At 71.8% G+C, this 56777-nt stretch carries 52 protein-coding genes (2 of these 52 only partly in view); 24 read left to right on the top strand and 28 right to left on the bottom strand.

What is annotated here, in order from left to right; translation table 11 throughout:
• The 8 genes from ACIBP6_RS00790 to ACIBP6_RS00755 all read right to left on the bottom strand — a co-directional run.
• Positions 1 to 98, bottom strand: partial view of a protein kinase domain-containing protein gene (locus ACIBP6_RS00790; protein ID WP_397047445.1) — the start only. 1927 nt of this gene lie to the left of the window's left edge; only the first 98 of its 2025 coding nucleotides appear in the window; its start codon is at positions 96 to 98; its stop codon lies beyond the left edge, outside the window.
• Between the two features lie 130 nt (positions 99 to 228).
• Positions 229 to 741: a YbaK/EbsC family protein gene (locus ACIBP6_RS00785; RefSeq protein WP_132615773.1), complete on the bottom strand. Its 513-nt coding sequence runs from the start codon at positions 739 to 741 to the stop codon at positions 229 to 231.
• A 60-nt stretch (positions 742 to 801) separates the two neighbouring features.
• Positions 802 to 2370: a flavin monoamine oxidase family protein gene (locus tag ACIBP6_RS00780; protein WP_397047443.1), complete on the bottom strand. Its 1569-nt coding sequence runs from the start codon at positions 2368 to 2370 to the stop codon at positions 802 to 804.
• 61 nt (positions 2371 to 2431) lie between these two features.
• Positions 2432 to 3274: a M55 family metallopeptidase gene (locus ACIBP6_RS00775; protein ID WP_397047441.1), complete on the bottom strand. Its 843-nt coding sequence runs from the start codon at positions 3272 to 3274 to the stop codon at positions 2432 to 2434.
• Positions 3275 to 3326: 52 nt separating this feature from the next.
• Positions 3327 to 4535: a DUF6395 domain-containing protein gene (locus ACIBP6_RS00770; RefSeq protein ID WP_397047439.1), complete on the bottom strand. Its 1209-nt coding sequence runs from the start codon at positions 4533 to 4535 to the stop codon at positions 3327 to 3329.
• A complete protein-coding gene (locus ACIBP6_RS00765) occupies positions 4526 to 4888 on the bottom strand; it encodes a hypothetical protein (protein ID WP_397047437.1) in 363 nt (120 codons plus the stop codon). The genes ACIBP6_RS00770 and ACIBP6_RS00765 overlap by 10 nt, the downstream gene beginning before the upstream one ends.
• Positions 4889 to 4987: 99 nt before the next feature.
• Positions 4988 to 5761: an enoyl-CoA hydratase/isomerase family protein gene (locus tag ACIBP6_RS00760; RefSeq protein WP_397047435.1), complete on the bottom strand. Its 774-nt coding sequence runs from the start codon at positions 5759 to 5761 to the stop codon at positions 4988 to 4990.
• A gap of 23 nt (positions 5762 to 5784) precedes the next feature.
• Positions 5785 to 6441 carry a hypothetical protein gene (locus ACIBP6_RS00755; RefSeq protein ID WP_132615767.1) on the bottom strand — a complete coding sequence of 219 codons (657 nt, stop codon included), beginning with the start codon at positions 6439 to 6441 and terminating at the stop codon, positions 5785 to 5787.
• Positions 6442 to 6551: 110 nt separating this feature from the next.
• On the opposite strand from ACIBP6_RS00755, the gene ACIBP6_RS00750 reads away from it, so the two are divergent.
• Entirely contained in the window at positions 6552 to 6836 is a 285-nt protein-coding gene (locus ACIBP6_RS00750; protein ID WP_132615766.1) for a HesB/IscA family protein, read from the top strand.
• Between the two features lie 73 nt (positions 6837 to 6909).
• Here the strand turns inward: ACIBP6_RS00750 and ACIBP6_RS00745 are convergent, their stop codons facing one another.
• The gene (locus ACIBP6_RS00745) at positions 6910 to 7602 is read right to left on the bottom strand and encodes a rhodanese-like domain-containing protein (protein ID WP_397047432.1); all 693 of its coding nucleotides are present in this window, start codon (positions 7600 to 7602) and stop codon (positions 6910 to 6912) included.
• 126 nt (positions 7603 to 7728) lie between these two features.
• Between ACIBP6_RS00745 and ACIBP6_RS00740 the strand changes: the two genes are divergently transcribed.
• Positions 7729 to 9714, top strand: coding sequence for a CehA/McbA family metallohydrolase (locus ACIBP6_RS00740; RefSeq protein WP_397047430.1), 1986 nt, complete (start codon positions 7729 to 7731; stop codon positions 9712 to 9714).
• Positions 9715 to 9834: 120 nt separating this feature from the next.
• Here ACIBP6_RS00740 and ACIBP6_RS00735 read toward each other — a convergent pair whose 3' ends face one another.
• Positions 9835 to 10536 (bottom strand): TetR/AcrR family transcriptional regulator, encoded by a 702-nt coding sequence (locus ACIBP6_RS00735; protein WP_397047428.1) that lies wholly within the window; start codon positions 10534 to 10536, stop codon positions 9835 to 9837.
• Between the two features lie 94 nt (positions 10537 to 10630).
• On the opposite strand from ACIBP6_RS00735, the gene ACIBP6_RS00730 reads away from it, so the two are divergent.
• Together ACIBP6_RS00730 and ACIBP6_RS00725 are read left to right on the top strand one after the other, a co-directional pair.
• Entirely contained in the window at positions 10631 to 11566 is a 936-nt protein-coding gene (locus ACIBP6_RS00730) for a zinc-binding dehydrogenase (RefSeq protein ID WP_397047426.1), read from the top strand.
• A gap of 41 nt (positions 11567 to 11607) precedes the next feature.
• A complete protein-coding gene (locus tag ACIBP6_RS00725) occupies positions 11608 to 12585 on the top strand; it encodes a zinc-binding dehydrogenase (protein WP_397047424.1) in 978 nt (325 codons plus the stop codon).
• Between the two features lie 4 nt (positions 12586 to 12589).
• On the opposite strand, the gene ACIBP6_RS00720 is transcribed toward ACIBP6_RS00725, so the two are convergent.
• Positions 12590 to 13060: a helix-turn-helix domain-containing protein gene (locus ACIBP6_RS00720; protein ID WP_397047422.1), complete on the bottom strand. Its 471-nt coding sequence runs from the start codon at positions 13058 to 13060 to the stop codon at positions 12590 to 12592.
• A gap of 61 nt (positions 13061 to 13121) precedes the next feature.
• Between ACIBP6_RS00720 and ACIBP6_RS00715 the strand changes: the two genes are divergently transcribed.
• Together ACIBP6_RS00715 and ACIBP6_RS00710 are read left to right on the top strand one after the other, a co-directional pair.
• Positions 13122 to 14366, top strand: a complete 1245-nt coding sequence (locus tag ACIBP6_RS00715; protein WP_397047420.1) for an MFS transporter — start codon at positions 13122 to 13124, stop codon at positions 14364 to 14366.
• An 87-nt stretch (positions 14367 to 14453) separates the two neighbouring features.
• Positions 14454 to 16364 carry an N-acetylmuramoyl-L-alanine amidase gene (locus tag ACIBP6_RS00710; RefSeq protein WP_397047418.1) on the top strand — a complete coding sequence of 637 codons (1911 nt, stop codon included), beginning with the start codon at positions 14454 to 14456 and terminating at the stop codon, positions 16362 to 16364.
• On the opposite strand, the gene ACIBP6_RS00705 is transcribed toward ACIBP6_RS00710, so the two are convergent.
• Positions 16327 to 17223 (bottom strand): MurR/RpiR family transcriptional regulator, encoded by an 897-nt coding sequence (locus ACIBP6_RS00705; RefSeq protein ID WP_397047416.1) that lies wholly within the window; start codon positions 17221 to 17223, stop codon positions 16327 to 16329. The genes ACIBP6_RS00710 and ACIBP6_RS00705 overlap by 38 nt on opposite strands.
• Positions 17224 to 17271: 48 nt before the next feature.
• A complete protein-coding gene (gene glgP / locus ACIBP6_RS00700) occupies positions 17272 to 19851 on the bottom strand; it encodes an alpha-glucan family phosphorylase (RefSeq protein ID WP_397047414.1) in 2580 nt (859 codons plus the stop codon).
• A gap of 243 nt (positions 19852 to 20094) precedes the next feature.
• On the opposite strand from glgP, the gene ACIBP6_RS00695 reads away from it, so the two are divergent.
• From ACIBP6_RS00695 to ACIBP6_RS00685, 3 genes are all read left to right on the top strand, one after another.
• Positions 20095 to 22155, top strand: coding sequence for an alpha-1,4-glucan--maltose-1-phosphate maltosyltransferase (locus tag ACIBP6_RS00695; RefSeq protein ID WP_397047412.1), 2061 nt, complete (start codon positions 20095 to 20097; stop codon positions 22153 to 22155).
• 71 nt (positions 22156 to 22226) lie between these two features.
• The gene (gene treS / locus ACIBP6_RS00690; protein ID WP_397047410.1) at positions 22227 to 23927 is read left to right on the top strand and encodes a maltose alpha-D-glucosyltransferase; all 1701 of its coding nucleotides are present in this window, start codon (positions 22227 to 22229) and stop codon (positions 23925 to 23927) included.
• Positions 23928 to 23930: 3 nt separating this feature from the next.
• Entirely contained in the window at positions 23931 to 25262 is a 1332-nt protein-coding gene (locus ACIBP6_RS00685; RefSeq protein WP_397047408.1) for a maltokinase N-terminal cap-like domain-containing protein, read from the top strand.
• A gap of 530 nt (positions 25263 to 25792) precedes the next feature.
• Here the strand turns inward: ACIBP6_RS00685 and ACIBP6_RS00680 are convergent.
• Positions 25793 to 26506 (bottom strand): DUF4328 domain-containing protein, encoded by a 714-nt coding sequence (locus tag ACIBP6_RS00680; RefSeq protein ID WP_397047407.1) that lies wholly within the window; start codon positions 26504 to 26506, stop codon positions 25793 to 25795.
• Between the two features lie 194 nt (positions 26507 to 26700).
• Between ACIBP6_RS00680 and glgB the strand changes: the two genes are divergently transcribed.
• Together glgB and ACIBP6_RS00670 are read left to right on the top strand one after the other, a co-directional pair.
• Positions 26701 to 28854, top strand: a complete 2154-nt coding sequence (gene glgB / locus ACIBP6_RS00675; RefSeq protein WP_397049250.1) for a 1,4-alpha-glucan branching protein GlgB — start codon at positions 26701 to 26703, stop codon at positions 28852 to 28854.
• A 130-nt stretch (positions 28855 to 28984) separates the two neighbouring features.
• Positions 28985 to 30976: a S8 family peptidase gene (locus ACIBP6_RS00670; protein WP_397047405.1), complete on the top strand. Its 1992-nt coding sequence runs from the start codon at positions 28985 to 28987 to the stop codon at positions 30974 to 30976.
• A gap of 192 nt (positions 30977 to 31168) precedes the next feature.
• On the opposite strand, the gene ACIBP6_RS00665 is transcribed toward ACIBP6_RS00670, so the two are convergent.
• Positions 31169 to 31753: a hypothetical protein gene (locus ACIBP6_RS00665; RefSeq protein WP_397047403.1), complete on the bottom strand. Its 585-nt coding sequence runs from the start codon at positions 31751 to 31753 to the stop codon at positions 31169 to 31171.
• Between the two features lie 340 nt (positions 31754 to 32093).
• Here ACIBP6_RS00665 and ACIBP6_RS00660 point away from each other — a divergent pair, with 340 nt between their 5' ends.
• The 4 genes from ACIBP6_RS00660 (at position 32094) to ACIBP6_RS00645 (ending at position 36893) form a co-directional block, all read left to right on the top strand.
• The gene (locus tag ACIBP6_RS00660) at positions 32094 to 33506 is read left to right on the top strand and encodes a S8 family peptidase (RefSeq protein ID WP_397047401.1); all 1413 of its coding nucleotides are present in this window, start codon (positions 32094 to 32096) and stop codon (positions 33504 to 33506) included.
• 166 nt (positions 33507 to 33672) lie between these two features.
• The gene (locus tag ACIBP6_RS00655; protein WP_397047399.1) at positions 33673 to 35019 is read left to right on the top strand and encodes a S8 family peptidase; all 1347 of its coding nucleotides are present in this window, start codon (positions 33673 to 33675) and stop codon (positions 35017 to 35019) included.
• An 81-nt stretch (positions 35020 to 35100) separates the two neighbouring features.
• Entirely contained in the window at positions 35101 to 36237 is a 1137-nt protein-coding gene (locus ACIBP6_RS00650; RefSeq protein WP_397047397.1) for a sensor histidine kinase, read from the top strand.
• Positions 36234 to 36893, top strand: a complete 660-nt coding sequence (locus ACIBP6_RS00645; RefSeq protein WP_397047395.1) for a response regulator — start codon at positions 36234 to 36236, stop codon at positions 36891 to 36893. Before ACIBP6_RS00650 ends, ACIBP6_RS00645 begins: the two co-directional genes overlap by 4 nt.
• On the opposite strand, the gene ACIBP6_RS00640 is transcribed toward ACIBP6_RS00645, so the two are convergent.
• Positions 36783 to 37496 carry a DUF2306 domain-containing protein gene (locus ACIBP6_RS00640; RefSeq protein WP_397047393.1) on the bottom strand — a complete coding sequence of 238 codons (714 nt, stop codon included), beginning with the start codon at positions 37494 to 37496 and terminating at the stop codon, positions 36783 to 36785. The genes ACIBP6_RS00645 and ACIBP6_RS00640 overlap by 111 nt on opposite strands.
• Before the next feature lie 158 nt (positions 37497 to 37654).
• On the opposite strand from ACIBP6_RS00640, the gene ACIBP6_RS00635 reads away from it, so the two are divergent.
• From ACIBP6_RS00635 to ACIBP6_RS00625, 3 genes are all read left to right on the top strand, one after another.
• Positions 37655 to 38641, top strand: coding sequence for an NAD(P)-dependent alcohol dehydrogenase (locus tag ACIBP6_RS00635; RefSeq protein WP_397047391.1), 987 nt, complete (start codon positions 37655 to 37657; stop codon positions 38639 to 38641).
• Between the two features lie 45 nt (positions 38642 to 38686).
• On the top strand, positions 38687 to 40384 hold the full coding sequence (gene sppA / locus ACIBP6_RS00630; RefSeq protein ID WP_397047389.1) for a signal peptide peptidase SppA: 1698 nt from the start codon (positions 38687 to 38689) through the stop codon (positions 40382 to 40384).
• Between the two features lie 104 nt (positions 40385 to 40488).
• Positions 40489 to 41208 (top strand): alpha/beta fold hydrolase, encoded by a 720-nt coding sequence (locus ACIBP6_RS00625; protein ID WP_397047387.1) that lies wholly within the window; start codon positions 40489 to 40491, stop codon positions 41206 to 41208.
• A gap of 65 nt (positions 41209 to 41273) precedes the next feature.
• On the opposite strand, the gene ACIBP6_RS00620 is transcribed toward ACIBP6_RS00625, so the two are convergent.
• The 5 genes from ACIBP6_RS00620 to ACIBP6_RS00600 all read right to left on the bottom strand — a co-directional run bounded on the left by ACIBP6_RS00620 (position 41274) and on the right by ACIBP6_RS00600 (position 45221).
• On the bottom strand, positions 41274 to 41756 hold the full coding sequence (locus ACIBP6_RS00620) for a flavin reductase family protein (RefSeq protein ID WP_397047385.1): 483 nt from the start codon (positions 41754 to 41756) through the stop codon (positions 41274 to 41276).
• A gap of 87 nt (positions 41757 to 41843) precedes the next feature.
• Positions 41844 to 42764, bottom strand: a complete 921-nt coding sequence (locus ACIBP6_RS00615; RefSeq protein WP_397047383.1) for an ABC transporter substrate-binding protein — start codon at positions 42762 to 42764, stop codon at positions 41844 to 41846.
• Between the two features lie 36 nt (positions 42765 to 42800).
• Positions 42801 to 43493 carry an ABC transporter permease gene (locus tag ACIBP6_RS00610; protein ID WP_397047381.1) on the bottom strand — a complete coding sequence of 231 codons (693 nt, stop codon included), beginning with the start codon at positions 43491 to 43493 and terminating at the stop codon, positions 42801 to 42803.
• Positions 43490 to 44170, bottom strand: a complete 681-nt coding sequence (locus ACIBP6_RS00605) for an ABC transporter permease (protein ID WP_397047379.1) — start codon at positions 44168 to 44170, stop codon at positions 43490 to 43492. Before ACIBP6_RS00605 ends, ACIBP6_RS00610 begins: the two co-directional genes overlap by 4 nt.
• Positions 44163 to 45221, bottom strand: a complete 1059-nt coding sequence (locus tag ACIBP6_RS00600) for an ABC transporter ATP-binding protein (RefSeq protein ID WP_397047377.1) — start codon at positions 45219 to 45221, stop codon at positions 44163 to 44165. Before ACIBP6_RS00600 ends, ACIBP6_RS00605 begins: the two co-directional genes overlap by 8 nt.
• Positions 45222 to 45495: 274 nt before the next feature.
• Here ACIBP6_RS00600 and ACIBP6_RS00595 point away from each other — a divergent pair, with 274 nt between their 5' ends.
• Complete coding sequence (locus ACIBP6_RS00595) at positions 45496 to 46992, top strand: RNA polymerase sigma factor (RefSeq protein ID WP_397047375.1); 1497 nt, start codon at positions 45496 to 45498, stop codon at positions 46990 to 46992.
• A gap of 3 nt (positions 46993 to 46995) precedes the next feature.
• Here the strand turns inward: ACIBP6_RS00595 and ACIBP6_RS00590 are convergent, their stop codons facing one another.
• Positions 46996 to 47859: a sigma-70 family RNA polymerase sigma factor gene (locus tag ACIBP6_RS00590; RefSeq protein WP_397047373.1), complete on the bottom strand. Its 864-nt coding sequence runs from the start codon at positions 47857 to 47859 to the stop codon at positions 46996 to 46998.
• Between the two features lie 94 nt (positions 47860 to 47953).
• Between ACIBP6_RS00590 and ACIBP6_RS00585 the strand changes: the two genes are divergently transcribed.
• Positions 47954 to 48412: a carboxymuconolactone decarboxylase family protein gene (locus tag ACIBP6_RS00585; RefSeq protein ID WP_397047371.1), complete on the top strand. Its 459-nt coding sequence runs from the start codon at positions 47954 to 47956 to the stop codon at positions 48410 to 48412.
• 3 nt (positions 48413 to 48415) lie between these two features.
• Here ACIBP6_RS00585 and ACIBP6_RS00580 read toward each other — a convergent pair whose 3' ends face one another.
• Genes ACIBP6_RS00580 through ACIBP6_RS00560 form a run of 5 tightly spaced genes read right to left on the bottom strand, consistent with a single transcriptional unit; the run spans position 48416 to position 52971 of the window.
• Complete coding sequence (locus ACIBP6_RS00580) at positions 48416 to 49579, bottom strand: lipid-transfer protein (protein WP_397049248.1); 1164 nt, start codon at positions 49577 to 49579, stop codon at positions 48416 to 48418.
• A complete protein-coding gene (locus ACIBP6_RS00575) occupies positions 49576 to 49974 on the bottom strand; it encodes a MaoC family dehydratase (RefSeq protein ID WP_132622615.1) in 399 nt (132 codons plus the stop codon). The genes ACIBP6_RS00580 and ACIBP6_RS00575 overlap by 4 nt, the downstream gene beginning before the upstream one ends.
• A complete protein-coding gene (locus ACIBP6_RS00570) occupies positions 49971 to 50846 on the bottom strand; it encodes a bifunctional MaoC family dehydratase N-terminal/OB-fold nucleic acid binding domain-containing protein (RefSeq protein WP_397047368.1) in 876 nt (291 codons plus the stop codon). The genes ACIBP6_RS00575 and ACIBP6_RS00570 overlap by 4 nt, the downstream gene beginning before the upstream one ends.
• The gene (locus tag ACIBP6_RS00565) at positions 50843 to 51997 is read right to left on the bottom strand and encodes an acyl-CoA dehydrogenase family protein (RefSeq protein WP_397047366.1); all 1155 of its coding nucleotides are present in this window, start codon (positions 51995 to 51997) and stop codon (positions 50843 to 50845) included. The genes ACIBP6_RS00570 and ACIBP6_RS00565 overlap by 4 nt, the downstream gene beginning before the upstream one ends.
• On the bottom strand, positions 51997 to 52971 hold the full coding sequence (locus ACIBP6_RS00560; RefSeq protein WP_397047364.1) for an acyl-CoA dehydrogenase family protein: 975 nt from the start codon (positions 52969 to 52971) through the stop codon (positions 51997 to 51999). The genes ACIBP6_RS00565 and ACIBP6_RS00560 overlap by 1 nt, the downstream gene beginning before the upstream one ends.
• 241 nt (positions 52972 to 53212) lie before the next feature.
• Here ACIBP6_RS00560 and ACIBP6_RS00555 point away from each other — a divergent pair, with 241 nt between their 5' ends.
• A complete protein-coding gene (locus ACIBP6_RS00555; RefSeq protein ID WP_397049246.1) occupies positions 53213 to 53800 on the top strand; it encodes a TetR family transcriptional regulator in 588 nt (195 codons plus the stop codon).
• Between the two features lie 78 nt (positions 53801 to 53878).
• The gene (locus tag ACIBP6_RS00550) at positions 53879 to 54820 is read left to right on the top strand and encodes an NADP-dependent oxidoreductase (RefSeq protein WP_397049244.1); all 942 of its coding nucleotides are present in this window, start codon (positions 53879 to 53881) and stop codon (positions 54818 to 54820) included.
• A 30-nt stretch (positions 54821 to 54850) separates the two neighbouring features.
• Here ACIBP6_RS00550 and ACIBP6_RS00545 read toward each other — a convergent pair whose 3' ends face one another.
• Positions 54851 to 55675 (bottom strand): SDR family oxidoreductase, encoded by an 825-nt coding sequence (locus ACIBP6_RS00545; RefSeq protein ID WP_397047362.1) that lies wholly within the window; start codon positions 55673 to 55675, stop codon positions 54851 to 54853.
• Between the two features lie 117 nt (positions 55676 to 55792).
• Here ACIBP6_RS00545 and ACIBP6_RS00540 point away from each other — a divergent pair, with 117 nt between their 5' ends.
• Complete coding sequence (locus tag ACIBP6_RS00540; RefSeq protein ID WP_397049242.1) at positions 55793 to 56398, top strand: TetR family transcriptional regulator; 606 nt, start codon at positions 55793 to 55795, stop codon at positions 56396 to 56398.
• Positions 56399 to 56439: 41 nt separating this feature from the next.
• Positions 56440 to 56777: the 5' end (the start) of a sigma-70 family RNA polymerase sigma factor gene (locus ACIBP6_RS00535; protein WP_397047360.1), read on the top strand. Its footprint extends 664 nt past the window's final position; the window shows 338 of its 1002 coding nt (coding positions 1-338); its start codon is at positions 56440 to 56442; the stop codon falls past the right edge of the window.

Here is a 56777-nt window from a genome sequence, read left to right as displayed (position 1 = left end):
TGGCGCCCCTGCGGGTCGACGGCGAGATGGACAACGCCCATCCCGCCTTCACCGAGCCGCCTGAGCAGCCGGTAAGGGCCGAGTCGGTCATCGTTCATGGCATGAAGCACCATACCGGCTTAATCCCCGCCCACGAGATGAACCACGAGGCCACATTCCCACTCGTACAACGTCCAGAAAGGCCCCATCGGTTTCCCATCCAACGGTCTCGAAACGGCTTCGGTTTTGTCATCCGGCCAAGGAGAGCACCTCTGCCCTCTTGAGGCCGGCCAGGGCGGCGCCCGAGATCGCGAGCTTCGACCGGCGCACGCCGCTGCCGATCACCACTCGCGCGTGCTCGGCGACGTGCGTGTCCACCAGGATCGGCCACTCCTCCGGCAGGCCGATGGGCGTGATGCCGCCGTACTCCATGCCGGTCAGCTCGACCGCGTCGGCCATCGGCGCGAAGCTGGCCTTACGGGCGTCGAGGTGTTTGCGCACCACGCCGTTGACGTCGACCCGCATCGTCGCCAGCACCATGCAGGCGGCGTAGCGGGTCTCACCGCCCCGCTTGGCCGCCACGACCACGCAGTTGGCGGACTCGTCGAGGCGCACGCCGTAGCGCTCGCAGAAAGCCGCCGTGTCGGCCAGATCGGGGTCGATCTCGGCCACCTCGACGCCCTCCACGTGTGTCACGGCGCGGGCCACCGGCTCCGCCAGAAGGTCGATCCGCTCGGTCGGGGTCACCCAGTGCAACGTCATCCCATCTCCTCGTTCGCTTCTCCCAGGAGCCTATTGCGGCCCTCAGGAGCAGCGGGCGCGTCACGGGGACCGCAGCACGCGTTCGTGCAGCTCGGTGACGACACCGCGGGCGGACTCCATGGCCCCCGCCTGCCAGGCGATCAGGTGGGTCAGCCAGTCGCCCGCGAAGTAAACCCTTCCGGCGGGGCGTTGCAGAAGAGTGAAGGACGAATCAACGGACGGCCAGCGCACCCAGCCGCCCTCGATGTGCTCCTGGCGCTCCCAGGCGATGGAGGCGCTGGACAGCACGTTCTGCCGGTACTTCTCGCCGTGGATCTTCTTGCCCTGGGTGAGAGCGCGGCGGCGGCGGTCGTCGGGGGTGAGCGCGGCGTAGAGCTCGGCGTTCTCGTCGGTGTTGTAGTAGCCGACGAGCAGGCCGCGCTCGGAGTGGTAGCCGTGCGAGGGGTACCAGATGTGGGTGATGTCCAGGTCGGTCTCGGTGACGCCGCCGTAGATGCGGTCTTCCAGCTCCCACCAGCGGATGCCGTACTCCAGGCCGATCTTTCCGGCGGGCACCGGGACCGGGGTCCGCAGGGCCGCGGTGACCTGGGCGCCGAGGTTGTGCGGGATCCTGGCGAGCAGGTGGGGCGGGAGCGCGGCGATGCAGTAGTCGGCCTTGAGGGTGCCGCCGGTGCCGCCGGTGCCGCGGGTGTACGTCACCTCGACGCCGTCGGCCAGAGTGGTGATCTTCGTGACCCGGGCGCCGGTCCTGATCCGGTCGGCGCCGACTGCCTCGACGAGCTTGGTCACGATGGCGTCCATGCCGCCGACCGGCTGGAACATGGGGGTGGCCTGGTCGTAGCCGAAGTCGTTGGTGATGGCGTGGCCGGTGCCGGCGGCGAGGACCTGGTGGAGCGAGCCGGGGGCGGTGATGGGGGTGCCCGCACCGATCGCCGGAAATTCCGTGAAACCGCGCCGCTCCGAGCCTGCGTACTCCAGCTTCGGGCCCAGGTCGCCGAACCTGCGCAGGAAGTCCAGCAGCCGCTCCCGGTCGTCCTTGGTGATCATCTTGTCGAGCGCGCCGAGGTCGGTGGCCTTGGCGAGGAGTTCGGCGACATATCCGTACATGTCGGCTTGGGCGGTGCGGGCGCGCAGGGTCTGGCCGTTGGTGTGGACGTACGCCGCGGCGTTCCTGTTGACGAACGTCTCGATGGGGATGCCCAGCTCACGGCAGTAGTCGAGGGTCACCATCCAGGGCGCGATCCGGCCGGGGCCGGCGTTGAAGTAGACGCCCTCGCCGAACCTGACCTCCTGGGCCGGGCCCCTCAGCTCGGTCAGGCGGTCGCCGCCGCGCAGCGTGAGGTTCCGGCCGCCCGCCTCGGCCCTGGCCTCCAGGACCGTGCAGTCGTAGCCGGCCTTGCCCAGCTCGTACGCGGCCGTCAGCCCGGCCACACCCGCTCCGAGGATCACCACCGAGGCCGCCGCCCTGCCGCGCAGGGTGAAGTCGCCCGGCCGCGGCGGCGTGAACGCCTTGTCCTGCTCGGACGGCGCCAGGCCGAGCGCGCCCATGGCGGCGTACATGGCGCCGGCGCCGCCGGCCGCCCCGATCCCGACGAGCAGCCCGCGCCGGGTCAGCGCCGCGCCTTCCACCTCTTCCGCTCCCTACGCCCGTTCTGTACGCCCGTTCCGCACGCCCGTTCCGTCGTGTCCGTCAGCCGTACGGGCCGCTGCCGCAGGCGACCTGGCCGCCGATCGAGGCGAAGATGCCGAAGAGCGCCATGATCTGGGTGAAGTCGTCGGTGGTGAACTCGGTGTGGCGCGGCCCCGCCGACTTCACGCCGGGCACCAGCGACACCGCCGCGGCGATGGCCGTCGAGTTCCACTCGACGCCCAGCGTGTACGGCGGCGCCACCGCATACGGCGTGAATTCGTTCAACCGGTCGAGCGCGCGCTGCATGCCCTCACGGATCAGCCGCTGGGCGACGACGGGGGCCAGCAGCTCGGCCGAGAACTTGCCGATGCCGTTCTTCACCGCCACCGTCTCGACGTCGCCGAGCAGCTCGCGGGCCTCCTCGCCGACGGCCTCGTCGCCGGTCACCATCACCACCGGCACCCCGTGGAACCCGGCGCACGCGGCCACCAGCCGGGTCTCGCCGCACGGCTCGCCGTTGAGGTAGACGTTCTGGATCTCCTTGCCCATCCAGGTGTGGTTGAGCACGCCGTGGGGCACGCCCGCGCGGGCGTGGTAGCCGACGAACGCGGCCGCCTGGAACGTCCCGTCGAGGCCGTGGGCCATGCGCTGCGCCTTGCCGGGGCCCCTGATCAGGGTCGCCCGCGGGTCGAGCAGGTCGATGCGGAGGTTCTTGGTGGAGCCGTGGGCGTCGTTGACCAGCACGCCGCTCGCCCCGCCCGCGTACGCGCCCTCGACGGCGGCGTTGGCGTCGGCGGTCATCAGCTCACAACCGCGGTCGTAGCCGCGCTCGCCGGCGTGCATCTCCTCGGGGTCGGTGAGCCCCGTCACGCCCTCCATGTCGACCGACAGATAGACCTTCACACTCTCTCCTCAACCACCGGCCGGCCTGGAACGCGCCGGGAAACCGCTGCTGTCAGGTGCCCCACGTCTCCACCCGGCGCACCTCGTCCTCCGTCATGAGACCGACGTTCGCCTCGACGAACGACGCCGCCTCCGCGCGCCACCGCTCGGGGATCTCGCCGAGGGCCGGCGGGTAGCAGTGCTCCAGCCAGCTCGTGGACTCCTCGGTGACGTCGAAGTGGTCGAGCACCGGACCGAACACCGTGTCCTCGATCCCGGGGACGCGGGCCAGCCCGTACTGGATCATCTCCTGTCCCCCGTACGGCGGCTTCTTGAGCCACTTGCGGGCGACCGGGCTGTCGCGGGTGACGGGCGTGTCGAGCGGGCGGCGTTCGACGGCGGCCTGGATCAGCTCCTTGTACAGGCACTTGCCGCAGACGCGGCAGGGGCCGCCGGTACCGCGCAGGCACCAGCGCACCTGCTCGCGCAGCGGCGAGCCGAGCGCCAGGCGCATCGTGACGGCCTCGCTCACCCCGCCGACCGGCAGCACGATGTGCACGCCCGCGGCGGCGAACAGGCGGCCCCACCGGCCGTGCGGTGCCCACATGGGGTTGTCGGGGGTGAAGCGCCACAGGTACCGGCCGCCGCCGAGCCAGCGCGAGCCCATCTCGTAGCCGAAGCCGAGGCCGCCGAGGTCGAGCCGGTCGGCCAGGAGCAGCGCCCCCGCCGCCACCGCGTGGTGCTCGGGGTAGCCGGGACGGGGCTCGGCGAGGGTGTACTCCAGGTCGGAGGTGACGACGCTCAGCTCGCGGCCCGTCCGGGCCGCCAGTTCGGCCAGCACGTCGGAGCGGTAGTGCGGCCAGCGGTTCGGGACCCGAGGGTGGTTCACCCGGCGGAAGTGCACGAACGGCGCCTGCGGGTACATCGTGGCCGCCGCCACCGAGTCGGCCCCGCCGCTGTACGAGATCGCCAGCCTGGCCCCAGGGCGCCGCCGCTCGGCCCCGACCGGGCCGGCCTCGATCCCCCAGCCGTCGTGCAGGGCCTCGGCCAGCTCCGCCGAGATCGCGCGGTCGAACGTGATCCGCCTGCGCGTCCAGGGCGCCACGACCGTCCAGGCGGCCACGGCGTACAGGTCGGGGTGGGCGTCTTCCGGGACGCCACCGATCGTGCAGGAGTTGATGGCCAGCTTGATCGGGTGCTCGTCGGACGCCTTGCCGGTGATCTCGTCTTCAGGGTCGAGGCGGAAGCTCAGCTGCGGGCCGGCGCTCCACGTCACGCGCACGGCTGTTGCTCCGTACGGGTCCGGGCGCGCAGCTCGTCGATCGCCTGCCAGACCAGGACCTCGTTCTGCAGCACGCCGTCGAGGGCCTTGGCCGTCTCCTGGGCGAGCCTGCGAGTCTCGTCGACCTTGGCCCGCAACGCCGGGTCGGCCGGCTTGGGCGCGGCCGTCCGGGGGCGGGCGTCGCGGAGCCGTTCCACTTCCTTCTGCAGGGTGGCGACCTCGCGGCGCAGGGTCTGGACCTCCCAGAGCGCGTCCCTGATGTCCTGGCGGTGATCAGAGATCGAGATGTAACGGGAGTCGAACCATGTCCGCACGGCCTTCCTGAGCCCGGCGGGGACGAGGACGCGCATCATGAAACGCCACCATAGTGGTAATCCCTCGCCGATAATGACGAGGGCTCCACTTCCGCATGGGCGGGGCATGTGGGAAGTTCACCCCCCGCCTCGGGTACGTCAGCGGCCGGTGAACTTCGGCTTCGACTTCTCGGCGAACGCCCGCATGCCGATGCCGGCGTCGTCGGTGGCGAACAGGCCGGAGAACTGCAGCCGCTCGATCTCCAGGCCGGTGTCGAGGTCGACCTCCAGGCCCTGGTCGACGGCCTGCTTGGCGGCGCGCAGCGCGACCGTGGCGCCGCCCACGAACGTGGCCGCCCACTCCAGCGCCGCCGTGTAGACCTGCTCGTCGGGCACCACGCGGTCGACCAGGCCCATCGCGAGTGCCTCGGCGGCGGGCACGTGACGGCCGGAGAAGATGAGGTCCTTCGCGCGGGCCGGGCCGACCAGGCGCGGCAGGCGCTGGGTGCCGCCCGCGCCCGGGATGATGCCGAGCAGGATCTCCGGCTGGCCCAGCTTGGCCGACTCGCCCGCGACCCGGAAGTCGGCGCACAGGGCGAGCTCGCAGCCGCCGCCCAGGGCGTAGCCGCTGATGGCGGCGATCACCGGCTTGCCGATGCGGGCGACCGCGGTGAAGCAGTCCTGAAGCGTGCGGGAGTGCCGGGCCATGTCGGCGTACGACATGCCGGCCATCTCCTTGATGTCCGCGCCCGCGGCGAACACGCGCTCGCCGCCGTACAGGATCACGGCCTGGACCTGCGGGTCGCCGTCGACGATGCCGGCCGCCTCGGCGATCTCCCGCTGCACCTGGCCGTTGAGGGCGTTCATCTTCGGACGGTCAAGACGGATCGTGGCGATCTGGTCGGCCACCTCGACGCTCACAAACTCACCCATGTGCCGAACCTAACAGGACATGGTCATCGCGCCGCGGCCGACTTGACCTCCTCCACGGTCTTCTTGCTGCGCGACACCCGGACGAGCGCCGCCGACAGGCGGGCCAGGTCGTCGCCCGAGCCGACCAGCTTCGCCAGGCGGCCGGGCTGGCGCGGCAGGCCGAGCTTGCCGGCGCCGTCGAGCACCCGCTTGTCCAGGTGCGGCGCCACCTGCGGCCAGACGGCCTGGACCTCGCGCAGGAAGATGTCCGCCCCGGTCGGGCCGATGCCGGGGAACTCCATCAGCAACGACGCGATGCGCCCCTCGTCGCCGCCGGCCTCGTCGCGCAGCTTGCGCAGGTCGCCCTTCCAGCGCTCGATGAGCAGCTCGGCCCCCTCGCCGAGCATCGTGGAGGTGCGCTCGTCGTAGCGTCGGTAGTGGCCGCGGCCCAGCGCGTCCACGCGGTCCTGCCAGCTCGCGTCCCGCATGCCCTTGGGCGTGCCGTAGCCGGCGGCGAACAGCTCCTTGGCCGCGGCCACGGCCACGTCCGCCGAGATGCGGGCGCTCAGCAGCGTGGCCAGGACGAGCAGCTGGTAGAGCGGTTTCGGCCGGTCGGACAGCCGGATGCCGGCCTCGCCGCAGAACGTGCGGCCGTAGCGGTCGAGCAGCGCGTCGAGCACGGCTCCCTCGTTCTTCCCCATGCGGCCTCCGCTACCCGGGACCCGTCGCGGCATTCCACGCGGCGGGTTTGGCTCCGAACCCCTCGGGGAGGCGACCCGAGGACCGACACGACACACGAAGGAGCAGGGTCGTGCTGACACTGACTGACAACGCCGTGACGGCCATCCGGGACCTGATGGTCGGCGAGGACGTGCCCGCCGACGCGGGCCTGCGGATCGCGCCGAAGGAGGACCAGGCCGGGACGCTGGAGGTCTCTCTGGCGAGCACGCCGTCCGAGGGCGACCAGGTGGTCGAGAAGGAGGACGTGCGCGTGTTCGTGGCACAGGACGCCGTGCAGGTCCTCGACGACAAGTCGCTCGACGCCCAGCCCGGCACGCCGGGCCACCCGACGTTCCGCCTCAACCGCCGGGCCTGAGCCCGGCCCGCTCCACGCGTGGAGCATCGTCCGGCCGACCCATGGGTCGGCCGGCGGCGTCTCAGCCGGCGTCTCAGCCCTGGTCGGACTCGGTCTGCGGCGGGCGGGCGTCGCCGAGGCCGAACAGGCCGACCAGCGTGCCGTCCTGGTGGGTGACCACCACGTGGTCCACCTTGGCCTTGTCCATGCGCTGGACCAGCGCGTCGATCTCCTCGCTCGGGCGTACCGTGGTCGCGCTCAGCCGCATGGCGCTCTCGGCGGTGGCGTCCAGGTCGGCGCCCTTGAGCTCCCGCGATCCGATGACCCCCTGGACGACGTCGTCCTCGTCCACCACGACGGCGAGGCCGGCCGGGTCGGCGATGATGCGCTCGGTGAGCGAGCCCAGCGGGTCGTCCAGGACGGCCGTGACCGGGTCGCGCCGGACGGTCTGCGACACCAGCGCCGCATGCCCCTCGTACGGCAGGTCCGCCGAGAGCCAGTCCATCTTGCCCAGGCCGTAGTCGTGGACCTGGGTGAAGCCCAGCCGCTCCAGCCGGTGGGCGGCGCGCGGGCTCAGGTCGCAGAGCGCGTCGTGGCAGTAGACGACCACCGGGCGCGCCGGGTCCAGCGTCGTCGCGGCCGCCCTGTCGAGCTGCCACAGCGGCACGTTGCGCGCCCGCGGCAGGTGCGCCCAGGCGTATTCGGGCTCCGGCAGCACCTCGACGAGCTGGGCCTCCCCCGTGTCGAGAAGCTCCTGCACCGCTTCTCTTTCGATGATGTGCGTCATGTCCACCAGCTACCCCGATAGGGGGGACACAGCGGACGATTCGTGTCACGATGACGGCGCGTCCTCATCAGGGAGTGTCCGATGTGTAACGATCCGTTGCTTCCCGATCCGTTTCTGCCCGATTCCGTGGCGTCCGCGGTGGCCGAGTACCGCGCGCTCCGCGACGCGCACGGCCCCTGCTGGGGCGAGCCGTCCCTGTCGTACGTGGCCCAGGCGTGGGCCACCGTCTACCTGGACCGCCGTCACGACTTCTGGAACACCGGCCTGCGGCAGGTCGCCGAGCGCCATCCCGAGGTGTCCGCCGTCGAGCTGGAGGACTACCTCGGCGAGGTGGACGTCGCCCGCGTGGTGCGCGACGCGCTCGGCGGGGACGTGCCGGACAACCTGCCCGTGTTGCGGGTGACGCCCGGCGGTTGCGCGCTGGAGGCCGACACGCGGGTGGTGCTGGAGGGGGCGGCGTTCCGTACCGCGCTGTTGCTCGACTCCAGCAGGGATCAGCCGGTCACCGTGGTCGTGGACGGCACGCCGTACCCGGTCGAGCCTCGTGGGGCCCGGATCGTCGAGGTGTCCGGATCCGTCGTCGTCGACGGCCGGCCGGTCGACCTCGCGCCGCTGGGCAGGCGGGTGGCCTCGGCCACCGTACGGGTGCGGGCGGGGTTCCCGTGCCGGTGGAGCGTGACGACCGCGAACGGCCAGGGCTGGTACCCGCAGGGTGCGCCGCCCAAGCTGGACGGGAACCGGCAGCCGTACTTCCACGGCGACGACCTCGTGGTGGACGTGCCGGCCGAGCCGATCACCGTGACCGTGGCCAGGGGCATGGAGTACACCACCGCCGAGGTGACCGTGACGCCGCGGGCCGGCGCGGAGACGCTGGTCGAGCTGGCCCCCGAGCGCCTGTACGACGCCGCCGCCCGCGGCTGGTACGGCGGCGACCTGCACGTCCACCTCAACTGGATGGGCGAGGAGCCCGCCGTCCCCGAGCTGGCCGCCGCCGCGCAGCACGGCGAGGACCTGCACGTGCTCAACCTGGTGGCCGGCAACGTGGCGGGCGAGCGCGTCTACGACGTGGAGGCGCTGGAGCGCTGGGTGGGCGAGGACCTGCCGTGGTCCGACGAGCGGCACCTGGCCCGGCTGGGCGTCGAGTACCGCAACGACCTGCTCGGCCACTGCACGGCGTTCGGGCTGCGCGGGCTGCCGAGCCGCTACCACACCGGCTTCCGCGACACGGTCGACTGGCCGCCGAACGCGGTGGCGTGCGAGGAGATGCGGGCGCTCGGCGGGATCATCTCGTACGGCCACCCGTTCCACACCGCGTTCGGCGACGACGACCCCCCGGACGTCGTGCTCGACCGCGCGCGCAACTGCTCGGCCAGGGAGATCGTGGTCGGCGCCGCGCTGGGCCTGGTGGACACGCTCGACGTGCTCAACCACTCGTCGATCCTGGCGACGGCGGCCGTCTACCGGCGTCTCGTCGGCGCGGGCAACCGGATCGGGGTCTCGGCCGGGACCGACGCCGTGCTGTCGTTCTGCCGCCGCGGCACCGCCTCCGCCCCGCCCGGCTGGGAACGCGTGTACGCCGACGTCGCCGGCCCCCTCACCGCCGAGTCGTACGCCGAGGCGGTCGCGCTCGGCCGGACGTTCGCCACCACCGGGCCGTGGCTGGAGCTCGCCGTGAACGGCCACGGGCCGGGCGCCACGCTGGAGCTGCCTGCCGGGCAGGAGGTGGAGATCACGGTCTCCTCGATCGGGCCGGAGGTCGAGACCCTGGAGATCCGCACCGCCGCGGGCGTGCTCGCGCAGGGCCCCGCGGGGCGGCTGACGGCCACGCTGACGACGGACGAGCCGACGTACGTGGTGGCCGTGGCCTCCGGGCCGCCGCACCCGCGCTCCCAGCACCGCCGCGGCGCCTACGCCCACACCAGCCCGGTGTACGTGGACGTGGCCGGCGCCCACGTGGCCAGGGAGGCGGACGTGCGCTGGTGCCTGGCCTGGCTGGACCGCCTGGAGCAGCTGCTCCGCGAGTTCGGCCGCTTCGACACCCCCGCCCAGCTCGACGACCACCTCGCGCTGTACGACCGAGCCAGAAAGATCTATCACTCCCGCCTTCGCTGACCACGGCCTCGGACGGGGAGCGCCCGGCTCAGGCCTCGATCGGGCCCGCGTCGGGATCCACGGCGACCGGCTCCCGCCCCAGGGTCTCCGCGGCCGGGGGCGGCGGCTCCCGCCCGGCCATCACGTCCCAGAACGGCCCGTGCGCGATTCACGGCCGCGGCGACCCTGGGGCGGCGTGCCCGGGCCGGGCGGGCAGCTCCTGGGGGCGGCGGTCAGGTGGAGGCTGCCGGGGAGGGCGGCGACCGCGTCGCGGACGCGGGCCGCGAGCTCCCGCCCGTCCGGGCGGTCCCGGGCGCCGGCCGCCCACCCGTCGAGGGCGTACCGCCACGCCGCGACCAGCATGTCGCCGGCCAGCCGGGGACGGGCGTCGTCCGGCAGGTCGAGCCTGCGGTGCAGGATCTCCAGCACCGAACGCATGGTGCTGTCGCAGAAGTGCAGGGTGTGGGCGTCCATCGAGGGTGTCTGCCGCGACAGGCGGTAGCTGAGCAGCGCCCGGCCGGCCCACGTGTCGTCGCCCACCCGGTCCAGCGCCGCGAGCAGGGTCGCCTCCATCAGCTCCAGCAACGGCCGGCCGTCGGGATCGGCCGTCTCCAGCCCTTCCAGGAAGGCCCGCCACATGTCCTCGAGAGGCGCCATCGCGACGTCCTCCTTGCTGGCGAAGTAGCGGAAGAACGTGCGCTTGGACACCTCCACCTCGTCGCAGAGCTCGTCGAGGGTGACCCCGCCGAAGCCGCGGCTGCCGAAGAGGGTCAGGGCCGCGTCGATCAGCGCCTGGCGGGTGCGCTGTTTCTTCCGTTCGCGCAGCGGTGATCCGGCGGTCATGCCCACAGTGTAGCCCCGGAGGCGAGGGCCGCTTGTAAGCGAATGCCACTGAGTGGCATATCGTCGTAGCGTCATCTCGAGAAAGGCGCATCCCATGCGTGCCCTGCTGGTCGACCACTCCACCGCCTCCGGTCTCCGTCTCGGCGAGAGCCCCGACCCCGTACCGGCCGCCCACCAGGCGCTGATCCGGGTGAGCGCCACCTCGCTCAACTTCGGCGAGGTGAGCCATGCCCTCTCCCAGGCCCCGGACGTCGCCGTCCTGGGCTGGGACGCGGCCGGCGTGGTCGAACGCGCGGCCGCCGACGGCTCGGGCCCGCCCGCCGGCACCCCGGTGGTCACCATCGGACCCGACGGCGCCTGGGCGGAACTGCGCGCCGTCGACACCGCCATGATCGGCGCCGCCCCGGACGGGGCCGACCTGGGAGCGATGAGCACCGTCCCGGTGGCGGGCGCCAGCGCGCTGCGCGCCCTGCGCAGGATCGGCCCGCTCCTGGGCAAGCGCGTGCTGGTGACAGGCGCCACGGGAGGCGTGGGACGGTACGCCGTACAGCTCGCCCGGCTCGGCGGGGCCCACGTCCTCGCCTCCACCGGCGACCCCGCACGGCGGGGAGAGGAGCTGCGGGCGCTCGGCGCCCATGAGGTGATCGCCCACCCCGAGCAGGCCGGCGCCCCGGTGGACGGGGCCGTGGACAACGTCGGCGGGGCCCAGCTCGTGGCGGCGTTCGAGAAGCTGGCGCCGCACGGCACGCTGGTCGCGGTCGGCCACACGACGGGCGAGCCGGAGACCTTCCCGTTCGGCGCCCTCGTCGGCGACGGCGGGCGGCACGACCGCTCCCTCGTCACCTTCTACCTGCTGGACGGCTCCGACCTCGTGCCCGATCTCACCTGGCTGGCCACTCTCGTGGCGTCGGGCGACCTGGACCCCGGCATCTCATGGCGCGGCGGCTGGGAGCGGGCGGACGAGGCGATCGCCGCACTGCTCGGTCGCCGCCTCCACGGCAAGGCCGTGCTTGACGTCAAGCTTGGTTGAGGTTGCAGGCTCGGAGGCGACAGCCCACGAGAGGACACACCATGCACGCCGTCGTACTGCACGCCTTCGGACCCGCGGAGAACCTCACGTACGAGACCGTCCCCGATCCCGAGCCAGGCCCCGGGCAGGTGCGCATCGCCGTCAGGGCGGCCGGGGTGCACCTGGTGGAGACCAAGCTGCGACAGGGCGTGTCCGACGGTTTCCTGCCGCCGCTGCCGGAGCTGCCCGCGGTCTTCGGCGGCGAGGTGGCCGGGCGGGTGGAGGCCACCGGGCCGGGCGTGGACCCCGCCTGGGTCGGCCGCGACGTCGTCACCGCCGGCGGGCAGCCGGGCGGGTACGCCGAGCTGGCCGTGGCCGACGTGACGGCCGTCCACCGCACGCCCGTCAACCTGGACTACGACACGGCCGTCGCGATGATCGTCACCGGCTGCACCACCCTGCAGTTCCTGGACGTGGCCAAGCTGACCGCCGACGACGTCGTGCTGGTGACCTCGGCGGCGGGCGGGATCGGGCGGCTGGTCGTCCAGTACGCCCAGGGTCTCGGCGCGCGGGTGATCGGCGCGGCCGGCGGGCCCGCCAAGGTGGCCGCCGTACGGGAGCTGGGCGCCGACCTGGCCGTCGACTACGACGAGCCCGGCTGGGAGCGGACGGTCGCCGAGCGGCTCGGCGGCCGGAAGGTGACCGCCGTGCTCGACGGGGTGGGCGGGGCCAGGGCGCGCGCGACGTTCGGCCTGCTCGCCGACGGCGGCCGGTTCCTCACCATCGGCAACGCCTCCCACCAGCCGGTCGACCCGGACCCTCGACTGCTGGACGAGCGGTCCCTGACCGTGACCGATGCCCTGCTGCTCATCCTCGGACGCGGCCATGAACGCCCCGAGTACGAGGCCAGGGCTCTGGCGGCGGCGGCCGACGGCAGGCTCGTCCCCGCCGTCCAGACGTTCCCGCTGGCCGAGGCCGCCGCCGCGCACGCCGCCCTGGAATCCCGGCGCACCACGGGCAAGGTCGTGCTCGTCCCGTGAGCGGTCATGGGCCGCCCCGCCGATCGGCCGGGTGGCCCATGACCAGGACGAGCGCGTCCAGCAGGCGTTGCCAGTCGGTCTCGGGCAGCTCCCGCCCGAGCGGCGCGGCGGCGCCGGCCAGCGCGTCGAACAGCCTGGTCCGCACGGCCCGGTCGTCACCCAGCAGCCCGGCCAGCGCTCCGGCCGCGTGCCGGAAACGGTGGCCGCGCGCGAACTCCAGCAGGGACGCCGGCACGACGGGGGCGGCCGGGCCCTCGTCCGCGCCGGGCTCCGCCATGGTGATCACCAGGCGGGTGCCGAGCGCCTCGGCCAGCCGGTCGAGGGCGGCGACGGTCGGGTTTCCGCGGCCGTTCTCCAGGTTGGCCACGTAGGGCACCGACAGGGCGGCGTCGGTGGCCACCGACGCGACGGTCCGGCCGAGTGCCGCCCGGCGGCGGCGCAACCGCCGCCCCAGCTCCGCATGATCGACGCTCATATTTTGACAGGATACTCGATCCTCTGTTTCTCTCCTCACAGGAGAAGACTCTGGAGGAACGATGGTGCCGCCGGCTCTGCGCGTACGGGACTTCCGGCTTCTCTGGACGGCGCGAGGGATCGCGGGGCTCGGCACGAGCATGCTCGTCGTCGCCATCCCCGCCCATGTCCACGCCGTCACCGGCTCGGTGCTGGCCACGGGCGTCACCCTCGCCTTCGAGTACCTGCCGTCGCTGCTGCTGGGGCCGTTCGCCGGGGTCATGGCCGACCGGTGGGACCGCCGCCGGCTGATGATCGCCACCGATCTCGGTCACGCGCTGGCCATCTCGGTGGCGCTGGTCGCCGTGACGCCCGAGACGATCTGGCTCGTGTACCTGGCGGTGCTCGGGCAAGGCTCGGCCGCCGTCGTCTTCCGGCCCGCCGCGCAGGCCCACATCCCGGCCGTGGTGGGCACCGGACCGGTGCTGACCAGCGCGAACTCGCTCAGCGCCGTCACCACCGGCGTCGTCGGGCTCGTCGGGCCACCGGTCGGCGGGCTGGTGTTCGCGTTCGCGGGGATCGGCGCGGTCGTCGCCGCCAGCGCCACCGCCGGGCTCCTGTCCGCGGCCACCATCGCCCGAACCTCCACCCGGACCTCCACCCGAACCTCCGCCCGCCGCACGCCCCCGGATCCGGCGGCCGCCCCACGGCGGGTGCTCGACGAGATCCGCCATGGGCTCCGGTACGTCCGGCACGCCGCCGCCACCCGGGGCCTGCTGGTCGCCAACAGCGTCTACCTGCTGGCCAACGCCGCGCTCACCGCCCTGCTCGTCCCGTTCGGCGTGACCCAGCTGGGCGGCAGCGTCCAGGTCGGCTATCTGCTCTCCGCGCTCGGGCTGGGGTTCCTCGCCGGCGCGCCCGTCAGCCGCCGGCTCGCCGACCGCGGCGCCGCCAGGACGACCGTCGCCGCCGGGCAGGTGCTCGTCGCCGGAGCGTTCGCGCTGCTGTTCAACAGCACCGCGCTCCCCGTCGCGCTGGCCGCCGCGTTCCTGCTCGGCCTGCCGGCGGTGACCGTGCTGGTCTCCGTGCACACCTGGGTGCAGCGGACGACCCCGGAGGGGCTGCTCGGCCGGGTCAGCGCGGCTTTCCTGACTCTGGAGGCCGTCGCGACGATGCTCGGCGCCCTCGCGGGCCCCGCCGTCAGCGAGGGGTCCGGCCTGCGGGTGGCGCTCAACGCCGCCTGCGTGGTCGCGCTGCTGTCCGCGCCGCTCACTCTCTGGCTCGTCCCCCGGCGCCTGACCGTGTCAGACGAACCCGTCAAGAAGTGAAGAATGTCTTCGCAAAGATCTCGCCTGCGAAGGAAAATATTGAGATCGTGAACCACGACGCCGCGCCCCCAGCCCAAGGAGTGGTTCATGCGCAGATTACTGGCGATCTCCCTCGTCGCCGCGTTGCCGTTGAGCACCATGACGGCGGCCCATGCTCAGGAACCCGGCGACCGCCAGCAGGCCTTCGCCGCCGCCGCGGAAGAGTTCCAGGTGCCCGAGAGCGTGCTGCTCGGCGTCTCGTACCTCGAGTCACGCTGGGACGGCCACGCCGGTCAGCCGTCCGGCGACGCCGGGTTCGGGCCGATGCACCTGACCGACGCCGCCGCGTTCACCGGCTCCAACCACCACCACGAAGGCTCGGAGGACGCCCGCGGCGACGAGAGCCGCCCCCTCCCCGTCACCTCGCCGCCGGCCCCCGCCGACATCCCCGCCTCGCTGCGCACGATGGAGAAGGCCGCCGAGCTCACCGGTGAGACCCGCGAACGCCTGCGCACGGACCCCGCCGCCAACATCCGCGGCGGCGCGGCGCTGCTGGCCGACCACCAGAAGGCGCTCGGCGCCCCGCTGAGCGACGACCCCGCCGAGTGGTACGGCGCCGTCGCCAAGTACTCCGGCGCCGAGGAGGCCGGCGCGGCGAAGTTCTTCGCCGACGAGGTCTACGCGACGATCCGCCAGGGCGCCCAGCGCACGACCGACGACGGGCATCGGGTGAGCCTGCCGGCCGTACCGGATCTGGGCAAGATCGAGCGGTGGCTGGAGAAGCTCAAGCTGCGACCCACGCGCACCGACGGCGTGGAGTGCCCGGCCTCGGTCTCCTGCGAGTGGATCCCGGCCGCCTACGAGCAGCTCCCGAATGACGACTACGGCCACTACGACCTGGCGAACCGCCCGGTCAGCCAGAAGATCGACTACATCATCATTCATGACATGGAGGGATATTTCCTCCCGTCCATCCGTCTCAACCAGGACCCCAACTACGGCGCCAGCTGGCAGTACTCCATCCGCTCCTCCGACGGCCACATCGCCCAGCACATCAAGGCCAAGGACATCGGCTGGCAGGCCGGCAACTGGTACGTCAACGCCAAGTCCATCGGCCTGGAGCACGAGGGCTTCCTGGCGGAGGGCGGCACCTGGTACACCGAGGCGATGTACCGCTCGTCGGCCCGCCTGGTGCGCTACCTCGCGCAGCGGTTCGACGTGCCGCTCGACCGCGCCCACATCCTCGGCCACGACAACGTCCCCGGCACGCTCCCCTCGACCGTCCAGGGCATGCACGAGGACCCGGGGCCGTTCTGGGACTGGGCCCACTACTTCCAGCTCCTGGGCGCGCCGCTGCACCAGGTCGGCGGCCCCGGGTCCGGCGCGATCATGATCAAGCCCGACTTCGCCACGAACAAGCCCTACTTCTACGGCTGCGACCGCGCGAACCCGTCGGCCGACTGCCCGCCGCTCAGCGCCCACACCGTCTGGCTGCGCACCGAGCCGCGGGAGGACGCCCCGCTGGTCAAGGACATCGGCAAGCACCCCACCGGCGAGTCCCTCTACAGCGTGTACGACCACAGCGCCCGCGCCAGCACCGGCCAGCGCTTCGCCGTGGCCGACCGGCAGGGTGACTGGACGGCCATCTGGTACCTCGGCCAGAAGGCCTGGTTCCACAACCCGGCCGACGCCCCGACCGCCGTGCCGTCGAAGGGCCTCGTGGTCACCCCGAAGCCGGGCAAGGCGACCGTCCCGGTCTACGGCCGGGCGTACCCGGAGCAGGAGGCGTACCCGGAAGGCGTGCCGTACCAGGCGGTGACGCCGCTGCAGTACACGTTCTCGGCGGGCGAGAAGTACACCCTCGGCGGCCCGGCCGCCACGGAGTACTACCGCGCGGTCACCTACGACCTGGCCGACCACCAGGTGGTCCGCGGCAGGACGAAGTACCTGCAGATCCAGTTCGGCCACCGGGTGATGTACGTCAAGGCTGACGACGTGCTGGTGATGCCCTCCGGTTGAACTCCTCGACGGCGTGCCTGGTGCTCGCGAGAGCCTCCTGGGAGGATTCGAACGTGCGCTGGGCGACGCCGACGAACACGCAGTCGACGACGAGGAGCTGGCTGATGCGGCTGGCCAGGGCGCCGGGACGGAACTCCGTCTCGCGGCCGGCGGAGATCAGCACGTGTTCGGCCAGCTCCGCGATGGAGGAGCGCGGGTTGTTGGTGATCGCGACCGTGGTGGCCCCGGTCTCCCTCGCCCGCGTCAGCGGCTCGATCACGTCGGGCGTCTCCCCCGAGGTGCTGATGCCGATCGCCACGTCTCCGGGACGCAGCAGCACCGCGCTGGTCAGCGCCAGGTGAGCGTCCTGGAAGGCGTGGCTGGACAGGCCGATGCGCAGCAGCTTCTGGGCGACGTCCTCGGCGACCAGGCCGGAGGCGCCGACCCCGTAGGCGTCGACCCGCCGGGCCCCGGCGATGGCCTCGACCACCAGGCCGAGGCGTTCGGAGGTGAGCTGGGCGACGGTGTCGTTGATCGCCTCGGACTCGGCCCGCGCGACCTTGTGGATGACCTCCGACAGGGGGTCGTCGGGGGCGAGGTCGCCGGGCACCAGCCGGTCGGGCTGGGCGGCGGCCGCCGCTAAGGCCAGCCGCAGCTGCGGATATCCGGCGAACCCGAGCAGCCGCGCGGTGCGCACGATGGTGGCCTCGCTGGTGCCGGAGGCCGCGGAGAGCTCCGTGATGGTGCTCCTCGCCACCGTCGCCGGATCTTCGAGGATGAGCCGGGCGACGGTCTGGGCGGCAGGCGTCAGCGAAGGCAGCACACCGCGGACCGTGGCCACCAGAGTGTCGGCCCGCAGGCCGTTGCCGCTGTCGTCCACGGTCCTGATTATGCCGCCTGGACCAGTATTGACGAGCAGATCGGCGATCTACCGCAACGTACCGTTCGTCATGCCCGCCGGCTCCTCCGGGACCGCGATGAGCCCCAGCTCCGCCGTGGTCGCGGCCAGCGGGTGGTACGGCACCACCCGCACCGTGTAGCCGAACGCCCCCGTGCGGTCGAGCGGCACCGTGCCCGTGTAGTGGGCCCGCCCGTCGTCGTCCACCGACCCCGGGGTCAGCGGCGCGTACGCCGGGTGCACCAGCTCGTCGTGCGGCCCGACCTTGCCGTACGCGGCCTCGACCCGGACGTCGCCGGGCTCCAGGTCGCCGAGCGCGATCGTGGCGTGCAGCTCGATCGAGGCCCCGACCTCGGGATCGCTCACCCCTGTCGCCTCGACGTGCTCGACCCGCACCCCCGGCCAGGCCCTGGTCACCCGCACCCGCCAGGCGGCGAACGCCTTGGCCGGCGCGTACGCGTCGGCGCACAGCGCGCGGGCGGAGGCGGCGGCCGGGTTGTACAGCGTGAGGACGTAGTCGCGCAGCATCCGCCCGGCCAGCACCTTCGGGCCGAGCGAGGTCAGGGTGTGCTTGACCATCTCCATCCAGCGCCGCGGCAGGCCGTCCACGCCGCGGTCGTAGAAGCGCGCGGACACCTCGTGCTCGATCAGGTCGTAGAGGGCGGCGGCCTCCAGCGCGTCGCGCCGGTCGTGGTCGCTCACCCCGTCGGCGGTGGGGATGGACCAGCCGTTGGTGCCGTCGTACCACTCGTCCCACCAGCCGTCGCGGATCGACAGGTTGAGGCCGCCGTTGAGTGCGGACTTCATCCCCGACGTGCCGGACGCCTCCAGCGGGCGCAGCGGGTTGTTCAGCCAGACGTCGCAGCCCTGGACCATGATCTGGCCGAGCGCCATGTCGTAGTCGGGCAGGAAGACGATGCGGTGGCGGACCTTCTCCTGGTCGGCGAACTTGACGATCTGCTGGATCAGCTTCTTGCCGCCCTCGTCGGCCGGGTGGGCCTTGCCGGCGATCACGATCTGCACCGGCTTGTCGGGGTCGAGCAGCAGCTGGGTCAGCCGGCGCGGGTCGCGGAGCATGAGCGTGAGCCGTTTGTACGACGGCACCCGCCGGGCGAACCCGATCGTCAGCACCTCGGGGTCGAGCGCGTCGTCGATCCAGCCGAGCTCGGCGTCGGAGGCCCCGCGCTCGCGCCACGACCGGCGCAGCCGGGCCCGTGCGCCCTCGACCAGCCGCTGGCGCAGCGTGCCGCGGATCTTCCAGATGTCGGCGTCGGAGATCTTCTGGATGGCGTCCCAGCCGCGGGCCCGCTCGATCAGCGAGGGCACCTCGCGCCCGGCCAGCTCCATCAGCTCGCGGCCGACCCACGTGGGGGCGTGCACGCCGTTGGTGATCGACCCGATCGGCACCTCGTCGACGTCGAAACCGGGCCAGAGCTCCTTGAACATCTGACGGCTGACCTCGCCGTGCAACCGGGAGACGCCGTTGACGCGCTGGGCGAGCCGCATGCCCATGACGGCCATGTTGAACCGCCCGGGGTCGGACTCGGCGCCCAGGGCGAGGATGCGCTCGACGGGCACGGTCGGCCAGGCGTTCGCGCCGCCGAAGTGGCGTTCGATCATGTCGCGCGGGAAGCGGTCGATGCCGGCCGGGACGGGCGTGTGGGTGGTGAACACCGTGCCCGCCCGCACCGCCTCCAGGGCCTCGTCGAACGACAGCCGAGCCTCGGTCAGCTCGCGGATGCGCTCCAGGCCGAGGAAGCCGGCGTGGCCCTCGTTGGTGTGGAAGACCTCGGGCTCGGGATGCCCGGTGATCGAGCAGTACGCCCGGATCGCCCGCACGCCGCCGACGCCGAGCAGGAGCTCCTGCATGAGCCGGTGGTCGGTGCCGCCGCCGTACAGGCGGTCGGTGACGTCGCGGGCGGCGACGTCGTTGTCGGCCACGTCGGAGTCGAGCAGCAGCAGCGGCACCCGTCCGACCTGGGCCACCCACACCTGCGCGTGCAGGACGCGGTTCTCCGGCAGCGACAGGCGGATCTTGACGGGCGCGCCCTCGGTGTCCTTGAGCAGGCTGAGGGGCAGCCCGCCCGCGTCGAGGGACGGGTAGTGCTCCAGCTGCCAGCCCTCGGGCGACAACGACTGCGTGAAGTAGCCGTGCCGGTAGAGCAGGCCGACCGCGAGGATGGGCACGCCCAGGTCGCTGGCCGCCTTGAGGTGGTCGCCGGCCAGGATGCCGAGGCCGCCCGAGTACTGCGGAAGCGCGGCGGCGATGCCGTACTCGGGGGAGAAGTAGGCGATGCCGCGGGCGCCGTCGGGCAGGGTCTGGTACCAGCGCGGCGCGGTCATGTACTCGCGCAGGTCGTCCGCGGCGTCGGCGAGACGGCGCAGGAAGCGGCGGTCGGAGGCCAGCTCGTTCAGCCGCGCCGGGGTGACGGCGCCGAGCAGGGCCACGGGATCGTGGCCGACCTGCTCCCAGAGGTCGGCGTCGACCTCCGCGAAGAGGTCCATCGTCTCTGGATGCCAGGACCAGCGGAGATTGTGGACGAGCTCGCCGAGCGCGGCCAGCTCCGCGGGCAGGACGGTGCGGACGGTAAATCGGCGGATAGCTCTCACGTTTCTGCACCCTACGGGCTAGGAGGGACCTCTGAGTCCTTCACCCACACACGTGCCGTTCAAACCCCTTCCGGGAACAAGCATGAACAGCGACTATTGGGGCAACTTTCCTCAATGTTGGGCTCTCCCGCAGACACACACGGGAGGTCTATCCGCTGTTGTCCACACTTAACGTGCAAGGATCGAGTCTGCCGGGAAAGCCTCCGGCGGTACCGGGAGTGCCGCCGCAAACCTTTGATTGCGATGATCGGACGAATTCCCATCACGGACATCTCCCCCGTCGTCGACTGCGGGCAATGGCCCGCCAAGGCGGTCGCCGGCGAGACCTTCGAGGTCTCGGCGACCGTGTTCCGCGAAGGCCACGACGCCGTGGCCGCGGGTGTGGTGCTCACGTCGCCCGACGGGCAGCGGGGGCGCCTCAAACGGATGCGCGAGCTCGCTCCCGGCACCGACCGCTGGGGCGTCGAGGTGTGCCTGCCGTCGGAGGGTGACTGGTTGTACCGCGTGGAGGCGTGGAGCGACCCGATCACGACCTGGCTGCACGACGCCGAGATCAAGATCCCGCGTGGCATGGACGTCGACCTCATGTGCGAGGAGGGCGCCCGGCTGTTCGAGCGGGCGGCCAAGGCCGTCCGCCCCGCCGAGTGCCCCAACGGGCAGCCGGCGAACGGCGGGCAGCGGGCGAACAGCGACGCCTGCGGGCACCGGGCGGCCCTGCTGTCCACCGCGGCCACGTTGCGTGACGACCACATGGACCCGCGGGCCCGTCTGTCGGTCGCGCAACTCCCGGAGACCGCCGCGCTGCTGGAGGCCCATCCGTTCCGCGAGATGGTGACCCGGTCGAAGTCGAACAAGATCAGGGTGCACCGCCGCCGGGCGCTCTACGGCTCCTGGTACGAGTTCTTCCCGCGCTCGGAGGGCGCGGTGGTGAGCGAGACGGGCGTGTCGAAGTCGGGGACGTTCCAGACCGCCGCCAAACGGCTGCCCGCGATCGCCAAGATGGGCTTCGACGTCGTCTACCTGCCGCCCATCCACCCGATCGGGCGCACGTTCCGCAAGGGCCGCAACAACACGCTCAGCCCCGAGCCCGACGAGCCCGGCTCGCCGTGGGCGATCGGGTCGGAGGACGGCGGCCACGACGCGATCCACCCCGACCTCGGCACGATCCACGACTTCGACGACTTCGTGGGCCGGGCCAGGGAGCTGGGCATGGAGATCGCGCTCGACTTCGCGCTCCAGTGCTCGCCGGACCACCCGTGGGTCAAGGAGCACCCCGAGTGGTTCACGATCAGGGCCGACGGGTCGATCGCGTACGCGGAGAACCCGCCGAAGAAGTACCAGGACATCTATCCGATCAACTTCGACAAGGATCCCGAGGGGATCTACGCCGAGGTCAAGCGGGTGCTGCGGCACTGGATGGACCACGGGGTGCGGATCTTCCGGGTGGACAACCCGCACACCAAGCCGGTGGCGTTCTGGGAGCGGCTGCTGGCCGACATCCACCGCACCGACCCTGACGTGATCTTCCTGGCGGAGGCGTTCACCCGGCCGGCGATGCTGCGCACGCTCGCCAAGACCGGGTTCCACCAGTCGTACACGTACTACACCTGGAAGAACTCCAAGGGGGACGTGGAGAGCTACCTCAGCGAGCTGGCCCGCGAGACGTCGTTCTACCTGCGGCCCAACCTGTTCGTGAACACGCCGGACATCCTGCACGAGTACCTGCAGCACGGCGGGGTGCCCGCGTTCAAGATCAGGTCCGTGCTGGCGGCGCTGGCCGCGCCGACGTGGGGGGTCTACTCCGGGTACGAGCTGGCGGAGAACATTCCGGTACGGCCGGGCAGCGAGGAATATCTCGATAGCGAGAAATATCAGTACAAACCTCGCGATTGGGAATCCGCCGAGCGTGAAGGACGGAGCCTGGCCCCGTTCATCACCCGCCTGAATTTGTTCCGAAGAGCGCATCCGGCACTCCAGGAATTGCGTAATCTACGGTTCCACAGGGTCGACCAACCGGACCTCGTTTGCCTCTCCAAACGGCTTCCGGGCGCCTATGATCCGGCCACACGACGGCACGGTCTGGGCGACGTCGTTCTGGCGGTCATCAACCTGGATCCGCACCACACCCACGAGGCGACCGTAGATCTTGACCTGCCCGCCCTCGGGCTCGACTGGAACGCCGAGTTCGTCGTCGACGACGAACTGTCGGGCGAGTCGTACCGGTGGCGGCAGAGCAACTACGTGCGCCTCGACCCCCACATCCAGCCTGCCCACATTTTCACCGTAAGAGCCGCGCCACGGTAGAACTGAATTCAGCGGGGAGTCTTCGACGTGTGTGAAAGCGCCTCCCTCATGCGACGCCTGCGAGGCGGCTCATGAGCATCACACCCATTCCCAACACCTTCGACGAGGAAAAGCCGCGCGATCCGTACTGGTACAAACGCGCGGTCTTCTACGAGGTGCTCATCAGGGGCTTCGCCGACTCCAACGGCGACGGCACAGGGGACATCAAGGGTCTCATCACCAAGCTCGACTACCTGCAGTGGCTCGGGGTCGACTGCCTGTGGCTGCTGCCGCTGTACGAGTCGCCGCTGCGGGACGGCGGTTACGACATCGCCGACTTCATGAAGATCCTTCCCGAGTTCGGAGATCTCGGCGACTTCGTGAAGCTCGTCGACGAGGCGCACAAACGCGGCATGCGGGTCATCGCCGACCTCGTCGTGAACCACACCAGCGACGCCCACCCCTGGTTCCAGGCCTCCCGGCACGACCCGGAGGGGCCGTTCGGCGACTTCTACGTCTGGTCCGACACCGACGAGAAGTACCAGGACGCCCGGATCATCTTCATCGACACCGAGACGTCCAACTGGACGTACGACCCGGTCCGCGGGCAGTACTACTGGCACCGTTTCTTCCACCACCAGCCCGATCTCAACTACGAGAACCCGGCGGTGCAGGAGGCGATGCTGGAGGTCCTGCGCTTCTGGCTCGACCTCGGCATCGACGGCTTCCGGCTGGACGCGGTCCCCTACCTCTTCGAGGAGGAGGGCACCAACTGCGAGAACCTGCCGCGGACCCACGAGTACCTCAAGCGCATCCGGGCGGAGATCGACCGGCTCTACCCCGACCGCGTGCTGCTCGCCGAAGCCAACCAGTGGCCGTCGGACGTGGTGGAGTACTTCGGCGATCCGGTGGGCGGCGGGGACGAATGCCACATGGCCTTCCATTTCCCACTGATGCCGCGCATCTTCATGGCCGTACGCAGAGAATCGCGCTACCCCATTTCCGAAATTTTGGCCCAAACGCCGAAAATTCCGGAAAATTGCCAATGGGGGATCTTCCTCCGGAACCATGACGAGCTGACCCTCGAAATGGTCACGGACGAGGAACGCGACTACATGTACGCCGAGTACGCGAAAGATCCTCGTATGCGGGCCAACGTCGGCATCCGCCGGCGGCTGGCGCCGCTGCTGGAGAACGACCGCAACCAGATCGAGCTGTTCACCGCGCTGCTGCTGTCGCTCCCCGGCTCCCCCGTGCTCTACTACGGCGACGAGATCGGCATGGGCGACAACATCTGGCTCGGCGACCGCGACGGCGTCCGTACCCCCATGCAGTGGGACCCCGACCGCAACGCCGGGTTCTCCGACTGCGACCCGGGCCGGCTCTACCTGCCGGTGATCATGGACCCGATCTACGGCTACCAGGGCATCAACGTCGAGGCCCAGCAGAAGAACGCGGGCTCCCTGCTGCACTGGACCCGCCGCATGATCGAGATCCGCAAGCGCCACCCGGTCTTCGGGCTGGGCGGCTACGCCGAGCTCAACTCCTCCAACCCCAGCGTGCTGGCGTTCGTCCGGGAGCTGGGCGACGACCGGATGTTGTGCGTGAACAACCTGTCGCGCTTCCCGCAGCCGGTCGAGCTCGACCTGCGCAGGTTCGTCGGCGTCTCCCCCGTGGAAACCATGGGAGGCGTACCATTCCCGGCAATTGGCGAGCTTCCGTATCTTTTGACGCTTCCCGGGCATGGGTTCTATTGGTTCACGCTCCCGCCGGCCATCACCCAGGAGGAGTAGGACGTGCTCGACGAGCTCCTTGCCGCATGGATCAGCCGCCAACGTTGGTTCGGTGGCAAGGGGCGCCCGATCGACGAGCTGTCGATCGAATCCGATGTCGAGCTCACGCCCGGCCTGCGGCACCTGGTGGTCGCCGTCTGGCAGGAGGGCTCCCGCGACCGCTACCAGCTGCTGCTGGGCGAACGGACCGAGCTTCCCGACCGCCTCGGGCACGCGCTCATCGGCAGCGTGGGCGACGCCTACCTGTACGACGCCGTGCACGACTCCGACCGTACGGGGTGGCTGCTCGACGGCATGGCGAACGAGGAGACCCGCAACGGGCTGCGCATGCGGCACATGCCCGGCGTCTCCATCGACACCTCCCCGCGCAGCCTCGTGCTGGGGGCCGAACAGTCGAACACCTCCCTCGTGTACGGGGACGCGTACATCTGCAAGCTCTTCCGGCGGCTCATCCCGGGAGTGAACCCCGAGCTGGAGGTCGTCACCGCGCTGGCCGCCCGGGACGCGCCGCACATCGCCCAGCCGTACGGGTGGATCGAGGTGGACCTCGACGGCACCGACACGACGCTGGCGTTCATGCAGGAGTTCCTGTCGAACGCCAACGACGGCTGGGACCTCGCGCTGGCCAGCGTCCGCGACCTGTACGCCTCGCTGCCCGAGTTGCCGGCGGCCGAGGCGGGCGGGGACTTCGCGGCCGAGTCGCTGCGGCTCGGCGGCGCCACCGCCCGCGTGCACCAGGAGCTGGCCGACGCCTTCCCCACAGGCGTGATCGAGGTCCATGAGGTCAAGCGCATGGCCGAGGGGTTCAGGCGGCGGCTGGGGCGGGCCGTGGCGGAGGTGCCGGAGCTGCGCGCGCACGCGACGGTGATCGAGCAGGCGTACCACCAGGTGGAGCTGCTCACCGGCGAGGTGCCCGTGCAGCGCGTTCACGGGGATTACCACCTCGGCCAGGTGATGCGCACGCCGACCGACTGGGTGGTGCTGGACTTCGAGGGCGAGCCCGGCCAGCCGCTGGGCGAGCGCCGGGCGCTGTCGTCGCCGCTGCGCGACGTGGCCGGGATGCTGCGTTCGTTCGACTACGCGGCCCGGCACCTGCTGGCCGGCCACGCGCAGGCGGAAGAGCTGGAGCCCCGGGCGCAGGAGTGGGCCGACCGCAACCGGGCCGCCTTCCTGGAGGGGTACGCCGAGGGCGGCGGCGTGATCACCCGGGCGGACGCGGCGCTGCTGCGGGCGTTGGAGATGTCCAAGGCCGTCTACGAGGTCGTCTACGAGGCCCGCAACCGTCCCACCTGGATCACGATCCCGCTGGCCGCCTTCCGCCCGCGTACCGGTTAGAGCTCTACCACCAGACCCGAGAGGCCCTCGTGGGCGAGACCGCGGGCGGCACGCCGGTCGATGACGTCCTTCAGGAGGCAGCAGATCGGGCTTGACGCCCTGCTCGTGGAAGGCGCGCACCAGGTTCTCCACGCCGGCCCGGTTGATCTCCAGGCTGGAGACCTCGGTGGAGTGGCCGCCCGACTCGACCTTGGCCGCCCAGGCGGGCTGCTGCGCGGCCATCGCCTCCAGCCACGGGACGAGCAGGGACGCGGTGAACACGCCCAGCGGGTATCCGGCCGACCGGGGCGGGCGCCCTGGCCCTCGACGGCCACCCGGAGCGAGCGGCCCGCTTCCCGGGCCGCGCCACCGCACTACGCGACGCGGTCGGCGCGCCGCTACGGCCCGCCGAACGCGGCGACGTCGACCGCGTCGAAACCGCCCTCCGTACGGCCCTCGCCCCGGACGCCCTCACGGCGGCCATGACCCACGGCGCCCACCTCCCCCTGGTGGTCCACTCAGAGCGCAGGGGGGAGGGGCCGGCGGGGTGATCAGAAGGCGGGGTGGGAGCCGTAGGTGGTGAGGGTGGCGCGGACCTGTTGTTCCTGGGCCTCGGTGATCTTGCGGACCACGGCGATGGCCAGGACGGCGGCGATCATCGTGAGGCCGATGGACACGACGTCGAAGCGGGAGGCGTCCGCCAGTTGCTCGGGCTCTTCTGCTCGGAAGAGGAGGCGGCCGGCGGCGTTCGCCACGAAGGCGGCCAGCAGCCAGGCGGCCCACCAGGCGTTGATCACGCCACGCTGCGGCGCGGACTCGTGCCCGGCGCGGGTGGAGGCGTACCAGATGTCATCCACGACCTGCTTCGGGAACCAGAACGAGATGATCGGCACCACCCAGCCGAAGAACACCCAGGGCCGGGAGCGCCGGTGGCCGCCCGGCGAGAAGATCTCCGCGTTGGCCCTGACCCTGAAGAGCCACACCAGGAAGGCCACGACGCAGACCACGTAGGCGAGGAACTCCAGGATGCCGGACAGACCGTAGACGAGGTCGGCGACGCCGGCCTCCGCGTCGGAGACGGAGTCGGTGCCGGCGAGCAGGCGGTCGATCAGCCCGGCGTACCACAGGTCGATCACCGCGACGACGACGCCGATGACGCAGTTGCACACCAGGGCCACGACGGCGAAGAGGGCGACGCCGCGGACGGGGCGTAACGGCGGCGGGGGCGGCGGGTAGCCGGAGGAGGGGGGTGGCGGTGGATACACGGCCCGGACCTTTCCGAAAGGGGATGTGGGCAGCGCACCAGTATGTCGGGCCAAGAAGCGGGAAAGGACTAGTTATCCGAACCCGGCGTCCTGTTGTGATCAGGGCGGGATTTTGCGTGTTCGGTGATTGTCGCGATGAAAGCGGGCAGTGCCTGGGATGGACGGTCATCTTAGGGCAGGGTGGGAGCATGCCGATGGGGACAGAGCTCGATCGCCTCGCGGGTGGGGCGCATCACGATCCGCACTCCGTGCTGGGCGCGCACCCGGCGTCGGGCGGCATGGTCTTCCGCACGCTGCGCCCGCTCGCCGAGCGGGTGCGGGTCGTGCTGGAGGACGGTACGGCCCACGACATGAAACACGTGGCCCACGGCGTCTTCGAGGTGACCGTGCCCGGCCTGGACAAGGTGCCCTCGTACACGTTGAACGTCAAATATGCGGGTGCGGAGCCCTATGAGATGCGAGATCCGTACCGGCACTGGCCGACGCTCGGGGAGGTGGACCTGCACCTCATCGGCGAGGGGCGGCACGAGCGGCTGTGGGAGGTGCTCGGCGCGCGCGTGATGACGCACGAGGACGTCCAGGGCACCGCGTTCGCGGTGTGGGCGCCGAACGCGCGCGGCATCCGGGTGGTCGGCGACTTCAACCACTGGGACGGCGCCGCCTACCCGATGAGGTCGCTGGGCCGCTCCGGGGTGTGGGAGCTGTTCGTCCCCGGTCTGGGGGTGGGTGAGCGTTACAAGTACCGGATCCTGGGCGCCGACGGCGTGTGGCGGGAGAAGGCCGACCCGATGGCCCGGCGGACCGAGGTGCCGCCGATGACCGCGTCCGTGATCGACAAGTCCGACTACAGCTGGCAGGACGACGCCTGGATGGTCCAGCGGCGCTCGGCGCAGCCGCAGACGGGGCCGATGAGCATCTACGAGGTGCACCTGGGGTCGTGGCGGCCCGGCCTGTCGTACGTGGAGCTGGCCGAGCAGCTCTCCGAGTACGCCGCCGACCTGGGGTTCACGCATGTCGAGCTGCTCCCGGTGGCCGAGCACCCGTTCGGCGGCTCGTGGGGTTACCAGGTGACCTCGTACTACGCGCCGACGTCCAGGTTCGGCACGCCGGACGAGTTCCGCCACTTCGTGGACCGCATGCACCAGCGCGGCATCGGCGTGCTGCTCGACTGGGTGCCGGCGCACTTCCCGATGGACGACTGGGCGCTGGCCCGCTTCGACGGCACCCCGCTGTACGAGCACGCCGACCCGGCCAGGGGCGAGCACCCCGACTGGGGCACGTACGTGTTCGACTTCGGCCGCAGGGAGGTGCGCAACTTCCTGGTCGCCAACGCGCTGTTCTGGCTGAAGGAGTTCCACATCGACGGGCTGCGGGTGGACGCGGTCGCCTCGATGCTCTACCTGGACTACTCGCGGCGCGAGGGCGAGTGGACGCCGAACGTCTACGGCGGCCGCGAGAACCTCGACGCGGTGGAGTTCCTCAAGGAGATGAACGCGGTCTGCTACCGCGAGGCCCCGGGCATCTCGATGGCGGCCGAGGAGTCGACGGCCTGGCCGGGCGTGTCACGGCCGGCGCACCTGGGCGGGCTCGGGTTCGGCTTCAAGTGGAACATGGGCTGGATGCACGACACGCTCGAGTACCTGCGCCACGAGCCGGTCTTCCGCCAGTACCACCATCACCAGCTGACGTTCTCCCTGCTGTACGCCTACTCGGAGAACTACGTGCTGCCGCTGTCGCACGACGAGGTGGTGCACGGGAAGGGCTCACTGCTCGGCAAGATGCCGGGCGACGAGTGGCAGCGGTTCGCGCAGCTGCGAGCGCTGCTGACGTTCATGTGGGCGCACCCGGGCAAGCAGCTGCTGTTCATGGGCGGCGAGTTCGGCCAGGGCTCGGAGTGGTCGGAGGAGCGCGGGCTCGACTGGTGGGTGCTGGAGTTCGACGGCCACCAGGGCGTGCAGCGCCTGGTCCGCGACCTGAACCGGATCTACCGCGAGACACCCGCGCTGTGGGAGCAGGACTGCAGGCCGGAGGGGTTCCGGTGGATCGACGCCGACGACGCCTCGGGCAACACGTTCTCGTTCGTCCGGTACGCGAACGACGGGTCCGCGGTGGCGTGCGTGGTCAACTTCAGCGGCGGGCCGCACGAGCACTACCGGCTCGGGCTGCCGTACGCGGGCCGGTGGGCGGAGGTCGTCAACACCGACGCCTACGGCTACTGGGGCAGCGGCGTGGGGAACCTGGGCGCGGTCGAGGCCGACGGCGAGCCGTGGCACGGGCTGCCGCACTCGACGACGTTGCGGGTGCCGCCGCTGGGCGCGGTGTGGCTCAAGCACGACGGGCCGGGCTGACCGCCCGTTCGGGTCCAGCCTGAACGGACGGCGTGCGGCGGCTGAAAGTTCCGTGAGAATGCGCGCCGGGGGCCTGTGCGTGTCCGGCAAATCGCCCTAAACTCCGAGATCATCCCCTCTCGGAGGACGCGTGCGATTCCGCCCCCTGATCGTCAGCTCGATCGCGCTGGCCCTGCTGCCGCTGTCGAGTCCGGCCTACGCCGATCCCGCCCCTCTTCCGACGCCGACCGTGTCCCAGACACCGACGGAAGCTCCTCCTGGGGAGCCCGTCGTCGAGGAGACGCCGCCCGAACCGCCGACGGAGCAGCCTTCCGAGGACGCCCCGCAGAACCCCGAGGACAAGGTGGAGGACGGCTTAGGCGTCGACGGCGGCACCGAGCGGGCGATCGTCGAGCTGACCGACCCGGCGCAGCACGCCCCCGTGGCCGGCCAGGCCGCGGCCGAGAGCGTGGACGTGGTGCTGCAGCCGCAGGACCAGCCGTTCATGGTGGTCGAGGGCACCGCTGAGGAGCTGGCCAAGCTGGCCGAGGACCCCCGGGTCTCCTCCATCCACCGCGACCGCACGTACACGCCGGCCGACCTCGGCCCGAGCCTCTCGCTGATCGGCGCCGACAAGGCGCACGCCGGCGACTTCACCGGCACCGGGCAGAGCGTGGCCGTGCTGGACACCGGCATCGACCCCGACCACCCCTGGTTCCAGGGGCGGATCGCGGCACAGGCGTGCTTCTCGGCCGTGGAGCCGGGCGTCGAGTCGCTCTGCCCCAACGGCCTGCCCAGCCAGACCGACGGCAACGCGGCCGACGCCACCGCCCCGGCGTGCCTGCTCGACGGCGTCAACCTGTGCGACCACGGCTCCCACGTCGCGGGCATCGCGGCCGGCACCGGAGGCGTCGCCCCGGGGGCGCACATCGTCGCCGTCCAGGTGTTCAGCCGGATCAACGACGAGGACGTCTGCGGCGAGCCGGCGTGCCTGCTGGCGTACGAGTCGTCGCTGCGCCAGGCCATGGAGTACGTGTCCGGCCTCTCCGTCCCCCAGCCGCTCGCGGCGGTGAACCTGAGCCTGGGCGGCATGCTCTCCGAGAGCCAGTGCGACTCCTCGGAGGAAGCCGCGATCTTCAAGCCGATCATCGACGGGCTGCTGGCGAAGAACGTCGCGACCGTGGTGGCGGCGGGCAACGAGTACTTCGACGGGGTGTCGTTCCCCGCCTGTGTCTCCACGGCGGTGGCGGTGGGCGCGAACGACGGGCAGGACGCCATCGCCGACTTCTCCAACCGCGGGCCGCTGCTGGACCTGTTCGCGCCGGGCGTGGACATCGAGTCCTCGGTGCCCGACAACACCACCACCGTCTACAGCGGCACGTCCATGGCGACCCCGCACGTGACCGGCGCGCTCGCGCTGATGAAGCAGGCCTCGCCGCAGACCCCGATGGCGGACCTGATCGACAAGCTCAAGCAGACCGGCCGGCCGTACGTGTACGACTCCTACGGCACCCAGGTCACCACGCCGCGTCTGGACCTGGCGGCTGCCCTGACGGGGGCGGCCGTGCAGCCGCCCGTCGCGCAGACGCCGACGGTCCCGGACGAGACGGTGCCGGACGAGCCGGACCCGTTCGAGAGCGGCCCGTCGCCGGAGCCCGGCGACCCGGCGGACCCGGACCCGCAGCCTGAGCCCGAGCCGAGCACCAGCCCCGTTCCGCTGCCCACCGTGACGGTCACGGTGACGGTCACGCACACGGCGTCGCCGGCGGCCGCGGTCTGCACGCGGGGCACCGCCGCGAAGAAGCTGTCGGCCGCGAAGTGGGCCGTGGAGATCCACCGCAGCAGCGGCACCATCCCGGACGCCACGCTCACCTGCTACCTGAAGCTGATCAGCAAGTCGAGCAAGGTGTTCCCCGAGCTGACGAAGGCGTCGTCGCTGGGCACGGCGTACCGGGTGCTGAAGAGCACGAGGACGGGCAAGGCACGGCTGGACGGCGCGCTGCTCACGGCCTGGCTGAACTGGGCGCACGGCGTGAACGGCACCTCGGCCATGACCGCCGCGGAGAAGGTGCGCCAGGCCACGAAGCCGTCGTCGGCGGCACTGAAGAAGGCCACGAAGAACGTTCTGAAGATAGTTAAATAGCGAAATTTCGCAGAGAGGCCGGTCGCGATGTGCGGCCGGCCTTTCTGGCTCGCGCCCGCCGCGACGCGCAGAGGACCGCGCCCGGCACTCGCCCACCACACGATCTTCGCCATGAATCGCGCGTGCGCGCGTCAGCCTCGCGAACGCCCGAGGCGGGGTCCGACCCTTGGCCAAAGGGGTCGGTAGTGGCGGTCATGAGGGTCTCCGTGCGGTCATGGCCGCGATGTGCACGCCGTAGGCGAGTACGCAGGCTGCCCGGACGGCCGGGGCGGTCCTGGGCGCCATGGCGGGGCGGATGAGGATTCCGCAGGTGCAGGTGATGGTGCCGGTGTCGCCATCCATGGCTTCGGGTGCGTGGAGGCGGGTGATGCCGTCCGGGGTGACGACGGTGAGGGCGTGCCGGGGACAGAGGTCGGTGCCGCCGAGGACGCCTTGCTGGAGCACGCGCCATCCGGCGGGTTCGCCTCCGCGCATGGCGATGGCGTCGTAGGAGTCGGGGCAGCCCGCGGCGACGCAGCGGCGGATGCCGGATGGGGCGATGGTGATCTTGCCGAGGGTGGCGTTGATCGCGGTGGTGCGGTACTGGAGGGGGTTGGAGCCGTCCGCGCGGAGGACCTGCCCGGCGAGCCAGATGTCGCCGGGCGGGTATTCGCTGGGGCCGGCGTCACGGATGAGTATGGCGAGGGGGCGGGTGCGCTGGGGGGAGGCCCCGGCGGGGATGTAGACGACGCGGCCGGGCTGGAGGTCGCCGAGGGCGGGCGTGGTCATGGCGTTCATTGCGGTCCTCGCGATTCCTGGTCGACCTTCCGGAATGGGGGCGTTGCGTGGCACGCCAGGCGGCCGACGATACGCTGCGGCGTTGCCGTGGTCACGAGCGGCGGCCGCGCTTGGGTGCGGCACCCGCCAGGGGCACCCGGGCAGCGGCGCCCGGCCTGGGCGGCGGCCATGGCCGCCGCTCTTGCCGGGAAATGCCGCCATGAGGCAAAGAGGCGGCCAACGTTGCTTCGGACCACTTAGGTCACAGACATCACACTTGTCACACGCGGGGATGCATGCGGCTGTACGCGCGGCCGTGAGCGGGAAGGGCTTCACGGCTCCACAGCCCTTGGAGGACCAAGTGAGGCTACGGTCTCTGCTGACCTGCGCCGTGGTGCTGGCACTGACGCCGGCCCTGAGCGGAGCCGCGTCGGGTGCGGCTCCGGCGATCCACGTCCAGAACACCAGCACCGCCGACGATCCCAAGGACACCGGCGGCCCCGTCATCAGCCCCACGCTCGCCTCGCAGATCAAGGCCAAGAACAGCGTGCGCTCCATCATCCAGCTCAAACCGGGCCAGAGCGTTCAGGACGTGGCCAAGGACATCGAGCGGGCGTCCGACGGAAGCCGGGTGCTGGAGGCGGCCGGGTCACCGCACTTCTTCGTCGCCGAGGTGGACGGCCCCACGCTGAACAAGCTCAAGCAGGACAACCGTGTCCAGGCCGTCTACGAGGACCAGCTGAGCGTGCCCTTTCTCGACGCCAGCACCACCGTGATCCGCTCGGACCGGGCGAACCAGGCCGGCTGGACCGGCGCGGGCACCACGATCGCGGTGCTCGACACCGGCATCGACCGCGACCACCCGTTCTTCGCCGGCCGGATCGTGGACGAGGCGTGCTTCTCCAGCTCCGACGCCGGCGACGGCACGGTCTCCCTCTGCCCGAACAACCAGCCCACCCAGTCGGGGCCCGGCTCTGCCGACGCCGAGACCACGCAGTGCCTGGCCCGCGGCGTCAACACCTGCTCACACGGCTCGCACGTGGCGGGCATCGCGGCGGGCGCGACGACCACGGGCGCGCCGGACAACGGCGTCGCCCCCGGGGCCCGCATCCTGGCGATCCAGGTCTTCAGCCGCGTGGACAACGCGGTGACCTGCGCGATCGGTGGCGGCCAGGCGCCGTGCCTGCTCAGCTACACCTCTGACCAGAAGCTGGCGCTCGAGTACGTCTCACGGGTGGCCAAGCCGCACAACGTCGCGGCGGTGAACCTGAGCCTCGGCAGCGGCGGGCCGTTCACCGAGGCGTGCGACGCCGATCCCGGGGCGGCGGCGCTCAAGCCGGAGTTCGACGCGCTGCTGGCTCAGGGCGTGGCCCCGGTGGTCGCGGCCGGCAACAACGGCTTCGAGAACGGCGTCTCGACGCCGGCCTGCATCTCCACCGCGGTCACGGTGGGCGCGACGGACGACGCCGACGCGGTGACCTCGTTCTCCAACCGGGGGCCGCTGCTCGACCTGTTCGCGCCGGGCTGGGGGATCAACTCCGCGGTGCCGGACGACGCGTACGGGGAGAAGAGCGGCACCTCGATGGCGGCGCCGCACGTGGCGGGGGCGTTCGCGCTGATGCGGCAGGCGTTCCCCGACAGCACGGTCGAGCAGAGCCTGCGGCGGCTGCGTGATACGGGCACGCCGATCGCGGCCGGCTCCTCCCGGGTTTCACGGATCGACATGGAACGCGCCACCACGTCCGCGCCCGCCGCGGCCGACTCCCGCGCCTGAGGCGCGCGCAGCAGGGCCGGGCCGCGTGCCCGGCCCTTCGCATGCCACCACCTACCAGGACAAGAACGGATAACAGAACACTCACCCTCTCTGACATCAGTTGTCCAATAACTACACTTCCGTTGACAAAGGCCCCTCGAACCCCCCGGAGGAACAGTTGAGACTGATGTCTCTGCTGGCAGGCGCCGCGGCGTTAGCCGCCACCTCGGCAGCGCTGGTCGCCACACCCGCCCTGGCCGATCCCGAGTCCAAGATCGACTCTGCGATCACCGCGACCGGTGGGCACCGCGTCATCGTCCGCGTGCGGCAGCCGGCCCAGGTCGACGCCGTACGGGCCGGTGCGGAGGGGGTCAGGCGGGAGAAGAAGAACGTCTCCGCCGAGCCTCCGACGGAGATCGCCAACAAGCTCGACTTCTTCGTCTACCACGGCACCCGCGCCGAGCTGGAGAAGATCGCCGAGGACTCCGACGTCGTGTCGATCCGCGAGGACAAGCTCAACGAGCCCTCGCTCGTGCAGAGCGTCCCGCTGATCGGCGCCGACCGGGCGCACAAGCGGGGCTTCACCGGCAAGGGCACGGCCGTGGCGATCCTCGACTCCGGCATCGACGACGACCATCCGGCCTTCGGCGGCCGCATCGTCGCCCCGGCGTGCTTCTCGGCCGCCGACCCGATCGACGGCTCCAAGCCGCTGTGCCCGAACGGCAGCCCGTTCCAGCTCGGCGACGGCGCCGCGGACGCCGAGAGCGCGCCCTGCATGGACGGGGCCCCGCAGCCGCAGTACGGCCTGTGCTACCACGGCACCCACGTGGCCGGCATCGCGGCCGGTCAGGCGACCGCCGACTTCCCGGCCGACGGCGTCGCCCCCGCGGCGCAGATCATCCCGGTGCAGGTGTTCAGCCGGTTCGACGACTCGCCGTACTGCCAGGGCGCGCCCTCGTGCATCCTCGCCTACGACTCCTCGATCCTGACCGGCATGGCGTACGCGAACCTGCTGGCCGACCAGTACGACATCGCCGCGGTCAACCTGAGCCTCGGCGGCGGCCAGTACGCCACGGCCTGTGACACGACCGACGGGGCCGACTTCAAAACCGAGGTGGACCAGCTGCTCGCCAAGGGCACCGCGACGGTGGTGGCCTCGGGCAACGAGTACTTCGAGTCCTCGGTGTCGTTCCCGGCCTGCGTCTCCAGCACGGTCGCGGTGGGCGCGACGGACAAGCAGGACGCGGTGGCCCCCTTCTCCAACCGCGGCACGCTGCTCGACGTGTTCGCGCCGGGCGTCGGCATCTCGGCGGCCATCACCGGCGACACGTACGCCACGCTCAACGGCACCTCGATGGCTACCCCGCACGTCGCGGGCGCCTTCGCGCTGCTGCGCCAGAAGCACAAGAACACCTCCGTGGACGACTTCCTGACCTCGCTGCGGCGGACCGGGAAGCCGATCACATACTCGAGCGCGGGCGCCGAGGTCACCACGCCGCGCATCGACGTCTGGGCCGCGCTGCACCAGCGCTGACCCACCCGTTTCCAGGGGAGCGCCGCCACCGGGTGCGGCGCTCCCCTTCGGCATTTCACCGGCTTTCCGTACGATGAGGGCGTGCAGGGCCTCCTCCGCTCCGTGTGGGACGAACCGCGCCCTCCCGACGCCCCCCGGCGCGTATGGCGCGACTGGGCGCTCGTCGGCGTGCTCGTCCCGGCCATCGTGCTGGAAGGCATGCTGCGGACCGACCTGCAGTGGCGGCCGCTGTCGATGGTCTATGCCCTGGTGATGCTGCCCGCCCTGTTATGGCGGCGCCGGCACCCGTTCGCGGCGCTGGCGGTGCCCGTCGTCGTCTCCGCGGTGATCCAGCTGGTCACCGGCGCCGATCCGGCCGAGCAGAGCGCGGTGGCGTACCTGCTGCTCCTGCTCTACGCGCTGGCCCGCTGGGGCTCCGGCCGGGAGGCGGTCGCGGGGCTGGCGCTGATCAGCGGCGCGATCCTCGTCGCGGCGGTCACCGGTCAGGTCGCCGCCGGCGGTGACGTGGTGGGCGCGTTCACCGTCGTGTTGTCCGCACTCGCCCTGGGCGGCACCTTCCGTTACCGCGCCAGGGCCAGGACACGCGAGATCGACCAGGTCAAACTGCTCGAACGCGAGCGGCTGGCCCGCGACCTGCACGACACCGTGGCCCACCACGTCTCGGCGATGGCGATCCGCGCCCAGGCGGGCATCGCGACGGCGGCGGCCCACCCGGACGCCGCCGTGGACGCGCTGCGGGTGATCGAGGCCGAGGCGTCGCGCACGCTCGCCGAGATGCGGGCCATGGTCCGCGTGCTGCGCCGCGACGAGCCGGCGGAGCTGTCCCCCGGCCGCCACATCGCCGACCTCGCCGAGCTCGCCGGCCGCTCGCGCGTCGGGCCTTCCGTGGACGTCGAGATCCGCGGCGACCTCGACGACGTCCCCCCGTCGGTGGGGGCGGCGATCTACCGGATCGCCCAGGAGTCCGTCACCAACGCCCGCCGGCACGCCCGGCACGCCACCCGCATCGAGGTGCGCGTCGCCGCCGACGACGCCTCGGTGCGCCTGCACGTCAGCGACGACGGCGACAACACCGCCGTCGTGCCCTCCCCCGGATACGGGCTGCTCGGCATGATCGAACGCGCCGGCCTGCTCGGCGGCACCTGCGAGGCCGGCCCGAACCCCGGCCGCGGCTGGACCGTGACCGCCGTCCTGCCCCGCACGGGAGCCGCCGCGTGAACGCCATCCGGGTGGTCGTGGCCGACGACCAGGAGATCGCCCGCACCGGGCTGCGGATGATCCTGGACGCGCAGCCCGGGATCGAGGTCGTCGGCGAGGCCGCCGACGGGCTGCGCGCCGTCGAGCTGGCGCGGCGGCTGCGGCCGGACGTGTGCCTGTTCGACATCCGCATGCCGCGCTGCGACGGCATCGAGGCCACCCGCCGCCTGGCCGGGCCGGACGCGGCCGACCCGATCGCCGTCGTGGTGATCACCACGTTCGATCTGGACGAGTACGTCTACGCCGCGCTCCGGGCGGGCGCCCGCGGATTCCTGCTCAAGGACGCGGGCCCCGACCTGCTGGCCCAGGCGGTGCGCGCGGCGGCGAGCGGCGAGGCGCTCATCGCGCCGAGCATCACCGCCCGGCTGCTGGCCGCCTTCGCCGGCGCCGGCCCCGCCGCTCCCCCGGCGCAGCCCGTCGAGGCGCTCACCGACCGGGAGGAGCAGATCCTCGCCACCGTGGCACGCGGCCGGACCAACAGCGAGATCGCCGACGAGCTGCACATCTCACTCAGCACGGTCAAGAGTCACGTCGCGAGCCTGATGACCAAGCTGGGCGTCCGCAACCGGGTCGAGATCGCCATCTGGGCGTACGAGACCGACCGGGTGCGCCCGTGAGCGGACGACCCACTCGGCCACCGCGGCGTTGATCACCCAGCCCGCGCCGATGAGCAGCGCCCTGGCCACCTCGCCGGGCTCGCCCCCGGCCGGGAGCCAGGCGACCTGGGTGAACGCCTGCGTCCCCGCCCCGGCGCCGAGCGCGTACGCGCGGATCATCCAGGCGCGGTGCCGGCGGACGTCGCGGCGGCGGATCGCGGCGACGCCGAGCAGCAGGAACCCGAGCATCGCCGAGCCGGCGACCAGCCGGAACGCGGCCAGCAGGTCGCCGTCCCCCGGCGGTCGTGCCAGGAACAGGGTCAGCCACAACCCCGACGCCGCCGCCGCGAGCCCGCAGCCGGCGAGCACCCGCCCGGCGGCGCGGTGCCACCCGCGCCGCCGCAGGCTCGGGACGAACTGGAACGCGCCCGCCAGCGTGTAGACGAGCGCGGCCACGATGTGCACGACCACGGGGACGGGCGCGGCGAGGAACCGGTCGCCGCCCTCGGCGAGGTCGGGCCCGCCGGCCATCGCGCTCAGCCGGACGGCCCCGCCCAGCAACGGAACGAGCCCGAGCAGCACCAGACCGCCGCTCACCGCCCATGCTCTGGCTTCCTTCGTCATGCCTCGATCGTGACGGGGGCGGGGGCCGCGTTCATCGGCCCAGGGGTCCCTCCGCGGTGGCCGATGGGACGGGCGAGAGGTCGTACTTTCGACGGTTCCGTCCCCGGCGAGGGCGCGCTCACACTGAGGCGGCAGACACCGAGGACGAGGAGATCGCCATGAAAGCGTACGTTCTGCGCTCGTACGGTCCGCCCGACGCCCTGGAGCTCACCGAGGTCCCCAAGCCCGTGCCGGGGCCGGGCGAGGTGCTGGTCCGGGTGCGGGCCACGTCCGTGCAGCCCTACGACTGGCACTTCATGCGCGGCGAGCCGTACGTGGCCCGCGTGATGCCCGGCGGCCCCGGCCTGCTCCGCCCGCCGATCCCCATCCTGGGGGCGGACGTGGCCGGCGAGGTCGAGGCGGTCGGCGCGGGCGTGACCGGGTTCGTGCCCGGTGACGCGGTGTACGGGATGCCGAAGGGCGGCGGCTTCGCCGAGTACGTCAGCGTCCCTGAGGGCCTGCTGGCGCCGAAGCCGGCGAACCTGTCGTTCGAGGAGGCGGCGGCGGTCCCGCTGGCCGCCGGCACCGCCCTGATCGCCGTGCGCGACTCCGGCCGGGTGCGCCCGGGGCAGAAGGTGCTGGTCAACGGGGCTTCGGGCGGCGTGGGAACGTTCGCCGTGCAGATCGCCAAGGCGTACGGCGCGCACGTCACCGGCGTCTGCGGCCCGCGCAACACGGACCTGGTCCGCTCGCTCGGCGCGGACGAGGTCGTCGACCGCACCAAGGAGGACTTCACCAGGACCGAGGCCCGCTACGACGTCCTGCTGTACGTCGCGGGCGAGCGTTCGTTCCGCGAGTGCCGCCGGGTGCTGCGGCGCAAGGGGACGTACGTGTTCGTCGGCGGCGCGGCCGGGCGGTGGCTGCAGCCGGCCGGGCGCATGTTCGCCGCCCTGGCGGCGTCGCTGTTCACCTCGCAGCGGGCGGTGGGCGCCGACGTGATCGGATCTCCGGACACCCGGCGCAACCTGCTGGAGCTGACGGAGCTCATCGAGGACGGCCGCGTCACGCCGGTCATCGACCGCCGTCATCCCTTCGCCGAGCTCCGGGCCGCCGTACGCTACCAGGAGGAGGGCCGCGCCGCGGGCAAGGTCGTCGTGACCCTCTGAAACGGGGAGAGTCCATTTCGATTTGCGTCGCTTAGGGTGGCTTTCATGGACGCAGGTAAGGCGATCTTCGAAACCGTCGACAAGCTTCGCCAGCGGCGTACGGGCCCGCTGGTGCTGGAGCTCGACCTCACCGAGGGCCTCACCGAGGGCCCGCCGACGGACCCGCTCGCCGCGGTGCTGTCCATGCGCAAACCCCGCCTGGCCGACGTGCTGTCGGGCCTGCGGCGAGCCAGGCAGGACCCCCGCGTCAAGGCGCTCATCGTCAGGATCGGCGGGAATCCGCTGGGTCTGGCCACGGTCCACGAGCTGCGCCAGGCGGTGATCCGCTTCCGGGCGTCCGGCAAGCTGACCGTGGCGTTCGCCGAGACCTTCGGCGAGTTCGGCGGCGGCACCGTCCCCTACTACCTCGCCACCGCCTTCGAGCGGGTCTGCCTGCAGCCGAGCGGCGACGTCGGGCTGACCGGGCTGGCCATGGAGCAGCACTTCCTCAAGGGCGCGCTCACCAAGCTCGGCGTCGGGTACGAGGTCGGGCAGCGGCACGAGTACAAGACCGCCGCCAACATGTTCACCCAGGACCGCATGACCGAGCCCCACCGCGAGTCGATGAGCCGCATCCTCGAGTCGGTGACCGAGACCTTCGTCGCCGGCATCGCCGACGGCCGCCGGCTCGACCCGGGCAAGGTGCGCGAGCTGATCGACCGCGGGCCGTTCAGCTCCGCCGAGGCGCACGAGGCCGGGCTGGTCGACCAGCTGGCCTACCGCGACGAGGTCTACGAGGAGGTCAAGCGCGCCGCCGGCCCGGAGGCCCACCTGCTGTACGTCGCCCGCTACGCCAAGGCGGCGGCCGTACGGAAGTTGTCGCATCCGATGGCCGACTCGATCGCGCTCGTGCACGGCACCGGCGTGATCAGGACCGGCCGCAGCGGGCGCAGCCCGCTCGGCGGCAGCGGGGCGATGGGCTCCGACACGATCAGCGCCGCGCTGCGGGCGGCCCGGCGCGACGACCACGTCAAGGCCGTGGTGTTCCGGGTCGACAGCCCCGGCGGCTCGTACGTGGCCAGCGACACGGTGTGGCGCGAGGTCACGCTGACGCGCAAGGTCAAGCCGGTGATCGTGTCGATGGGCGACGTGGCGGCCTCGGGCGGCTATTTCGTCTCGATGGGCGCCGACGTGATCGTGGCCCAGCCGGGCACGCTGACCGGCTCGATCGGCGTGTACGGCGGCAAGCCCGTCCTTTCCGAAATGCTCGAAAAGATCGGGATAAATTCGGAAATGGTGTCAGAGGGAGCCAATGCCGGGATGTTTTCGCCCTCCCGCGGTTTCTCCCCCGAGCAGTGGGCCCGTGTGAACGCTTGGCTCGACCGCATCTACGACGACTTCGTGGGCAAGGTCGCCCAGAGCCGCGACCTCACCCGCGAACGCGCCCACGAACTGGCCCGCGGCCGGGTGTGGACCGGCGCCGACGCCCACGCCGGCGGCCTCGTGGACGAGCTGGGCGGGCTGGAGGATGCGCTGGCCCTGGCTCGCAAGCGGGTCCGGCTCTCCGAGGACGCACCCGTACGCGTCTATCCGCGGATGAACCCGTTGGAGCGGCTGCGCGGTCCTGACTCCAGCGAGGACAAGTCGGCCGCGCTGGCCCGCCTCCGCCTGGACGCCTGGGGCCCGTTCGCCCGCCTGTCCGCCGAGCTGGGCCTGCCCGCCGTCGGCCCCTTGATCCTCCCCGCCTGGTACGTCATCCGCTGACCCGCGAGGGGCGGCGGCACGCCGCCCCTCGCGGCGCGGGCCCCCAGAAGGTCATTTCCGCTCCGATGTACATTGCCAGGATCGGAGTGATTGGGGGGCTTTTGATGCGTTTTGTCCTAGTTCATGGTGGTTGGCAGGGAGGCTGGTGCTGGGACGCGGTCGCCGCACGCCTGCGCGCCGAAGGGCACGAGGTGTTCGCGCCGACCCTTCGCGGCTTGGCGGAAGGCGAGGTGGACCGCGCCGGGGTGGACCTCACCGCCGCCGGTGAGGGGCTGGTCGCCGCGATCGAAGAGCGGGATCTGACCGACTTGGTGCTGGTGGGTCACAGCGGCGGCGGCCCCGTGATCCAGTACGCGGCGGATCGTCTGGCGGACAGGACGCGCAGGGTCGTCTTCGTCAGCGCCTGGGTGCTCCATGACGGTGAGGCGATCCACGACGTCCTGCCGCGACCGCTCGTCGAGGGCGACCGGGCCGCGGCCGCGCAACGCCCGGACCGGACGATCCTGATGGACCCCGGCGTGTGGAAGGCCCACTTCATGAACGGCGCCACCGACGAGCAGGTCGCCGCCGTCGCGGACCGGCTGGTCCCGCAGCCGCTCGGGTGGCTCACCGAGCCGATCTCCCTGCCCCGGTTCTGGACCGCCGAGCCGCCCTCCAGTTACGTCTTCCTGCGTGACGACCGGGGCGTGCCCATGGAGCTCTACCGCGAGATGGCCGGCAGGCTGACGAACCCGCGCGTCGTCGAGTGCGACGGCCCGCACGAGGCGATGCTGACCCATCCGGAAGCGCTCGCGGACGCGCTCGTCACCGCGGCGCACGACTGAAAACGAGCGTCTCCCGGACACGAACGTCTCGCGGACGACGTCGCCGCCTGGCCGTTCCGGCGAGCTCAGGCGCCCGTGCGGTAGCGGCCTCTGAGACGGATCAGGGGGTGGCGGGCGGAGTCGACGTAGCCGACGGACAGGACGGTGGCGAGATAGAGGGTGTGGTCGCCGGCGGGGATGACCTTGATGGTCTCGGCCTCCAGCGCGGCGACGCCGCCTTCGATCACCAACGCCTGCGAGTGTTCGCCGCGGTGATACGGAGTGCCCGCCACCAGGAGGCGGGCGCTGGGGCGGCCCGGGGTGGCGAAGCGGCTGGCGATGGCGGCCTGCTCCGACGACAGCAGCGACGCCGCCCAGCGGTCCTGCCGCAGGAACACCTCGTTGAGGTAGCCGGCGCTGGCCAGGCTCACCAGCACCAGCGGGGGCTCCAGCGAGACGGACATCAGCGCCGACACCGTGGCGCCGAGGTCGTCGCGCCCGTCGCGGGCGGTCACCACCGCGACGCCCGCGGCCAGCTGCGCCATCGCCTCGGTGAACAGCTCACTCACCGCGAAAGCCCCCTGGAACAGTCGGTCAACGGCTGACACACCGCGAGAGCCTCCCGCCGAGGTGGGAGGCTCTCGCGAAGGCCGGCGTCAGGCCAGCCCGTTGGTGGTCAGCCATTCCTTGGCCACGGTAGCGGGCTCGTCCTTGTTGACGGAGATCTTCTGCATCATGTCGAGCAGCGACTCCGTGGTCAGCTTCGCCGAGATCCCGTTCAGGGTCGTCCTGATGGTGTCGGTGGCGGAGGCCTTGTGCAGCAGCGGGGTGACGTTCTGGGCGGGGAAGATGTTCTTCGGGTCCTCCAGCGGCACGAGGTCGTTGGCGGTCATCTTGGGGTCGGTGGTGAAGACGTTGCCGACCTGGATCGAGCCGTCCTTCAGCGCGTCGGCCGTGGTCGGGCCGGTCGGCTTCCACTCCTTGAACTCGACCCCGTAGACCTCCTTGAGCCGTGCCTCCCAGCGGTTCTTGAACTCGGGGGGACCGCCGACGACCAGGTCCTTCGAGACCTTGGCCAGGTCTTCCATCGAGGTCAGCGACTGCTCGGTCTGGGTCTGCCGGGAGACGGACAGGCTGTCCTTGTCCTCCGCGGGCGCGGATTCGAGGAGCTCCAGCTCAGCGGGCAGCTTCTGCTTCAGCTCGGCGTCCACCTCGTCGGTGGTCGCGGCGGTGCTCTTGGGGTCGAGGAACGCGAGCAGGTTGCCGTTGTACTCCGGCACGATGGTCAGGCCGCCGCTCTTGACCTGGTCGAGGACGACCTCGCGGCTGCCGATGCGCGGCTTCTCCTCGACCTGCACGCCCTTGGCCTCAAGGGCCTGGGCGTAGATCGAGGCGAGCAGCACGCTCTCGTCGAAGTCGAAGGAGCCGATGACGGCCGTCCCGCCGCCGGAGGCGGATCCGCTGGGAGCCGCGCTCGTGGTGTCGAGCGGGTTGCCTCCCGTGCCGCCACCACCGCAGGCGGCCAGCGCGAGCATCGCCGAGAGGAGGATTCCCGCGATGCCGTACGTGCGTCTCATTGTATTTCCCTTCTAAACGGGAGGTAATAGGGGAGATTATCGGATGGTCGGCCGCCGGCTCACCCCCGGAGACACCGTCAGCCTCTGGACGAGGGCGAACACCACCTGGACGAAGAGCGCGAACAACACGATCAGTACAGAACCACCGACGACGCCGGCGTAATCCTTGGTGGCGAAACCGTCGATGACATACCGGCCGAGGCCGCCCAGGCCGGTGTAGGCGGCGACCGTGGTCGTGGCCACCACCTGGATGGCCGACAGGCGGCACCCCAGCAGGATCAGCGGCAGCGCCACCGGCACCAGCACCCGCCCGAGCACCTGCCCGCCGCGCAACCCCATCCCGTACGCGGCGTCGCGCAGCTCGGGGTCGACGCCCTTGATGCCCTCGTAGGTGTTGACCAGGATCGGCGGCACGGCCAGCAGCACCAGCGGGATGATCACCGGCCAGATCGAGGACGCGCCCAGCAGCAGCACGAACATCACCAGCAGCCCCAGCGTCGGCAGCGCCCTGGCCAGGTTCGCCGCCACCACGACGAGCACCCCGCCCCGGCCGGTGTGCCCGATCGCGAGGCCCAGCGGCACGGCGACCAGCACGGCCAGCGCCAGTGCGAGCGCCGAGAACTCCAGGTGCTCCAGCAGGCGCGCGGGGATGCCGTCGGAGCCCGTCCAGTTGGCGCCGTCGCCGAAGAACTCCCCCAGCCAGCCCAGGAACGCGGTCAGCCAGCTCATGACGCCGCCTCCTTGCGGGCCCGCACCCACGGGGTGAGCAGGCGCTGCGCCAGGACCAGCAGGCCGTCGGCGACCAGGGCCAGCGCCACGATGAGCACGATGCCGACGATCACCGGGGGCATGAACGGGTTCTGGTAGGCCCGGGTGAACAGCCCGCCGAGCCCGCCCTGGCCGATCAGCGCGCCCACGCTGACCAGGCTGATGCTGGAGACCGCGACCACCCGCAGTCCGGCCAGCACGACCGGCGCCGCGATGGGCAGCTCGACCTGCAGCAGCCGGCGCAGCGGGGTGAAACCCACCGCGACGGCGGACTGGCGCACGTGGTCGGGCACCGAGTCGAGACCGTCCACGACGGCCGGGATCAGCACGGCCACGCCGTAGAAGGCCAGCGGGACGATCACCGTGGTCTGCGACAACCCGGTCACCGAGATCATCAGCATGAAGACGGGCAGCGACGGGAGGGCGTACACGATGTTCATCAAGCCCGAGGTGGGCTGGTAGAGCCAGCGCCAGCGGGCGCAGGCCAGGCCCAGCGGGAGCGCCACGACGAGCGCGAACACCACCGGCACGAACGACATCGTCACGTGGTCGGTGAGCAGGGTCCTGATGCTGTCGGCGCGGCCGGTGTCCCAGTTGCGGCCGAACCACTCCCACAGGGAAGGGGGGCCGTCACCCATGGACAGCCTCCGACAACGCCCGGTCGAGCGCGTCCCTGGTGGCCACGCCGACGACCTTGCCGTGCTCGTCCACGGCCACGGAGCAGCCGGACGGCGACAGCAGTGCCGCGTCGAGCGCCGCGCGCATCGAGTCGCGCCCGCGCACGAAGGTGCCGTACGGCTCCAGCTCGCCCGGCCGCACCGCCGACCGCCAGCCGACCGGGCGTCCGTCGCCGTCCACGACCAGCAGCCACGGCTCCGGCGAGCCGCCCTCGGACCCCTCGGGAACGGTGAGGTCCGTACGCAGCCGCAGGCCCTCGGTCGAGACGAACTGCAGCCGCCGGATCCCCCGGTCATGACCGAGGAACTCACGGACGAAGTCGTCGGCCGGCTCGGCGAGCAGCGTCTTGGGGTCGGCGAGCTGGGCCAGCCTGCCGCCCACCCGCAACACCGCCACCTGGTCGCCCAGCTTGATGGCCTCGTCGATGTCGTGGGTGACGAACACGATGGTCTTGTTCAGCTCGCTCTGCAGCCGCAGCAACTCGTCCTGCAGGCTCGCCCGCACGATCGGGTCGACCGCGCTGAACGGCTCGTCCATGAGCAGCACGGGCGGGTCGGCGGCGAGCGCCCTGGCCACGCCCACGCGCTGCTGCTGCCCGCCGGACAGCTGGAACGGGTAGCGCCCGGCGAGCGCCGGGTCGAGCCCGACGCGCTCCAGCAGCTCCATGGCCCTGGCCCGGGCCTTCTTGCGGTCCCAGCCGAGCAGGTAGGGGACGGTGGCGATGTTGTCGACGATCTTGCGGTGCGGGAAGAGGCCGGCCTGCTGGATGACGTAGCCGATGCCGCGCCGCAGCGTCGGCGGGTCGATGCCCTGCACCGGCACCCCGTCGAGCAGGATGCGGCCCTCCGACGCGTCGATCATGCGGTTGATCATGCGGAGGGACGTCGTCTTCCCGCAGCCGGACGGCCCCACGAGAACGGTGATCTCGCCGGTGGGCGCCTCGAAACTGAGGTTGTCCACGGCGACAGATCCGCCTGGGTAGCGTTTGGTGACAGCGTCGAATGTGATCACGGCGCGAACTCTCGCTATCGGTCTCTCCATGGCGGGGGCCGCGGCCCCCTCGCCACGACCGCCGCATGATCTCTCGGACCACAGACTACGGCGCTCCGTACTCGGGTGTCGTGCCGGGATTTCCTTAAACGCTTCACTTATTCAGCGCAAATCCGCATCTGGTAGTGCGCCGGACCGCTAAGTGTTGGCATGATTACCCCCACACTCTCCCGACGCTTCTGTTCCACCGGCTCCCTCCCCTCAGCGTCCGCACCCAGCAAGAGGATTCGGCCCCGTGACTCAGCCGATCACCGATCAGCGCCCGCGCGCAGAACTGATCGCAGAGCTCTACGACCTGCACGCCGCCGGGATGTTCGCCTACTGCGCCGACCAGCTGGGCGACCTCGGCTCGGCGTCCGACGTCCTTGCGGCGGTGTTCTCGCGCGTCCCGGCCGTCGCGCCGCCCCGTGCCGCCCTCTACGCGTTCGCCCGCCGCGAGATCCACCGGCGCGACGTGCTCTACTCACCGCCCGCCGTCGATCCGCTCACCGACCCGGCCACGGCGCTCGTCGAACGCGCCCTGCGTGAGCTGCGCCCGCACCAGCGCGAGGTGCTGGTGCTGTGCGCGGTGTGCGAGCTCAGCACGGAGGAGCTGGCCTGGGTGCTGGGCGTCGCCTCCGACACCGCCGAGGAGCTGGTGATGTCGGCGGGGCAGCGGTTCCGGCAGTCGCTGGGCGCGGCGCTGGCCTCGACGGGGCCGCGGCTGCCCAAGCCGGTCGCCGACGTCTTCGGCGCGCTGGCGGTCGCCCCGCTGCCCGACGTGCTGGGCCGGCTGCCGTGGCCGCAGCCGCCGGGCGCGCTGCGCATCCACTTCGCGGGCTCCCGTACGGCCGCTCCGGGGCCGCTGTTCGTCAAGCCGCGCTGGCCGAGCCCGCCGGTCTGGCCGCAACCGCCGGCCAAGTCCGACCCCGCGACCAGCACGGTGATCTTCCCGGCTGAGCTGATGACGCCGCCGTCCGGGGACCGGACCGCCACGCACGAGGCCACCACGGCACCGATGCCGAAATATCGGGATTCGGCGGCCGGCGATCTCCTGGAGTCCCCGGTCCCCTTGCGTGACCCTCTCGGGTCCACCCGCGCGTTCCGGCTCCCCCACGCCGTGCCCGCGAAACCGAAGCCGTCCACCCCGGAGCGGCCGTTCTTCCTGGCGGCGCCGCCGTCCACGGGGGTGGAGCCGTTCGCGACGGGTGACGTGATCCTGCCGAAGGGCGCGCCCGATCCGTACATGACCGGGGACGTGCTCGTGCACCAGGGGCCCGCCCGAAGCGCGCGCCGCCAGCCGCCACCGCCGCCGGAGCCCCAGCCCACGCCGGTGGAGTTCCTGCGGCTGTCCCCGCCCGAAGCGGACACCCCGGCCCCGGCCGAGGAGCCGGTCAAGGAGGCGGCGCCGCTGTTCCAGCCGCGTTCCAAGCCGGCCGAGCCGGTCTACCGGCTGCCGGGAACCGCGCCCAGGAGCGGGCCGAAGGCGGAGCCGATGAGCGGGCCGATGAGCGGGCCGATGAGCGAGCCCAAGAGCGGGCCAGGGCGGGGGGAGCCCGAGAAGTCGGTGCTGGCGCCTCGCCCGGTGCGCTCCCGCCCGGCCCCCAAGCGCCGCCCCCAGCAGGCCCGCCCTCAGGCGCGCCGCCGCCGCGACCGCCACCACGACTGGGCGTGGGAGGCGGTCGGGTTCCTCATCTGCGTGGCGATCGCCATGATCGTGTTCTTCTCCATGGCGAGCTTCCAGAGCCCCTGACGGTCACGCCTTCACACCGAGGCGGGCCAGCCGGTCTCCGTCGGCGAGGATGTCCAGCGCGACGACCTTGCCGCCGGCGACGGTGAAGGCCATGACCGAGAGCGGCCGGCCGTCCCGTACGGTGAGGACGCCCGGCACGCCGTTGACCAGCACCGGCCTGGCGAACTCGGCGAACCTGCGGAACATGAACGCCTGCTCGGCCACGGTGAGCGCCCCGCGCAGCTCGTTCCACGCCCCCGCGACGGGCCCGGAGTCGGTCCTGAGCACGACGTCGGGGTGGAGCACCGCCACGAGCGCGTCGAAGTCGCCGCCCCGCGAGGCCGCCAGGAACGCCTCGACCACCTCGCGCTGCCGCGCCACGTCGGGATCGGGCCGCACGGCCGCGCCCTGCACGCGGCGGCGGGCGCGGCTGGCGAGCTGCCGGGTGGCGGCCGGCGTGCGGTCGAGGACGGGGGCGATCTCGTCGAACGGCACGGCGAACATGTCGTGCAGCACGAAGGCCAGCCGCTCGGCCGGTTCCAGCGTCTGCAGCACGACGAGCAGCGCGAGCCCCACCGAGTCGGCGAGCAGCGCCTCCTGCTCCGGGTCGGCGCCCCCGGCCTCGCTGATCACGGGGTCGGGCATCCGGATCTCCAGCGGCTCCTCACGGCGGGTCTCCCGCGAACGCAACAGGTTGAGGCAGACCCGGCCCACGACGGTCGTGAGCCAGGCGCCCAGGTTCCGCACGTCGGCGGTGTCGGTGCGCTCGAACCTCAGCCACGTCTCCTGCACCGCGTCGTCGGCCTCGCTGACCGACCCCAGCATCCGGTACGCCACGGCCCGCAGCTGACTCCGGTGCGCCTCGAACAGATCGTCACGGTCGGCCATCTGTCACATTCCTTCTCCGAGCGGCGTCATAGGTGTGACCCCTATCCAACCGGACGGCTGCCCGCGCACCGCCCGAACCCCTGAGGAGATCACCATGCACGCACGGATGAACCACCCCGCCGCCGTCCTGCCCGGCGCCATGCAGGCCCTGCACGCGCTGGGCCGCAGCGTTGCGGGCGCCGGTCTGCCGAAGGCGCTGCTCGACCTCGTTTATCTGCGCGCGAGCCAGATCAACGGCTGCAGCGTCTGCCTCGACATGCACGCCCGCGACCTGAAGAAGAGCGGCGAGAGCGACGAGCGGATCTGGGCGGTGGCCGGCTGGCGGGACGCGCCGTACTACAGCGACGCGGAGCGCGCGGCGCTCGCTCTGACGGAGGCCGTCACCCGGCTGAGCGACCGGCCGGAGGCCGTGAGCGACGAGGTGTGGAACGAGGCCGCCGACCACTTCGACGAGACCGAGCTGGCCGCGCTGCTCACCGCCATCGCCACGATCAACGTGTGGAACCGGCTCAACGCCGCCACCCGCCAGGTGGCGGGCGCGTGGAACGGCTGAGCGTCACCCTGACGACAGGATCAGCCCGCTCGTGGGCACCCCCGTCCCGGCGGTGACCAGGACGTTCGTCACGCCCGCGAGCTGGTTGGCCGCGTCGCCCCGGAGCTGGCGGACGGCCTCGGCGATGCCGTTCATCCCGTGGATGTACGCCTCGCCGAGCTGTCCGCCGTGCGGGTTGACCGGCAGGGGGCCGTCCAGGGCGATGCCGCCGTCGCGGACGAAGCCGGGGGCCTCGCCGCGTCCGCAGAAGCCCAGCTCTTCGAGCTGCGTCAGGACGAACGGGGTGAAGTGGTCGTACAGGATGGCGGCCTGGACGTCCGACACGGACAGACCCGACATTTCCCACAGTTGGCGAGCTACCACTGACATTTCCGGTAAGCCGGTCATGTCGTGGCGGTAGTAGCTCGTCATCATCATCTGGCCCGCCCCCGAGCCCTGGGCGGCGGCCGTGATCAGCGCGGGCGGGCGGCGCAGGTCGCGGGCGCGTTCGGCGGACGTCACCACCAGCGCCACGGCCCCGTCGCTCTCCTGGCAGCAGTCGAGCAGGTGCAGCGGCTCGGCGATCCACCGGGACGCCTGGTGCTCCGCCAGCGTGATCGGCCGCCCGTGGAACCAGGCCGCCGGGTTCGTCGCCGCGTGCCGGCGCATGGTCACCGCCACGCGGCCGAAGTCCTCGGAGGTGGCGCCGTACACGTGCATGTAGCGCCGGGCGAACATGGCCACCCAGGCGGCCGGGGTGATCAGCCCGTACGGCACGTGCCAGCTCATCTCCAGGCCCTGCGAGGTCGGCTCGCCGCTCAGCCCGGCGTTCGGCTGGCCGAAGCGGCGGCCGGAGCGCTCGTTGAAGGCCCGGTAACAGACGACCGTGCGGGCCAGGCCGGTGGCCACGGCCATGGCCGCGTGCGCTACGGTTCCGCAGGCCGCGCCGCCGCCGTACTCGACGCGGGAGAAGAACGTCAGGTCGCCGACGCCCGTCTCACGCGCCACGGCGATCTCCTGGTTGGCGTCCTGGCTGTAGGTCACCATGCCGTCCACGTCCGCCGGCGACAGACCGGCGTCGTCCAGCGCCGCCAGCACGGCCTCGGCCGCCAGCCGCAGCTCGGAGCGTCCCGACTCCTTGCTGAACTCCGTGGCGCCGATGCCTCCGATGGCGGCGCGCCCGCTCAGCACCGTCCGTCCTCCTTCAGCGTGACCGTCCCGGTGGCGTGGTCGCCCAGGCTCACCCGCCCGTGCACCCGCACGGTGACCCGCCCGCCCGCGCGCGAGGTGACCGTCCCGCCGAAGGTGAGCCGGTCCCCCGCGTACGCCGGGACGCCGAGCCGCACGTCGACGCGCTCGATGACGGCCCGCGGCCCCGCCCAGTCGGTGACGAACCGCTCGACCAGCCCCATGGTGGTCAGGATGTTGAGGAAGATGTCCTTCGAGCCCTGGGCGCGGGCGATGGCGGGGTCGTGGTGCACCGGCGTGAAGTCGCGGGTGGCCAGCGCGGTCGAGACGATCAGCGTGGGCGTGAGGTCGATGGCGAGCTCGGGCAGCGTCTCGGGCAGCGTCTCGGGCGTCATGCCTCCTCCGGGGTCCACAGCGGCAGGACGAGCCGGTCGTCCATCGGGCGGAACGTCACCCGCAGCGGCATGCCGACCTCGACCTTCTCGATGGGGCAGTCCACGACGTTCCCGACGATCCGTACGCCCTCCGGCAGCTCCACCACGCCCACCACGAACGGGAGCTCCCGGCCCGGCACGGGCGGATGGTGGTGCACGACGAAGCTGTAGAGGGTGCCGCGGCCGGTCGCGACCGCGTGGGTGCGGGCGGTCGAGCGGCAGGCCGGGCACATCGGACCGGGCGGGTGGCGCGGCGCACCGCAGTCGGCGCACCGTTGGATGCGCAGCTCGCCCTGTTTCGCGCCCTCCCAGAAGAACGCGGTGTCCTGGTTGACCGCGGGCTGCAGCGGATACGGCTTCGCCACCTCGGGCGGGCGGAACTTGAGCACCCGGAAGAGCATCTCGGCGACGGGGCGGTGGTCCTCGTCGTACCAGGTGACGTTCCAGGTGGCGAAGAAGCCGACGCCGAGTGCCGTCCGCTTGGGGCCGGCCAGGTCCGTGAAGCGGGTGGCGGGCGTGAGCCGTTCGCCGAGGCGGGCGTAGCGGTGGTAGGTCTGCTCGCAGTCGGTCGCCACCACGCCCGTGTAGCCGGCGTCGTCGAGCGCGGCCAGCACGTCGTCCACCGGCGAGCGGTCGCGGGGCGCGTCCATGGTCCAGACCTGGGCCATGGCGGGCGGGGCGACGCCCTGCTCCAGGTAGACCGGGTTCGCGTCGCCCATGGCGGCCAGCCAGTGCCGGATCATGGGGGCGTTCACCGGGTCGGGGGCGGGGGCGCCGCGCACCTCGCCGAGTGCCGCCTGCTTGTCCGCGAGCTCGTGCAGCGGGTCCGTCATCGCGGCGGCCTCGGCAGGTTCAGGCCGAGCATGGCGATCAGCTCCCGCTGCACCTCGTTCACGCCGCCGCCGAACGTCAGCACCAGTCCGCCCTTGGTCCCGCGGTCCATGCGTTCGAGCAGCTCGGCCGTCTCCGGGTCGGACGGGTCGCCGTGGCGGGCGAGGATGTCGCCGACGATCCGGCCGGCCTCCTGCGTGCGTTCGGAGCCGTAGATCTTGGTGGCCGAGGCGTCTGGGGCGCCCAGCCAGCCGAGGTCCATGTTCGCCGCGACCTGCCAGTTGAGCAGCTCGTTCGTGCGGAACGCGGCCCACACGCGGGCGAGCGCCCGGCGCACGTCCGGGTCGCCGTCCAGGCCCGTACGGCGCGCCCAGGCGAGGAAGCGGTCGTAGGTGTGGCCGAGGCTGCCGGCCGGGCCGAGGGTCACGCGCTCGTGGTTGAGCTGGTTGACGATGAGGTCCCAGCCGCGGTCCACCTCACCGACCACCATGTCCACCGGGACGCGCACGTCGGAGTAGTAGGTCGCGTTCGTGTGGTGGCGGCCGTCCATGGTGATGATCGGGGTCCACGAGAAGCCGGGGTCGTCCGTGGGGACGATCATCATCGTGATGCCCTTGTGCTTCTTCGCCGCGGGGTTCGTGCGGGCGGCCAGCCAGATGTGGTCGGCGTGGTGGCCGCCGCTGGTGAAGATCTTCTGGCCGTTGACGACGTAGTGGTCGCCGTCGAGCACCGCGGTCGTCCGCAGCGAGGCCAGGTCGGTGCCCGCCTCGGGCTCGCTGTAGCCGATCGCGAAGTGGCACTCCCCGGCGAGGATGCGCGGCAGGAAGAAGTCCTTCTGCCGCGGCGTGCCGTACTGCATGAGGGTCGGCCCCACGGTCTGCACGGTGATGATCGGGTACGGCACCCCGGCGCGGGCGATCTCGTTGGCGAAGATCTGCTGCTCCAGGGGTCCGTAGCCGCTGCCGCCGTACTCCTTCGGCCAGCCGAGGCCGAGCTTGCCGTCACGGCCGAGCCGCCGGCAGTGCTCCATGTACGCCTCGCCGAACGGGTCCTGGGCGATCTCCGCCCGCTGCTCGGGGGTGAGGCAGGTCCTGAAGTAGTCGCGCAGCTCGTCGCGGAGCCCGCGCTGCTCGGGGGTCAGGTCGATCAGCATCAGACGAGCGCTCCGATCAGGTCGAGCTGGGCGTCGGCGCCGCCGAGCAGGTGCGTCAGGTGCTTGCCCTGGGCGAAGTAGCGGTGCAGCGGGTACGTCACGTCGAGCCCGAGCCCGCCGTGCAGGTGCTGACAGGTGTAGAGCGCGGTGAACCCCTCACAGGCGTGGTACGCGGCCAGCGCCACGTCCCGTTCGGCCGGCAGCCCCTCGCCCAGCCGCCAGACCGCCGCCCACATGGCCACGTCGAGCACTCGTCCCGCGATGTAGACGTCGGCGACCTGCATGGTCACCGCCTGGAACTCGGCCAGTGCCCGCCCGAACTGCCGGCGCGTCCTGATGTGCGACGTGGTCAGCTCCAGCGCGCCGGCCAGCACGCCGCTCGCCTGGGCGGCCGCCGCGGCCGTGAAGATCCGTACGGTGTCCGCGACCGCCTCGATCCCGGCCACCCGCTCCGCGGGAGCGCCGTCGAACACCAGCGTGGCGGCGGGCTCCCCCGTGGAGGTGTACTCCTGGACCGCGGACGTCGGCTCCGCCAGGAACAGCCCCTCGTCGGCGGTGACCAGCGTCGCCGTTCCCGGGTACGGCACGGTGGCCTTGCGGCCGGTGAGCGTCCAGTCGCCGCCCTCCCAGCGCGCGGCCGTCAGGGGCGCGTCGGTCAGGGCGCGGCCGGGCTCGCGCAGCGCGAGGGTGACCCGGTCGGCGCAGCGCCGCTGCTGGTCGAGGGTGCCGTGGCGGGCGAGGGCGAGAGTGCCGACGAGCGTGGGCAGGGCCGGCACGGGTGCGGCCCGCGCGCCCGTCTCGCGCAGCACCACGGCCATCTCGACCGGGCCGAGCCCGGCGCCGCCCGCCTCCTCCGGCACGCACACTCCCAGCAGCCCGGCCTGGCGGAGCCGTTCCTCGTCCCCCTCCTTGGCGAGGACCTCGGCGGCCAGCCTCCTCAGGTCCTGCTGGGTTTCGTCGAAGGTGAAGTCCACGCGTCCTCCAGCAAGTGCTAGGTCAACCGAATCGGAAACTAGAACAGATTCCAATCCCTGTCCAGCGACCCCCCGCGTCGGTAATGCGCGATATAGGGCTGTAACGCCGAGGACATGGGTCGATTCGGCTTCTTTGTGACCCGCTGGTAACAAGCCGTGCCTTCGTGAAATCAGATAACGTGTTCTCATGCGTCCCACGCACGCGACCGTCGCCGCGCCCTCCAGCGACGCCGAGGCGACCATGGAGAGCCACCCCGCGCAGAGCGTCCGTACGCGCAGCCAGCACCAGCGCCGCAAGCGCATCGTCCAGGCCGCCGCCGCGCTCGCCTCACGTGGCGGGGTCGAGGCCATGCAGATGCGCACGGTCGCCGAGCGCGCGGGCGTGGCGCTCGGCACGCTCTACCGCTACTTCCCGTCCAAGATGGACCTGGTCGTGGCCGTGGTCGGCGAGGAGCTCGACCTGCTGGAGAGCAGCATCGACCGCCGTCCGCCCGCGGCCGCCACCCCGGCGAGCCGCGCGGTCGACGTGCTCATGAGGGCCACCCGCGGGCTGATGCGCGAACCCGAGCTCGCCGACGCGCTCATCCGGTCATTGATCATGGCCGACGTCGAGACCCCGTTCGGCGACCGCATGACGGGGCTGCTGCTGCGGGTCTCGGCCGACGGGCTGACCCTGACCGCCGCGAGCGAGGAGCAGATCGACCTCGCCGGCTCGCTGGCCAGCGTCTGGGTGCAGGAGCTGCTGGAGATGCTGCGCGGGCGTCGCACGTACGACCAGATCCAGCGGCGCATCGAGACGGCCGCCGCCCGCCTCTTCGCCGACTTCTGACCGGTTTTTACCCGATCGTCGCCCGCTGCCCGCTCGCGTCCCGGACGCCGAGCCAGCAGGCTGGAACGCATGACGACGATGAAGGCGATCAGCCAGGACGCCCTGGGCGGTCCTGAGGTGCTGCGGATGGTCGAGGTCGACAAGCCGGTCCCCGGCCCCACCGAGGTGCTCGTACGCGTGGAGGCCGCCGGGCTCAACCCGACCGACTGGAAGACGCGGGCGAGCGGCGGGGTGCTGCGGCTGGCGCCGCCGTTCGTGCTGGGCTGGGACGTCTCGGGCGTGGTGGAGGATTCCGGCGTGGGGCAGGCGCTCTACAAGCCGGGCGACGAGGTGTTCGGCATGCTGCGCTACCCGCAGGGCCACGGGGCGTTCGCCGAATACGTGACCGCGCCGTCGCGCCACTTCGTGCGCAAGCCGCGGGCCGTCGACCACGTGCACGCCGCCGCGATCCCGCTCGCCGGGCTGACCGCCTGGCAGGCGCTCGTGGACGTGGCCGGGCTGAGGGCGGGCCAGCGGGTGCTCATCCACGCCGCCGCCGGCGGGGTCGGGCACCTGGCGGTGCAGATCGCCAAGGCGCGCGGTGCCCACGTGATCGGCACGGCCGGCGCCGCCAAGCACGACTTCCTGCGCGGGCTCGGCGCCGACGAGCTGGTGGACTACCGCGAGCAGGACTTCGCCGAGGTCGTACGCGACGTGGACGTGGTGCTGGAGACGATCGGCGGCGACTACGGGCCGCGCTCGCTGCGGACCATGCGCCCCGGCGGCACGATCGTCTCGCTGGCGATCAGCCTGCTCGACCCGGGCCTGCACGCGCGGGCGCAGGAGCTCGGCATCCGGTCGGAGGCCATCCTGGTCGAGCCCGACCACGGCGCGATGCGCGCGCTGGCCGCGCTGGTGGACGCGGGCGCGCTGCGCCCGGAGGTGGCCGCCGCCATGCCCCTCGCGGACGCCGCCAAGGCGCACGAGCTCGGTGAGACCAACCGCACCACCGGCAAGATCGTCCTCACCGTCCCGCACTGACCGCCCGCACGTCGGCCCGCGCCTGGACGCTCAGGCGTGGGCCGCGTCCGTCCTGGGGGCGAGGTCCTTCTGGGCCTCCACCTCGGCGAGCCGGTCGGCGAGTGCCGAGCGGACCATGCTGTAGGCGTCGGAGCCCAGCAGCAGCCGGCGCGGGGGCTCGGCGGCGAGAGCCGCCTCGATCATGGCGGCGGCGACCTTCCGCTGGTCGCCGATCAGGTTGGCCGGGTCCACGTCGCCGCGCGCGATGTCGGCGCGGTCGGCGTACGCCGGCAGCGGGTCGGTGGTCTGGACGGCGTCGTAGAAGGTGTTGGCGATCATGCCAGGCTCGACCAGGACGGTGCGGATGCCGAAGGGCTCCACCTCCGGCGCGAACGCCTCGAAGAACCCTTCGATGCCCCACTTGCCGGCGTGGTAGAGCGAGAAGCCCGGGAACGTGATGTGCGCGCCCATGCTGGACACCTGCACGATGCGCCCGCCGCCCTGGGCCCTCAGGTGCGGGGTGACGGCGCGAGCCAGGTGGATGCTCGCGGTGAGATTGGTGGCGACGAGGCTTTCGACCTCGGCGTCCGTGTGCTCCTCCGCCGCGCCCATGATGCCGTAGCCGGCGTTGGAGATCACCACGTCGATGCGGCCCAGCTCGGCGAACGCGGCGTCGACGACCTGACGGAGCCGAGCGGTGTCGGTGACGTCCAAGGCGCGGCGCCACAGCCGGTCGCCGTACTCCTCGGCCAGGTCGTCGAGCTGCTCGGGCCTGCGGGCGGTGGCGGCCACGCGGTCTCCGCGGGCCAGCAGCTGCTCGGTCAGCTCACGGCCGAAGCCTCGGGACGTACCGGTGATGAACCAGGTGGTTGCCATTTTCAGTACCTAACTGGTTGGAGAACTTCTTCGACCATACACTAACCAGATGGGGAAAATCCAACATCGGGTTCCCGCTCCCCGTCCGACGAGGTTGTGGAGGATTTCGTGGCACGCATGACGAAGGCCGAGCAGTCGGCCGCCACCAAGGCGCGGCTGCTCGACGCCGCCGTCGAGGAGTTCCAGGAGCACGGCCTGGCGGGGGGCCGCGTCGACCGCATCGCCGAGCGCGCCGGGGTGAACAAGCGGCTGATCTACATCTACTTCGGCGACAAGGACGGCCTCTTCGACGCCGTCATCGTCCGAGACGTCGAAACCATGATCGACGTCGTGCCCATCACCCAGGACGACCTGCCGGGATACGCCGTCTCCCTCTACGACTACCTCGAAGCCAACCCGACCGTGGGACGCCTGCTGACCTGGCGCAACCTCGAACGCATCAAGGCCTCGGACATCGAGTACGACGCGTACCGCCGCAAGGTCGACGCCGTCGCCCAGGCCCAGGCCACTCTGGCGCCCGGCTCCACGCACGCGCCCGCCGACGTCCTGGCCCTCATCCTCGGCCTCGTGCAGAGCTGGAGCCAGGCCTCCCCCGCACTGCGCGACCTCGCCGGCGCCGACGATCCCGCCCGCGCCGGACAACGCCGCCACAGCCTTCGTGAAGCCGTGAGCCGCCTCATCACCCCCCGCCACCCCGCGCCTCCGGCACCCTCGGATTCCTAGCGGCGCCGCGTTCTGTCGGTGGGGGCGGATATACAGGGGCCATGACCGAGAAGCCGACGAACGAGGATTTCCTCCGGCTGGCTGATCCGATGCGGCGGGAGTTGCTGGCCCACTGCTACCGCATGATGGGGTCGGTGCACGACGCCGAAGATCTCGTGCAGGAGACCTACCTGCGCGCGTGGCGGGGTTACGAGGGGTTCGAGGGCCGTTCCTCGCTGCGTACGTGGCTCTATCGCATCGCCACCACCGCGTGCCTGACGGCGCTCGACAGCCGCAGCAGGCGTCCCCTGCCGACGGGGCTCGGCGCGCCGAGCGAGGAGGCGAGCGCGCCGCTGGTGCAGGACACCGAGGTGCCGTGGCTGGAGCCGGTGCCCGACAC

It is taken from the genome of Nonomuraea terrae (assembly GCF_044465245.1).
Taxonomy (GTDB): Bacteria; Actinomycetota; Actinomycetes; order Streptosporangiales; family Streptosporangiaceae; genus Nonomuraea; species Nonomuraea terrae.
Note: the sequence above shows the minus strand (reverse complement) of the source record. Positions and strands in the feature narration are given on the sequence as shown.

Coding starts and splice junctions, on each gene's coding strand:
- ACIBP6_RS00585 (WP_397047371.1), top strand. CDS start 47,954: ATGCACGCACGGATGAACCACCCCGCCGCCGTCCTGCCCGGCGCCATG.
- ACIBP6_RS00715 (WP_397047420.1), top strand. CDS start 13,122: ATGGTGCCGCCGGCTCTGCGCGTACGGGACTTCCGGCTTCTCTGGACG.
- ACIBP6_RS00725 (WP_397047424.1), top strand. CDS start 11,608: ATGCACGCCGTCGTACTGCACGCCTTCGGACCCGCGGAGAACCTCACG.
- ACIBP6_RS00545 (WP_397047362.1), bottom strand. CDS start 55,675: ATGGCAACCACCTGGTTCATCACCGGTACGTCCCGAGGCTTCGGCCGT.
- ACIBP6_RS00555 (WP_397049246.1), top strand. CDS start 53,213: ATGGAGAGCCACCCCGCGCAGAGCGTCCGTACGCGCAGCCAGCACCAG.
- sppA (WP_397047389.1), top strand. CDS start 38,687: ATGGACGCAGGTAAGGCGATCTTCGAAACCGTCGACAAGCTTCGCCAG.
- ACIBP6_RS00640 (WP_397047393.1), bottom strand. CDS start 37,496: ATGACGAAGGAAGCCAGAGCATGGGCGGTGAGCGGCGGTCTGGTGCTG.
- ACIBP6_RS00540 (WP_397049242.1), top strand. CDS start 55,793: ATGACGAAGGCCGAGCAGTCGGCCGCCACCAAGGCGCGGCTGCTCGAC.
- ACIBP6_RS00610 (WP_397047381.1), bottom strand. CDS start 43,493: ATGAGCTGGCTGACCGCGTTCCTGGGCTGGCTGGGGGAGTTCTTCGGC.
- ACIBP6_RS00760 (WP_397047435.1), bottom strand. CDS start 5,761: ATGGGTGAGTTTGTGAGCGTCGAGGTGGCCGACCAGATCGCCACGATC.
- ACIBP6_RS00785 (WP_132615773.1), bottom strand. CDS start 741: ATGACGTTGCACTGGGTGACCCCGACCGAGCGGATCGACCTTCTGGCG.
- ACIBP6_RS00765 (WP_397047437.1), bottom strand. CDS start 4,888: ATGATGCGCGTCCTCGTCCCCGCCGGGCTCAGGAAGGCCGTGCGGACA.
- ACIBP6_RS00710 (WP_397047418.1), top strand. CDS start 14,454: ATGCGCAGATTACTGGCGATCTCCCTCGTCGCCGCGTTGCCGTTGAGC.
- glgB (WP_397049250.1), top strand. CDS start 26,701: ATGGGGACAGAGCTCGATCGCCTCGCGGGTGGGGCGCATCACGATCCG.
- ACIBP6_RS00730 (WP_397047426.1), top strand. CDS start 10,631: ATGCGTGCCCTGCTGGTCGACCACTCCACCGCCTCCGGTCTCCGTCTC.
- ACIBP6_RS00745 (WP_397047432.1), bottom strand. CDS start 7,602: ATGACGCACATCATCGAAAGAGAAGCGGTGCAGGAGCTTCTCGACACG.
- ACIBP6_RS00550 (WP_397049244.1), top strand. CDS start 53,879: ATGAAGGCGATCAGCCAGGACGCCCTGGGCGGTCCTGAGGTGCTGCGG.
- ACIBP6_RS00590 (WP_397047373.1), bottom strand. CDS start 47,859: ATGGCCGACCGTGACGATCTGTTCGAGGCGCACCGGAGTCAGCTGCGG.
- ACIBP6_RS00625 (WP_397047387.1), top strand. CDS start 40,489: ATGCGTTTTGTCCTAGTTCATGGTGGTTGGCAGGGAGGCTGGTGCTGG.
- treS (WP_397047410.1), top strand. CDS start 22,227: ATGAGCATCACACCCATTCCCAACACCTTCGACGAGGAAAAGCCGCGC.
- ACIBP6_RS00665 (WP_397047403.1), bottom strand. CDS start 31,753: ATGAACGCCATGACCACGCCCGCCCTCGGCGACCTCCAGCCCGGCCGC.
- ACIBP6_RS00565 (WP_397047366.1), bottom strand. CDS start 51,997: ATGCTGATCGACCTGACCCCCGAGCAGCGCGGGCTCCGCGACGAGCTG.
- ACIBP6_RS00655 (WP_397047399.1), top strand. CDS start 33,673: ATGTCTCTGCTGGCAGGCGCCGCGGCGTTAGCCGCCACCTCGGCAGCG.
- ACIBP6_RS00570 (WP_397047368.1), bottom strand. CDS start 50,846: ATGACGGACCCGCTGCACGAGCTCGCGGACAAGCAGGCGGCACTCGGC.
- ACIBP6_RS00720 (WP_397047422.1), bottom strand. CDS start 13,060: ATGAGCGTCGATCATGCGGAGCTGGGGCGGCGGTTGCGCCGCCGCCGG.
- ACIBP6_RS00755 (WP_132615767.1), bottom strand. CDS start 6,441: ATGGGGAAGAACGAGGGAGCCGTGCTCGACGCGCTGCTCGACCGCTAC.
- ACIBP6_RS00635 (WP_397047391.1), top strand. CDS start 37,655: ATGAAAGCGTACGTTCTGCGCTCGTACGGTCCGCCCGACGCCCTGGAG.
- ACIBP6_RS00695 (WP_397047412.1), top strand. CDS start 20,095: ATGATCGGACGAATTCCCATCACGGACATCTCCCCCGTCGTCGACTGC.
- ACIBP6_RS00605 (WP_397047379.1), bottom strand. CDS start 44,170: ATGGGTGACGGCCCCCCTTCCCTGTGGGAGTGGTTCGGCCGCAACTGG.
- ACIBP6_RS00575 (WP_132622615.1), bottom strand. CDS start 49,974: ATGACGCCCGAGACGCTGCCCGAGACGCTGCCCGAGCTCGCCATCGAC.
- ACIBP6_RS00615 (WP_397047383.1), bottom strand. CDS start 42,764: ATGAGACGCACGTACGGCATCGCGGGAATCCTCCTCTCGGCGATGCTC.
- ACIBP6_RS00735 (WP_397047428.1), bottom strand. CDS start 10,536: ATGACCGCCGGATCACCGCTGCGCGAACGGAAGAAACAGCGCACCCGC.